The sequence below is a fragment of the Buttiauxella izardii genome, from assembly GCF_003601925.1.
Lineage (GTDB): Bacteria > Pseudomonadota > Gammaproteobacteria > Enterobacterales > Enterobacteriaceae > Buttiauxella > Buttiauxella izardii.
In genome coordinates, this window is record NZ_QZWH01000014.1 from 1 (window position 1) to 57,671 (window position 57,671).

53 protein-coding genes and 1 tRNA gene (1 of these 54 running past the window's edge) are annotated in these 57,671 nt (G+C 52.2%); 16 read left to right on the plus strand and 38 right to left on the minus strand.

All coding sequences use genetic code 11. The annotated features are described in order from the left end of the window. Positions 1–93: 93 nt before the first annotated feature. Genes ypdF through ptsP form a run of 3 tightly spaced genes read left to right on the plus strand, consistent with a single transcriptional unit; the run spans position 94 to position 4,738 of the window. On the plus strand, positions 94–1,179 hold the full coding sequence (ypdF, locus tag D6029_RS07990) for an aminopeptidase (RefSeq protein ID WP_120064271.1): 1,086 nt from the start codon (positions 94–96) through the stop codon (positions 1,177–1,179). Then, complete coding sequence (ypdE, locus tag D6029_RS07995; RefSeq protein WP_120064272.1) at positions 1,179–2,219, plus strand: aminopeptidase; 1,041 nt, start codon at positions 1,179–1,181, stop codon at positions 2,217–2,219. Before ypdF ends, ypdE begins: the two co-directional genes overlap by 1 nt. Positions 2,220–2,242: 23 nt before the next feature. Further along, complete coding sequence (ptsP, locus tag D6029_RS08000; RefSeq protein ID WP_120064273.1) at positions 2,243–4,738, plus strand: phosphoenolpyruvate--protein phosphotransferase; 2,496 nt, start codon at positions 2,243–2,245, stop codon at positions 4,736–4,738. On the opposite strand, the gene D6029_RS08005 is transcribed toward ptsP, so the two are convergent. Beyond that, on the minus strand, positions 4,735–5,592 hold the full coding sequence (locus D6029_RS08005; protein WP_120064274.1) for an AraC family transcriptional regulator: 858 nt from the start codon (positions 5,590–5,592) through the stop codon (positions 4,735–4,737). The genes ptsP and D6029_RS08005 overlap by 4 nt on opposite strands. 306 nt (positions 5,593–5,898) lie before the next feature. Then, positions 5,899–6,192 carry a hypothetical protein gene (locus D6029_RS08010; RefSeq protein WP_120064275.1) on the minus strand — a complete coding sequence of 98 codons (294 nt, stop codon included), beginning with the start codon at positions 6,190–6,192 and terminating at the stop codon, positions 5,899–5,901. 215 nt (positions 6,193–6,407) lie between these two features. Between D6029_RS08010 and D6029_RS22505 the strand changes: the two genes are divergently transcribed. Beyond that, positions 6,408–6,557, plus strand: coding sequence for a hypothetical protein (locus D6029_RS22505; RefSeq protein ID WP_167455985.1), 150 nt, complete (start codon positions 6,408–6,410; stop codon positions 6,555–6,557). A 45-nt stretch (positions 6,558–6,602) separates the two neighbouring features. Here D6029_RS22505 and D6029_RS08015 read toward each other — a convergent pair whose 3' ends face one another. Continuing rightward, positions 6,603–7,433 carry an alpha/beta fold hydrolase gene (locus tag D6029_RS08015; protein ID WP_120064276.1) on the minus strand — a complete coding sequence of 277 codons (831 nt, stop codon included), beginning with the start codon at positions 7,431–7,433 and terminating at the stop codon, positions 6,603–6,605. A gap of 289 nt (positions 7,434–7,722) precedes the next feature. Here D6029_RS08015 and D6029_RS08020 point away from each other — a divergent pair, with 289 nt between their 5' ends. Beyond that, positions 7,723–9,099, plus strand: a complete 1,377-nt coding sequence (locus tag D6029_RS08020) for a GntP family permease (RefSeq protein WP_120064277.1) — start codon at positions 7,723–7,725, stop codon at positions 9,097–9,099. 156 nt (positions 9,100–9,255) lie between these two features. After that, on the plus strand, positions 9,256–9,666 hold the full coding sequence (rnk, locus tag D6029_RS08025; protein ID WP_115630223.1) for a nucleoside diphosphate kinase regulator: 411 nt from the start codon (positions 9,256–9,258) through the stop codon (positions 9,664–9,666). Between the two features lie 34 nt (positions 9,667–9,700). Here the strand turns inward: rnk and malI are convergent, their stop codons facing one another. The 5 genes from malI to folD all read right to left on the minus strand — a co-directional run bounded on the left by malI (position 9,701) and on the right by folD (position 14,227). Further along, on the minus strand, positions 9,701–10,717 hold the full coding sequence (malI, locus tag D6029_RS08030) for a Mal regulon transcriptional regulator MalI (protein WP_120064278.1): 1,017 nt from the start codon (positions 10,715–10,717) through the stop codon (positions 9,701–9,703). Between the two features lie 116 nt (positions 10,718–10,833). Then, on the minus strand, positions 10,834–12,333 hold the full coding sequence (locus D6029_RS08035; protein WP_120064279.1) for a PTS transporter subunit EIIC: 1,500 nt from the start codon (positions 12,331–12,333) through the stop codon (positions 10,834–10,836). 196 nt (positions 12,334–12,529) lie between these two features. After that, complete coding sequence (locus D6029_RS08040; RefSeq protein WP_120064280.1) at positions 12,530–13,057, minus strand: metal-dependent hydrolase; 528 nt, start codon at positions 13,055–13,057, stop codon at positions 12,530–12,532. An 89-nt stretch (positions 13,058–13,146) separates the two neighbouring features. Next, positions 13,147–13,359 carry a ribosome-associated protein YbcJ gene (gene ybcJ / locus D6029_RS08045; protein WP_034493931.1) on the minus strand — a complete coding sequence of 71 codons (213 nt, stop codon included), beginning with the start codon at positions 13,357–13,359 and terminating at the stop codon, positions 13,147–13,149. A 1-nt stretch (position 13,360) separates the two neighbouring features. After that, on the minus strand, positions 13,361–14,227 hold the full coding sequence (gene folD / locus D6029_RS08050) for a bifunctional methylenetetrahydrofolate dehydrogenase/methenyltetrahydrofolate cyclohydrolase FolD (protein ID WP_120064281.1): 867 nt from the start codon (positions 14,225–14,227) through the stop codon (positions 13,361–13,363). Between the two features lie 187 nt (positions 14,228–14,414). On the opposite strand from folD, the gene D6029_RS08055 reads away from it, so the two are divergent. Further along, positions 14,415–14,491, plus strand: a tRNA-Arg gene (locus tag D6029_RS08055). A gap of 282 nt (positions 14,492–14,773) precedes the next feature. Here D6029_RS08055 and D6029_RS08060 read toward each other — a convergent pair. From D6029_RS08060 to galB, 4 genes are read right to left on the minus strand one after another with little or no spacing between them, the layout of a single operon-like run. Next, a complete protein-coding gene (locus D6029_RS08060; protein WP_120064282.1) occupies positions 14,774–15,652 on the minus strand; it encodes an NAD(P)-dependent oxidoreductase in 879 nt (292 codons plus the stop codon). Between the two features lie 13 nt (positions 15,653–15,665). Continuing rightward, entirely contained in the window at positions 15,666–16,748 is a 1,083-nt protein-coding gene (locus tag D6029_RS08065) for a 4-oxalomesaconate tautomerase (protein ID WP_120064283.1), read from the minus strand. A gap of 1 nt (position 16,749) precedes the next feature. Next, complete coding sequence (locus D6029_RS08070) at positions 16,750–17,460, minus strand: 4-carboxy-4-hydroxy-2-oxoadipate aldolase/oxaloacetate decarboxylase (RefSeq protein WP_120064284.1); 711 nt, start codon at positions 17,458–17,460, stop codon at positions 16,750–16,752. Continuing rightward, positions 17,457–18,197 (minus strand): 4-oxalmesaconate hydratase, encoded by a 741-nt coding sequence (galB, locus tag D6029_RS08075; protein WP_120064285.1) that lies wholly within the window; start codon positions 18,195–18,197, stop codon positions 17,457–17,459. The genes D6029_RS08070 and galB overlap by 4 nt, the downstream gene beginning before the upstream one ends. 131 nt (positions 18,198–18,328) lie before the next feature. On the opposite strand from galB, the gene D6029_RS08080 reads away from it, so the two are divergent. Continuing rightward, complete coding sequence (locus D6029_RS08080) at positions 18,329–19,597, plus strand: LysR family transcriptional regulator (protein ID WP_120064286.1); 1,269 nt, start codon at positions 18,329–18,331, stop codon at positions 19,595–19,597. Here D6029_RS08080 and D6029_RS08085 read toward each other — a convergent pair. The 7 genes from D6029_RS08085 to D6029_RS08115 form a co-directional block, all read right to left on the minus strand. Continuing rightward, complete coding sequence (locus tag D6029_RS08085; RefSeq protein ID WP_120064287.1) at positions 19,573–20,829, minus strand: gallate dioxygenase; 1,257 nt, start codon at positions 20,827–20,829, stop codon at positions 19,573–19,575. The two genes, D6029_RS08080 and D6029_RS08085, sit on opposite strands and share 25 nt — an antisense overlap. A 44-nt stretch (positions 20,830–20,873) precedes the next feature. Beyond that, the gene (locus D6029_RS08090; protein WP_208642675.1) at positions 20,874–22,013 is read right to left on the minus strand and encodes an aromatic ring-hydroxylating dioxygenase subunit alpha; all 1,140 of its coding nucleotides are present in this window, start codon (positions 22,011–22,013) and stop codon (positions 20,874–20,876) included. An 8-nt stretch (positions 22,014–22,021) separates the two neighbouring features. Further along, positions 22,022–23,002, minus strand: coding sequence for a PDR/VanB family oxidoreductase (locus D6029_RS08095; protein ID WP_120064288.1), 981 nt, complete (start codon positions 23,000–23,002; stop codon positions 22,022–22,024). Between the two features lie 13 nt (positions 23,003–23,015). Next, positions 23,016–24,377, minus strand: coding sequence for an MFS transporter (locus D6029_RS08100; RefSeq protein ID WP_120064289.1), 1,362 nt, complete (start codon positions 24,375–24,377; stop codon positions 23,016–23,018). 666 nt (positions 24,378–25,043) lie between these two features. Further along, positions 25,044–26,225: a MalY/PatB family protein gene (locus tag D6029_RS08105; RefSeq protein ID WP_120064290.1), complete on the minus strand. Its 1,182-nt coding sequence runs from the start codon at positions 26,223–26,225 to the stop codon at positions 25,044–25,046. After that, positions 26,222–27,688, minus strand: coding sequence for a Na+/H+ antiporter NhaC (gene nhaC / locus D6029_RS08110; protein WP_120064291.1), 1,467 nt, complete (start codon positions 27,686–27,688; stop codon positions 26,222–26,224). Before nhaC ends, D6029_RS08105 begins: the two co-directional genes overlap by 4 nt. A 145-nt stretch (positions 27,689–27,833) precedes the next feature. Further along, positions 27,834–28,838 (minus strand): LacI family DNA-binding transcriptional regulator, encoded by a 1,005-nt coding sequence (locus D6029_RS08115; protein WP_120064292.1) that lies wholly within the window; start codon positions 28,836–28,838, stop codon positions 27,834–27,836. A gap of 155 nt (positions 28,839–28,993) precedes the next feature. Here D6029_RS08115 and D6029_RS08120 point away from each other — a divergent pair, with 155 nt between their 5' ends. Next, complete coding sequence (locus D6029_RS08120) at positions 28,994–29,401, plus strand: dTDP-glucose pyrophosphorylase (RefSeq protein WP_120064293.1); 408 nt, start codon at positions 28,994–28,996, stop codon at positions 29,399–29,401. Positions 29,402–29,442: 41 nt separating this feature from the next. Here D6029_RS08120 and D6029_RS08125 read toward each other — a convergent pair whose 3' ends face one another. Beyond that, positions 29,443–31,158 carry a flotillin family protein gene (locus D6029_RS08125; RefSeq protein ID WP_120064330.1) on the minus strand — a complete coding sequence of 572 codons (1,716 nt, stop codon included), beginning with the start codon at positions 31,156–31,158 and terminating at the stop codon, positions 29,443–29,445. Positions 31,159–31,216: 58 nt separating this feature from the next. Beyond that, positions 31,217–31,849 (minus strand): OB-fold-containig protein, encoded by a 633-nt coding sequence (locus D6029_RS08130; protein WP_120064294.1) that lies wholly within the window; start codon positions 31,847–31,849, stop codon positions 31,217–31,219. Between the two features lie 306 nt (positions 31,850–32,155). On the opposite strand from D6029_RS08130, the gene D6029_RS08135 reads away from it, so the two are divergent. Further along, positions 32,156–33,019 carry a MurR/RpiR family transcriptional regulator gene (locus tag D6029_RS08135; protein WP_120064295.1) on the plus strand — a complete coding sequence of 288 codons (864 nt, stop codon included), beginning with the start codon at positions 32,156–32,158 and terminating at the stop codon, positions 33,017–33,019. A gap of 1 nt (position 33,020) precedes the next feature. Here D6029_RS08135 and D6029_RS08140 read toward each other — a convergent pair whose 3' ends face one another. From D6029_RS08140 to D6029_RS08160, 5 genes are all read right to left on the minus strand, one after another. After that, positions 33,021–33,623 (minus strand): 2-dehydro-3-deoxy-6-phosphogalactonate aldolase, encoded by a 603-nt coding sequence (locus tag D6029_RS08140; protein ID WP_120064296.1) that lies wholly within the window; start codon positions 33,621–33,623, stop codon positions 33,021–33,023. Further along, complete coding sequence (locus D6029_RS08145) at positions 33,610–34,473, minus strand: 2-dehydro-3-deoxygalactonokinase (RefSeq protein WP_120064297.1); 864 nt, start codon at positions 34,471–34,473, stop codon at positions 33,610–33,612. Before D6029_RS08145 ends, D6029_RS08140 begins: the two co-directional genes overlap by 14 nt. Continuing rightward, positions 34,470–35,960: a sodium:solute symporter family protein gene (locus tag D6029_RS08150; protein ID WP_120064298.1), complete on the minus strand. Its 1,491-nt coding sequence runs from the start codon at positions 35,958–35,960 to the stop codon at positions 34,470–34,472. The genes D6029_RS08145 and D6029_RS08150 overlap by 4 nt, the downstream gene beginning before the upstream one ends. 240 nt (positions 35,961–36,200) lie before the next feature. After that, positions 36,201–36,590 carry a RidA family protein gene (locus D6029_RS08155; RefSeq protein ID WP_120064299.1) on the minus strand — a complete coding sequence of 130 codons (390 nt, stop codon included), beginning with the start codon at positions 36,588–36,590 and terminating at the stop codon, positions 36,201–36,203. A 58-nt stretch (positions 36,591–36,648) separates the two neighbouring features. Next, positions 36,649–38,079, minus strand: a complete 1,431-nt coding sequence (locus tag D6029_RS08160) for an N-acyl-D-amino-acid deacylase family protein (RefSeq protein ID WP_120064300.1) — start codon at positions 38,077–38,079, stop codon at positions 36,649–36,651. Positions 38,080–38,281: 202 nt separating this feature from the next. On the opposite strand from D6029_RS08160, the gene D6029_RS08165 reads away from it, so the two are divergent. Continuing rightward, complete coding sequence (locus tag D6029_RS08165; protein ID WP_120064301.1) at positions 38,282–39,502, plus strand: amino acid deaminase; 1,221 nt, start codon at positions 38,282–38,284, stop codon at positions 39,500–39,502. Positions 39,503–39,605: 103 nt separating this feature from the next. Here D6029_RS08165 and D6029_RS08170 read toward each other — a convergent pair whose 3' ends face one another. Further along, positions 39,606–40,691: a MurR/RpiR family transcriptional regulator gene (locus tag D6029_RS08170; RefSeq protein WP_120064302.1), complete on the minus strand. Its 1,086-nt coding sequence runs from the start codon at positions 40,689–40,691 to the stop codon at positions 39,606–39,608. A gap of 273 nt (positions 40,692–40,964) precedes the next feature. On the opposite strand from D6029_RS08170, the gene D6029_RS08175 reads away from it, so the two are divergent. The 3 genes from D6029_RS08175 (at position 40,965) to celB (ending at position 44,017) form a co-directional block, all read left to right on the plus strand. Next, on the plus strand, positions 40,965–41,270 hold the full coding sequence (locus tag D6029_RS08175) for a PTS sugar transporter subunit IIB (protein WP_120064303.1): 306 nt from the start codon (positions 40,965–40,967) through the stop codon (positions 41,268–41,270). 17 nt (positions 41,271–41,287) lie between these two features. Next, on the plus strand, positions 41,288–42,589 hold the full coding sequence (locus tag D6029_RS08180; RefSeq protein ID WP_120064304.1) for a 6-phospho-beta-glucosidase: 1,302 nt from the start codon (positions 41,288–41,290) through the stop codon (positions 42,587–42,589). Between the two features lie 69 nt (positions 42,590–42,658). Continuing rightward, positions 42,659–44,017 (plus strand): PTS cellobiose transporter subunit IIC, encoded by a 1,359-nt coding sequence (gene celB / locus D6029_RS08185; protein ID WP_120064331.1) that lies wholly within the window; start codon positions 42,659–42,661, stop codon positions 44,015–44,017. 53 nt (positions 44,018–44,070) lie between these two features. Here the strand turns inward: celB and D6029_RS08190 are convergent, their stop codons facing one another. The 5 genes from D6029_RS08190 to D6029_RS08210 form a co-directional block, all read right to left on the minus strand. Next, the gene (locus D6029_RS08190; protein ID WP_120064305.1) at positions 44,071–44,430 is read right to left on the minus strand and encodes an HVO_A0114 family putative DNA-binding protein; all 360 of its coding nucleotides are present in this window, start codon (positions 44,428–44,430) and stop codon (positions 44,071–44,073) included. 2 nt (positions 44,431–44,432) lie between these two features. Continuing rightward, a complete protein-coding gene (locus D6029_RS08195; RefSeq protein ID WP_115630261.1) occupies positions 44,433–44,714 on the minus strand; it encodes a toxin-antitoxin system TumE family protein in 282 nt (93 codons plus the stop codon). A gap of 137 nt (positions 44,715–44,851) precedes the next feature. Further along, the gene (locus D6029_RS08200; RefSeq protein WP_120064306.1) at positions 44,852–46,462 is read right to left on the minus strand and encodes an FAD-NAD(P)-binding protein; all 1,611 of its coding nucleotides are present in this window, start codon (positions 46,460–46,462) and stop codon (positions 44,852–44,854) included. Positions 46,463–46,558: 96 nt separating this feature from the next. Further along, the gene (locus D6029_RS08205) at positions 46,559–46,990 is read right to left on the minus strand and encodes an ion channel (RefSeq protein ID WP_120064307.1); all 432 of its coding nucleotides are present in this window, start codon (positions 46,988–46,990) and stop codon (positions 46,559–46,561) included. A 34-nt stretch (positions 46,991–47,024) separates the two neighbouring features. Next, positions 47,025–48,137, minus strand: coding sequence for an AI-2E family transporter (locus D6029_RS08210; protein ID WP_120064308.1), 1,113 nt, complete (start codon positions 48,135–48,137; stop codon positions 47,025–47,027). A gap of 340 nt (positions 48,138–48,477) precedes the next feature. Here D6029_RS08210 and yahO point away from each other — a divergent pair, with 340 nt between their 5' ends. After that, positions 48,478–48,756, plus strand: coding sequence for a DUF1471 family periplasmic protein YahO (gene yahO, locus D6029_RS08220; protein ID WP_120064332.1), 279 nt, complete (start codon positions 48,478–48,480; stop codon positions 48,754–48,756). A gap of 151 nt (positions 48,757–48,907) precedes the next feature. Then, entirely contained in the window at positions 48,908–50,368 is a 1,461-nt protein-coding gene (locus tag D6029_RS08225; protein WP_120064310.1) for a TrkH family potassium uptake protein, read from the plus strand. A gap of 84 nt (positions 50,369–50,452) precedes the next feature. Here D6029_RS08225 and D6029_RS08230 read toward each other — a convergent pair whose 3' ends face one another. The 6 genes from D6029_RS08230 to D6029_RS08255 all read right to left on the minus strand — a co-directional run. After that, the gene (locus tag D6029_RS08230) at positions 50,453–51,841 is read right to left on the minus strand and encodes an amidohydrolase family protein (RefSeq protein ID WP_120064311.1); all 1,389 of its coding nucleotides are present in this window, start codon (positions 51,839–51,841) and stop codon (positions 50,453–50,455) included. Positions 51,842–51,856: 15 nt separating this feature from the next. Then, entirely contained in the window at positions 51,857–52,807 is a 951-nt protein-coding gene (locus D6029_RS08235) for a carbamate kinase family protein (protein ID WP_120064312.1), read from the minus strand. 289 nt (positions 52,808–53,096) lie between these two features. Beyond that, complete coding sequence (locus tag D6029_RS08240; protein ID WP_120064313.1) at positions 53,097–54,635, minus strand: xanthine permease; 1,539 nt, start codon at positions 54,633–54,635, stop codon at positions 53,097–53,099. 12 nt (positions 54,636–54,647) lie between these two features. Further along, on the minus strand, positions 54,648–56,060 hold the full coding sequence (locus tag D6029_RS08245) for a YlbE family protein (RefSeq protein ID WP_120064314.1): 1,413 nt from the start codon (positions 56,058–56,060) through the stop codon (positions 54,648–54,650). Then, the gene (gene fdrA / locus D6029_RS08250; RefSeq protein ID WP_120064315.1) at positions 56,057–57,607 is read right to left on the minus strand and encodes an acyl-CoA synthetase FdrA; all 1,551 of its coding nucleotides are present in this window, start codon (positions 57,605–57,607) and stop codon (positions 56,057–56,059) included. Before fdrA ends, D6029_RS08245 begins: the two co-directional genes overlap by 4 nt. Further along, positions 57,585–57,671, minus strand: the end of a protein-coding gene (locus D6029_RS08255) for an oxamate carbamoyltransferase subunit AllH family protein (RefSeq protein ID WP_244212388.1). The gene runs 591 nt beyond the window's last position; only the last 87 of its 678 coding nucleotides appear in the window; the start codon falls outside the window, past its right edge; it ends in the stop codon at positions 57,585–57,587. Before D6029_RS08255 ends, fdrA begins: the two co-directional genes overlap by 23 nt.

The window sequence follows — 57,671 nt, forward strand, 5'->3', positions numbered from 1 at the left end:
CTCCCCCAGGAGAGGGAGAAATCCAATCCCCTCTCCCTCAGGGAGAGGGTTAGGGTGAGGATGGTCTTCCCCGCTCGTAACAAAAGAGGATTTATGTCGTTACTCGCAGCACTGAAAACCTGGCTCAAAACACAAAAACTCGATGCGGTACTGATCTCCTCACGACAAAACAAACAGCCGCATCTGGGGATTTCAACCGCTTCCGGTTATGTCCTCGTCACTCGCCAGCATGCGCATATTCTGATGGATTCTCGCTATTACACCGATATCGCCGGGCGCGTTCAGGGCTACCAGTTACATTTGCTGGATGCCGCGCATAGTGTGGCCTCGATTATCAACCTGCTCATCAAAGAAGAAGGTTTGCGTAATATCGGCTTCGAAGGCGATCAGGTGACCTGGAAAACCGGGAATCAATTGCGTGAAATTCTGTGTGCAGATCTGCACAGCATCACCCTGGACGACCTGCGCAAAGTTAAAACCGCTGATGAAATCCATAAAATAAAAGCCGCCTGCCAGATTGCCGACCAGGCCTGCGAACACATCCGCCAGTTTATTCAACCTGGCATGCGGGAGCGCGAAGTCGCCGCCGAACTTGAATGGTTTATGAAGCAGCTCGGTGCTGAAAAACCGTCATTCGATACCATTGTTGCCAGCGGCGAGCGCGGCGCACTTCCCCACGGCAAAGCGTCGGAAAAAGTCATCGAAAGCGGTGAGCTGGTGACGCTGGATTTTGGCGCCCAACACCAGGGTTACTGCTCCGATATGACACGAACTTTTTTAGTGTCCGGAAAGTACAGCCAACCCCAGCAGCACCCGCTTTTTGATATTTACCAGACGGTTCTGCAAGCCCAGTTAGCCGCGATTGCCGCCATTCGCCCCGGCGTTCCCTGCCACGCGATTGATCACGCGGCTCGTAATGTGATTGATGCCGCCGGGCACGCGCATCATTTCGGGCACAATACCGGCCATGCCATCGGTATTGAGGTTCATGAAAACCCTCGTTTTTCCCCCACTGACACCACGTTGCTTGAGCCGGGAATGTTGCTCACCGTGGAACCGGGAATTTATCTGCCAAACGAAGGCGGCGTGCGGATTGAAGATGTGATTCTGGTGACCGAAACCGGCTGTGAAGTTCTCTATACCATGCCAAAAACGCTGCTATTTACAGGAGTTGAGTGATGGATTTATCGCTGTTAAAAGCCCTAAGCGAAGCCGATGCCATCGCATCTAACGAGCAGGAAGTGCGCGATATTTTGCTGCAACAAGCGCGTCATTACGATAAAGAAGTGCAGTTTGACGGACTCGGTTCCACGCTGATTCGCCTGAACCAGGCAAACGGCCCCAAAATCATGATTTGCGCCCACATGGACGAAGTCGGATTTATGGTGCGCAGCATCAGCCGCGAAGGAGCCATCGACGTTATTCCCATCGGCAATGTGCGCATGACCGCCCGCACCTTGCAGCCGGTTCGCATCACAACTCGCGGCGGTAAAAAAATCGCTGGCTTGCTGGATGGCGACAGTAACAAAGGTGAAATCAGCAACCTGCGCGTGGATATTGGCGCAGTCAGCGGCGAAGAAGTTGAACAAGCGGGAATTAACCCCGGCGATTATGTCACCTTCAATACGCCATTCAGTGAACAACCCAACGGGCGCGTGATGGGCAAAGCGTTTGATGACCGCCTCGGCTGCTGGCATTTACTGGAGCTGCTGCGCGAGCTGCACAACGTTGAGCTGGATGCCGAAGTCTGGCTGGCTGCCACCTCCAGCGAAGAAGTGGGTTTACGCGGCGGGCAAACCGCCACACGCCTGCTAAACCCGGATATCGCCATTGTGCTGGACACCGCCTGCTGGGCGAAAAACTTTGATTATAGCCCGGCCAACCATCGCCAAATCGGCAAAGGCCCGATGATGGTGATGTACGACAAAACGATGATCCCCTCGCCGCGCCTGACGCAATTCGTCGAGCAAGTGGCAGAGGAAAATGCCATTGCGCTCCAGCGCGATATGTTCAGCAACGGCGGCACCGACGGCGGCAGCGTTCACCTTTCCGGTTACGGCGTGCCGACTGTGGTGCTTGGCCCACCCACGCGCCACGGCCACTGTGCCGCGTCGATTGCCGATGAAAACGACTTAAAGCACACCCATCAGCTTTTGGTGGCACTGGTTAAAAAGTTAACCCGCTCAAACGTAGATCGCCTGAAGGATTTCTCGCGTTGATGTTCTGCGAACTGGAGTAATTTATGCTCAAAATTGAATTTATCTGCCCGTTGCCCAACGGCTTACATGCGCGTCCGGCGTGGGAATTAAAAGAACAGTGCGCGCCCTTTGCCAGCGAGATTACCTTTTTCAACCACCGTCTGAATCAGCATGCTGATGCTAAAAGTTCGCTAGCGCTGATCAGCACCGGCACGCTGTTTAACGACCCGTGCAGCCTGGAAATCAAAGGTGCGGATGAGGAAAAAGCCTGGCGCATTCTCGAGCCGTATATTCAGCAGCGTTTCGCCGATAGCGACAGCGAAATCCTGGCTGCGCCCCCGGAAAACACCCGCCCTCTCCCACGCTCGCTGCTGCGCCTGAACCCTACGCTGATTTACGGCAGCGGGATTGCGCCCGGCGTCGGCGAAGGGCAGTTAATGATATTCCGCCCCACCAGCCTTGAAGCGTATCGCAGCCAGGCTGCCAGCGTGCAGGACAGCACTTTACTCGAGCACAGTCTGGCCACACTTGCCGAGCAACTTAACCTGCAATTGAGCGTACTGGACGGGCAAAGTAAGCCGATTATTAATGCCCATTTGTCGTTAATTCAGGATAAAGAATTTGCCGGAAATATCCGCCGCCAGATGGCACAACACCGCCTGAGCCTTGGCGCTGCGACCATCGAAAACATGAATGAGGTGTGCAACAAGCTTGCCCAATCGGCCAGTGAATACCTGCGCGAACGCGTATCGGATATTCAGGATATTACGGTGCGCCTGCTGCAAATCGCTTATCCGCAAGTGACCGCAGGCAAAGTGATCACGCTGATTGAGCCGACAATTCTGGTGGCTGACGACATCACGCCAAGCCAATTTTTAAGTCTCGATAAAACGCTTTTGCAGGGCATGGTGCTGGCGAAAACCGGGCGCACTTCTCACACTTTAATTCTCGCGCGAGCGGCTGGGATTCCCGTGTTAAGCGGGATTGAAACCGCGCAGGTTCAGTATCTGGCGGGTGAGCCAGTGATTATTGATGCCAACGGCGGCGTGCTGGTCACTCAGGCGAATGACGCGGTGCGCGGCTATTATCAGGTCGCCAGAAATCTGGCCGAACTGCAAAGGCAGCAACAACTCGCAGCAGCGGGGTTAAAAGCGCAAACCGTTGATGGCGTGGAGATAGAACTGGCGGCAAATATCGGCACCGCGCTGGAAGCCCCGGCGGCGTTTGCTAATGGTGCAGAAGGCATCGGCCTGTTCCGTACCGAAATGCTGTTTATGGACCGCGATTCAGCGCCCGACGAGCAAGAGCAATTCGAGGCTTATCAGCAAGTTTTGCTCGATGCGGGCGAGCGCACGGTGATATTCCGCACCATGGATATCGGCGGCGACAAAAAAATCAGTTACCTGAATATTGGCGAGGAAGAAAACCCGTTCCTCGGTTATCGCGCCGTGCGTATTTACCCTGAATTTACCGATTTATTCACCCAGCAACTGCGCGCAATTTTGCGAGCGGCGGCGTGGGGCAATGCGCGTTTGATGATCCCAATGGTGCATACGCTGGATGAAATTTTATGGGTAAAACAGCAGCTGAATAATGCGATTGCCGCGCTTAAAGAAGAGGGTTTGCGCCACGCTTCGTCGATTGAATTAGGGATCATGATTGAGGTGCCGTCGGTGTGTTTCATCATCGACCATTTCTGCGACGAAGTGGATTTCTTCAGTATCGGCTCCAACGATATGACGCAATATTTATACGCCGTCGACCGCAATAACCCACGCGTCGCGCATCTCTACAACCCCATCACGCCATCGTTTTTACGCATGTTGCGCCAGATTATCGACGTGGCCCACAAGCGCAACCGCTGGGTGGGGATCTGCGGCGAACTCGGGGGTGAAACACGCTACCTTCCGCTGTTGCTCGGCCTGGGCGTGGATGAATTCAGCATGAGCAGCACGCGCATTCCGGCAGCCAAAACGCTGCTGCGCCAGTTGGATTTATCCGCTTGCAAAGCCCTGGCGACGCAAATTTGCGAATGCCGCAGCGGCGAACAAATCGAACAACAGCTCGATCAATTTATTCTGCCGCAGCAAAGCAAGCCGCTGCTGGCGCGGGAAAATATCATTATCCCTGCGCCGTTCAGCCGCAAAGAGCAGGTGATTCAATACTTGTGCGGCAATCTGGCGGTGCAGGGGCGCACGAATAATCCGCAAGAACTGGAAGAGGATATCTGGCAGCGCGAAGAAATCGTCACCACCGCCGTCGGTTTTGGCGTGGCGATCCCGCATACTAAATCGACGCATATTCAGCACTCCAGTATCAGTATTGCCCGCTTGCCACAGGCGATCGACTGGGAATCGGACATGGGCGAAGTCGAGTTGGTGATTATGCTGACGCTGGGCGCGAACGAAGGGATGAATCACGTAAAAGTGTTTTCACAACTGGCGCGTAAGCTGGTGAATAAAACCTTCCGTCAGGCTTTATTTGCCGCCAACAGCGCCGATGAAATGCTGGCATTACTGGAAAGCGAGCTGCAATTTTAAAGGAAGCGGTCGCGATATTCCCCCGGCGTGACGCCAAATTCCCGTTTAAACAGGCGACTGAAATAGTCGCCGTCCGGGTAACCACAGCGTCGCGCCACTTCATTAATCGTCAGATGGTATTTCTGTAAAATCATTTTCGCCTTCGCCATTCGCACCCAGCGCAAATAATCGACAAACCCCATATTCCCCTGCTGCTGAAATAACCGGGAAACATGATTGGGCGTGATATTAAATAGCGTCGCGGTGTTTTCTCGCGTCACGTCACGGGCATAATTATCCTGAATCCAGGTGCAAATACTCTGATAAAGAAATGGCCCGCGAGCCAGTTTATCCGCAGCCGGATCGTTAAGAATCTTGCGGCAGCACTGCAATAAGCTCAGACACAATGGCTGGATAATTTCCTGGTCGTTCGGGCTCGCGCCCAGGCTGGTCAACGCCTGAAGCAAATGCACCAGTTCGCCGCGATTATGATGCGGAACTTCGCATTTGCGCACCCGCTGAAACCCCGACTGCGCGGCGCGTTTATCATGAAAAGTCAGGCTTAAATAAGCAGGAGCAAAAACGATTCCCAGCAGCAAAACATCTTTATTCCAGGCCGGTTGATTCACGCCGTTCGCCGGGATAAACAGCAAGTCGCCCTGCCCCAGCGCCTTTTGATCCGGCTCCAGTAAATTGCCGTATTCGCCACGCAAAACCACTTCCAGACGAGGGAATTTAATGCTGTAACTCCCTGCCGGAATGCTCGATTGCAAACGCGCAAACCAACAGCGCTTAAGCTGGCCGGGGTTTAACACCACACCACTGAGTAGCTCGGCAAAAAAACGCTGTTCGGCGGGCAGAGTGGTTAAGGGCATGGCGGGTGTCCGTTGGATGGTAGAGGTGCAAGAGTATCCAGGTACCGCGTACATTTAAACCTTTGAGTTTTGGTTTTAATTAAATACCCATTAGCTCTTGTATTCGTATTCACATCAATTCGTAACTAAAAACTCTTTCAGTAATTATGGATTCTAACTGGTCTTTATTAGTATCAATAAAAAGACATTTATTATTCCGTAGGCCGTTCATTCCACGCGTCATGCGCTAATAAATTGCCATCTTTATAAAGATGCGTGATCTTCTCATATGAGTTCCACAAATCAGGAACAATCGGGTCATAAATTTCAATTTTGAAATTGCCCCGCCTCCCACTCCTCCACCATTTCATCGGTCACCTCTTTCTTATAACAAATAGGTGCATATCCACCTTCTTTACTCCATGCGCTGCGTCCGCCGCACTGGCGGCCATTTCTCATGCTGTTATAGGGGCAAGGGCAGTTGCCGGGATATTCTTCAATGGAGGCGTCGATGATTTGCTGTTTAATTTGGTCTTTGTTGTGGGCAGCGTTCGCCGGGTTCGCAATGCCAAATATTGTTGATGCGGCGATTAACAGGCCGATGAGAGCGGAGCATTTCATGTAAGCAGATCCTTGCTGGTAAGATTTCAAGTTCGATTCCGGACAAAACCTTACTCCTTAGCGCTTCCGCTAATTCAATTCTACGTCACAAATCAATCAGTTAAATATCATTTCACTATGGCTAAACCATAAACACTGAACACAATAAACAATCAGTTCACTATTAGTTCCGGGTTTGTAGGCCTATGCTTCGGCTATCAAATACGGAGGTCAATATGAACAGTACAAAACGTTATTTAATGCAATTAAAAGCTCAATTTGAACGCGAAGGCCAGGCGCATAAATTGTTAGGGTTGATTTGGCTTTCGCCGCAGCAGCGCTATGAAATATTGAAAGAAATTATGTTACCGGTCGCAGTGAAATGAAAAAGGCTTAACGGCGGGTAACGCTGATTTACCCGCCCTTTATCACTACCCTTTTAAAAACTCCAGCAAATCGGCATTGACCCGGTCTTTCTCGGTGGTGCAAATCCCGTGCGAACCGCCTTCATAAATCTTGAAGATTGAGTCTGGCAATGTCGCCGCCGTCACTTTGCCGCAGGTTTCAAACGGCACAATCTGATCGTCATCGCCGTGAATAACCAGCGTCGGGATGGTCATTTTCTTTAAGTCTTCACGCAGGTCAGTTTCAGAAAACGCTTTAATACAATCGTAAAGCGCTTTAATCCCGCCCTGCATTCCTTGCTCGACAAAACTTTCCCGGACGCCTTCCGAGATTTTCGCCCCCGAACGGTTGTAGCCATAAAACGGCAGCGTCAACTCTTTGAAGAAATCGGCACGATTGGCGCGCACGCCCTCGCGAATGCCATCAAATACGTCAATCGGCACGCCGTTGGGGTTGAAATCGGTTTTCACCATGATCGGCGGAACGGCGCTGATTAAAACCGCTTTCGCCACACGACTGGTGCCGTGGCGGCCAATGTAACGCACCACTTCACCACCACCGGTTGAATGCCCGACATGAACCGCATCTTTCAAATTCAGGTGCGCAGTCAATTCGGCCAGGTCGTCAGCATATTGATCCATATGGTTTCCGTCCCATGATTGCGAGGAGCGACCATGCCCTCGTCGGTCATGAGCGATAACCCGGAATCCTTTCTGTCCAAGAAAAAACATCTGATCTTCAAACGCATCCGCCGTCAATGGCCAGCCGTGGCTGAAAACTACCGGTTGCCCTTCTCCCCAATCCTTAAAATAAAGAGAACTGCCGTCCTTTAACGTGAGTTTGTCGAAATGGCTCATGATATCTCCTGTTCAGGTGATGGTCGTACGAGGTGCACAATTGAAAGGTGCATATACAGCGTAATGCAATTTTCTCGCCTGGCAGGTTTATTTACGGTCAGCAATTGTTCCATTGGTGTTAGTGAGGGTTTATTTCGATACTTTGAGCTTGCTCCCAAAATGTTAATAAACATGAGTGAGTCCATTCCCGACAGCGTCATGTTACCGATATCATGTTACCGGTATCAGCAATATCGTGAATTATGCTTAAAGCCTTTTTCACTTATAAATTCGGCGCAGAGGAAAAATTATGACCGAACTTACAACACATTATGGTGCAGGAACCCTGCTAGGGATCGCAGCCTGTGCAGTTGTACTCCTGCTCATTCTCATCATGCGCTTCAAAGTGCATGCATTTTTAGCATTAACCCTGGTGAGCGTGGTCGTTGCGCTGGTCACCGGTGTTCCGTTCGACAAAATTGTCCCGACTATTTTGGGCGGTTTTGGTAGTACGCTGGCGGGCGTCGCGCTGCTGGTTGGCCTCGGCGCAATGATTGGCCGCTTGCTCGAAATCTCTGGTGGCGCGAAAGTGCTTGCCGATACGCTGGTGGGTAAATTTGGTTCACACCGTGCGCCGCTGGCACTCGGCGTGGCGTCATTGCTGTTCGGCTTCCCGATCTTCTTCGATGCCGGTCTGGTTGTGATGCTGCCAATTATCTTTAGCGTGGCTAAACAGTTTGGCGGTTCAACGCTTAAGTACGCCTTGCCTGCTGCGGGTGCGTTTGCGGTCATGCACGCCCTGCTGCCGCCACACCCAGGCCCGGTTGCTGCCAGTGAATTGCTGGGCGCAAACATCGGCCTGCTGGTGATTGTTGGCCTGGTTATCGCGATTCCGACCTGGTATCTCGGTGCTTACCTGTTCGGTCTGTATGCCGGCAAAAAATTCGAAGTTCCATTGCCTTCTTCTTTCCTCGGTAATGTAGAAGCGGATCCAAACCACCAGCCGCCTTCATTCGGCACGGTGCTGTCGATTCTGCTGCTGCCATTGGTGTTGATTTTCCTCGATACCGGCCTGAACACCGCAACGGTGCTCGGTTGGGTAACAGCCGATAACATCGTCGTTCAGTTCCTGCGTATGCTGGGTAAAACCCCAATCGCATTGCTGATCACCGTGTTCTTCGCACTTGCAGTGTTTAGCGGTCGTCATAGCCGTCAGCATCTGGAAAAAGTGTGCGATGGCGCGCTTGGCCCAATCTGCGGCATCATTCTGGTGACCGGTGCGGGTGGTATGTTCGGTGGCGTTCTGCGTGCAAGCGGCATCGGCGATGCGCTGGCGGGGATTTTGTCTGATACCGGTATGCCGGTTATCGTGGCTGCGTTCGTTATCTCTACTGCTCTGCGTGTGGCACAAGGTTCGGCAACGGTTGCACTGACAACTACCGCAGCGCTGATTTCGCCAATGGTTGCAGCAACGCCTGGCCTGAGCCAGTTCGACCTGTGCTTTATCGTGGTGGCCATTGCAGGTGGTGCGACCGTTCTGTCTCACGTGAACGACTCCGGTTTCTGGCTGGTTGGTCGTTTCCTCGAGATGGACGAGAAGACCACGCTGAAAACCTGGACCGTGATGGAAACGCTTATCGGGACTATCGCCTTCCTGTTCGCATTGGTTGGCAGCATTATTCTGTAAACGAGAGTTTGTGACTGAAGTCACTTTAAACTATGCGTTAAGCTCAGTATCATCACTACAGACCAAACCCTCACTCTTACCGGTGAGGGTTTTCTTTTGTAAGGTTCCCATCAGGCACATGAATGCCTGCTATTTACACGGAGAGAAACGAGAATTATGTCCAGACCAGCCATTATCATTAATGAACTCGATGCCGAGCATATTGACCGTTTGCTGGAGAATCCACAATTTGCCAACCAGCCGGTAGCAGCAGCGCTGAACGCAGAACTGGACAGAGCTGAAATGCGTAAGCCTGAAGATATTCCGGCTGATGTGGTGACGATGAATAGCCGCGTGAAATTCCGCGATTTGTCTTCAAAAGAAGAGCACGTGCGCACGCTGGTTTACCCGGCAAACCTGAAGGACAGCGATAATCAGCTTTCAGTGATGGCACCAGTGGGTGCGGCGCTGTTGGGTTTGCGTGTGGGCGCGACAATTAACTGGACGTTACCGAACGGTAACCAGACACATCTGGAAGTGCTTGAGCTGCAATATCAGCCAGAAGCTGCGGGCGAATATCACCGTTGATGATGTATCCCCCTTCGTGCTGGAGGGGGAAGCGTTATGCTGAATCGCGTTGTACCAACTCCCCGGAAATAATAATCTTCTGCGACGGTAACGTCGGCTCTTTAATCTTATTCACAATCAGCGTTGCCGCTTGCCTGCCTGCTTCTTCACTGGATGCCGAAACATAGGTAAACCGTGGCGAAGTCAGATTAATGTGCATCATGTCTTCAAAGCCAATCAACGAAACCTGCTGCGTTAAAAACACATCTTTACCGACCGTTCGCCCGACCTGCTGAATCCCATTCAGGCAACCAATAATTGCCGAAGGTGAATGGCACAACATGGCGGTGATTTTGCTGTTGTTCTCAAGCAACTGACGGGTTAAACGCGCCGCCGCTTCAGTGTCGTTTTCACAAACCGGCGCCCACTCTTCGCGGAACGGTAAATCATATTGCGCCAGCGCGTTGCGATAACCGAGGAGGCGTTCTTCACGCATTAAATTGGCCGCAGATCCGCCCAGATAGGCGATATTGCGGTGGCCTCGGTCAATCAGATAGCGCGTCGCCTGGTTTCCGGCCTGGCGATTATCCCGCCCAATAACATCGCGATGGCTGCTCACCGTAGACTCCGCGATGATAACCGTCGGTAACGGGCATTCAGAAATAAGCGCTGGTATGGCGGCTAAACGGTGGTTGGCATCAAGGTAAATCACCCCAGCCACACCTTGTTGGGTGAAAGAAGTCAGGCATTGCTGTAGCTGTTGAGTATCGTCCTGCGGATGCCCGAGAAAAACCATATAACCTTGTTTTTCAAGATAATGGACGACACTCGCCATCACGTTAACGCAGAAGGAATCATTAAAATCGCGGATGATCAGGCCGATGAGATTTGAGGTGTTGGAACGCAGGTTCGCCGCCGCGACGTTATGCACATAGCCAAGCTGTTTAATCACAGCATTAACCTTTTCTATGGTCGCTTCCGAGATCTTCCCTTTTTGGCGCAGCACAAGAGAAACGGTGGAGACAGAAACTCCAGCCAGTTGTGCCACATCAATAATATTGACCTTTTTCATCCTGCTCCTTCGTGCCAAATTTCCTTGTTATCAATACCATAAAGCCCCCGGCAAACATACCGGGGGCTTAGCATTTCCTGTCTCTTTCCCCTATAGCTTGAAGGATGACGGGGAAATTATTTACCGATCATTGTCGAGATAGTCTGAGCGATGAACTGCGCTCGAGCGCCAAATATCACCTGAATCCCCGAATCACCGACAAACACCACGCCGCGTGCGCCGAGGCTATTCAGGCCGTCTTTATCAACGCGCTCGCTCTTTTCCACTTCCAGACGCAGACGGGTAATGCACGAACCGACGGAGTTAATATTTTCCGCGCCGCCAAGCAGGCCAATAATATCGCCCGCCAGTTCAGTGTCGGTTTTGTCGTTGGCGTTAGCCGTAACATCTGCACGACCCGGCGTTTTCACGTCGAAACGGCGAATCACGAAGCGGAAGGTGAAGTAGTAAATCAGCGCCATTGGGATACCGACAATTACCGCCGACAAGAAGTTAGTCTGGTAGCCGTTGAACGACGGCAAAATACCAAAGGAAATGTAGTCGATCATGCCCGCCGAGAAGGACTTGGCGATATGCGCATGCAGCAAATACATACACATATAAGACAACCCGGCCATTATCGCGTTGAAGACATACAAGATTGGCGCAACGAAGATAAAGGTAAATTCTACCGGTTCAGTGATGCCTGTCAGGAAGCAGGTCAGCGCCGCTGAGAACAAAATACCGGAGGCAATTTTCTTATTTTTGGTATTGGCTTCGTGGTACATCGCCAGGCATGCCGCTGGCAGCGCGAACAACATCAACGGGAACTCGCCCTGCATGAATTTACCGGCGTTCTGGTAGCTGTCGCTGCTAAATGTTTTCGCGCCCTCTTCCAGCATTTTGAACCAGATTGTCTGGTCGCCATGAATCACCTGACCTGTTTGCGTGGTGTATTCACCAAACGAATACCAGAATGACGGATACCAGATGTGGTGCAGACCCAGCGGGATCAGCGCGCGCTCAACCAGCCCGAAGATAAACGTTGAAAGCGCCTGGTTATCACCGTTGACAATCACCGACAGCGAATCAATTCCCGACTGAATGTACGACCACACCCACGGCAGCGCCATCCCCAGCAGGAAGGATAAGAACGCCGTGGCGATGGCGACAAAACGCTTACCGGAGAAGAAGCCGAGGAATTCAGGCAATTGCATGGTGTGGAATTTGTTATAGCACCACGCCGCCAGAATGCCGGAAATCAGGCCGCCGAAAACGCCCATTTGCAGCGTTGGGATGCCGACCACCATGGCGTATTTCCCGCCCGCCGCCGCCATTTCTGGTGTGATGTTCAACACGGTGCCGATGGTCACGTTAATGATAAACACCGAAACGGCTGCCGACAGTGCGGCAATGCCCGATTCCGCCGCCAGGCCGACCGCCGAACCAATCGCAAATAACATCGGCAGGTTGTCGAAAATCACCCCGCCCGCGTTCATCATTAACGGCAAATGGAATTTATCGCCAAAGGCCAACAGCAGGCCCGCAGCCGGTAGTAATGAGATAGGCAGCATTAATGCGCGCCCTATCATCGACAATTTAGATAACGATTTTGTAATGCTGGATAACAAACTCATAAACAATCCCCCGGTGTTGACGCCGCTATCGCGTTTTCTGACGTTACGCGTTTTTATGCTAGGTAGAACGTTCTAGTAGAACGTTCTACCCATACTGGCGAAACGAATTTTTTCCGGCAACTAAAATATGAGTTGTAGCCATACTGTTATCGAATATTTGAAGTTGCGCAGGTTTTGACCGGCTAATTTGTATGGGTTAGCGAAGATTCTTACGCATCACAAACAGTAAAAATGCCATCAGCAAACCTGGTAGCCAGACCCACTGAATTTCTGACCAGATAACCGCCTGCCCGCTCGGCTGGAGATAGCGCGAGAGCGCAAACGGTGCCACGCGGATCACCTGCCATGGTGCAAAAAAGCGTTCATCTGACCACGGCCATAGCCAGCCAACGCCCTTCCCGCCTGTCGTCACCGAGTCCAGCAAACTATGCGAAAGCAGTGAAACCGTGAGAAATAGCCAGACGCGCACTATTCCCGCCCGGAACCAGCGATAGCCAAACAAACACAGCAGCGGCACCACGAACGCAAACAATAATGAGTGCGTGAAACCGCGATGGCCAAAGGCATTGCCATACGCCACGCCAAATTTGAACGCCAGAACGTCGGCGTCAGGCAACATCGCCAGAACGATGCCGCCGAGCAACAGGCGCGGTGGAATAATTTTTTTGCCAAGTCCCAGTCCTATACAAATGGGCACGGCTGCGTGGGTAATTATGGTTGGCATAAGTTGCGAAGGTTGGTGAGTGAGAAGTGCAGAATAGATCAGAATGGGCAAAAAGAAACGGCCCAGGAAGGGCCGCTTTCGGGATGAAATTACGCTTGAACTGTAATGCTCAGACTTTCAAAAACCACCGTCTGACCAGCAACAATTTTGCAGCGTTTACGGGTTTCAACAACACCGTCAACTTTCACCAGACCTTCGGCAATCACCGCTTTCGCCTGTGCGCCGCTTTCACACCAGCCTTCCAGCTTCAGCAAATCGCATAATTCAACGTGTGGGTGTTTACCTAATGAGAAGGTCGTCATATTACTCTCCATCGACATCATGATATTCCTCGCAAGCCTGCAAGGTATTCTGGATAAGAGTGGCGACGGTCATTGGGCCAACGCCACCCGGAACCGGCGTAATATACGAGGCTTTGACTGCGGCTTCATCATAATTTACGTCGCCGACCACTTTACCACTCTCAAGACGGTTAATTCCGACGTCCACGACAATCGCCCCTTCCTTGATCCACTCGCCTGGAATAAAGCCAGGTTTGCCGACGGCAACGATAACTAAATCGGCGTTCTCGACGTGTTGACGCAGGTTTTTGGTGAAGCGGTGCGTAACGGTGGTAGTGCAACCGGCCAGCAGAAGTTCCATGCTCATCGGGCGGCCAACAATGTTGGATGCGCCAATCACCACGGCGTTCAGGCCGTAAGTATCAATACCGTAACGCTCAAGCAGCGTCACGATGCCACGCGGCGTACAAGGGCGCAGACGCGGCGCACGTTGGCACAGGCGGCCTACGTTATACGGGTGGAAACCATCAACGTCTTTATCCGGGTCAATACGCTCCAGAACTTTCACGTTGTCGATACCCGCAGGCAGCGGCAACTGCACCAGGATACCGTCGATTTCATTATCTGCGTTGAGCGTGTCAATCAGCTCCAGCAGCTCTGCTTCAGATGTCGTGACAGGCAAATCGTAAGAGCGGGAAATAAAGCCCACTTCCTCACACGCCTTACGTTTGCTGCCCACATAAATTTGCGATGCCGGGTTCTCGCCAACCAGCACAACGGCGAGTCCTGGGGCACGTTTTCCAGCGGCAATTCGGGCTTTCACTTTTTCAGCAACTTCAAGCCGTACCTGCTGCGCAATCGTTTTACCGTCAATAATCTTTGCTGCCATCAGTCAGAGGATTCCGTCTGTAATCAAAAAGGAGGGGGATTGTTTCTATTTTGTCAGAAGCCAGGCTCGCTGTCAGGCATTGTTAAGCCTTTATGCTCAAATGTCCGGCAGGTGATTGAAAAGCCATTGACTCCAAAGGCACTGACCGTATAATCCGAGTCCGCAATGCTTCCGAAAGGAATACAGTGCGCCCTTAGCTCAGTTGGATAGAGCAACGGCCTTCTAAGCCGTAGGTCACAGGTTCGAGCCCTGTAGGGCGTACCATTTCGATTCGAAGAGAAAAGACGCCCGAAGGCGTCTTTTTTTATGTCTGAAATTCAGTGACTTGGCTAATTTTAGCGCGTGGAAACTCTCTCAGAGTCTACCTACATCTACCCATATCAAGTGGTATCTGTTGGTCTATGCGATGGTACATCCCCGTTCAATGAAATCCTGTACCAACTGAAACGTCACCGCATTAATAGACATTTCTAAGGCCTTTATCGTTGTCATGTGTGGAAATCGTAAAACGTCCATGTCTAAATTATTGTCACCAGACTTCCCTGACTAACGACGCAGGAACAAATCATCTGCAGTTTGTTTCCAGTCAAAAGGTTGAAGGGTTTCCCATACTACGCCTCGTTGTGTCATTCTTTCTGGTAACCTCTGTTGCGTGGCTATTGTGCCAATGCACATACTGGCTGGAAGGCCCGCGTCTTCAATCATTTTCACCACTTCTCGTATTTCCTCGGCACGTCGAACACCATGTTCTGCCACCCGGCTTATCATGTAGTGAGGGAAATCTCCGTCCCAGCCCAGCGAAGGAAAACTGGCGTGCAGCGAGGCTAAGACTTCGTCTTCGACGCCGTAATGTCGAGCTGCAAGCAGGCATTCAGTGGTTAATGCCTCCAGCCCTTTTATCATCACACTGCGGCACATTTTAATCGCTGATACATCACCCACTTGATTACTGCCAAAGCTTGCATTGAGCCCTGATTGTTGTAAAAACTGCACGGTTTGTAGCGCAGTTTCACCGCCAATTAGCAGTGGTGTCGCGGCGCGTTTCGGTGGAACAGGTGCCATCACTGCCACATCGACATAGTTTGCACGCCCAAGACAACCTTCGGCAGCCTGCCGCTTTGTGCCCGGCGCAACAGAATTACAATCCAGAAAAGACTGCCCCTTGTGCAGTAATGGCTGGCAATCAAGCACCAGATTGAGCGAGTTTCCCGCCGTCACCAGGGAAAAAATCCACTCAGCATTTTCCAGCGCTTCGGCCAAGGAACCTGCCGCGTGTACACCACAGATGCGGGCTTTATTGCGCATCGCCTCGCCTGCATCACCAATCAGTTTACTGTCCCAAACTGTCACCTGGTGGTATTTCACCAGTTCGCTGGCGAAAATCGTTCCTGCCTCGCCGAAACCAATAACTGTGATGTTCGCCATACTGTTTTCCTTATTACATGTCCTGAGGCCAGATCGTGCCTAAGATAGCCACTTGCCCTTCAAAAATCAGGCGGGCAGTACGCAGCAGACCGCAACCCGCAATATGTTGCCCTTCAAGCTGCAACAACACGCTGAATTCTCCAGTGGGATGTTCAACACTGACGCGCTGTGATGAGCTATCGCTGATTCGCGCCACTCCTTCAGCGACGGTGTTGGGAATAAGGCAAGCAGTAGCAATACTGACTGCACCGAGCACACCCACTGACGCATGGCAACGATGCGGTATAAAAGTACGGCTGGAGATAGCGCCGCCGTTGCGCGGCTCTGCCAGTAATGTCATTTTCGGAACGGTGCGGTGAGTGACATCACCAAGATGCATTTTTGGCCCCATCTGCAAGCGAATGGACTCAATCTTTTTTTTCAGTTCTGAATCGTCATCCAGCGCTTCACGACTTTCATAACCGCTGCGTTGCAGATCTTTAGCACGCATCAGTATCACGGGCATGCCGTTATCAATACAGGTAACAGAAATGCCGTCGACGTAATCCTGGGCATTGCCAGTGGGCAGTAACGCACCGCAGCTTGAACCTGCAATATCCTGGAACTTCAGAACAATTTCCGCAGCACTACCAGGAACACCATCTATGCGTAATTCCCCCTCATATTCCACGCCTTCGGTTGTAGTTGGGATAATTGCGCGGGCAATTTGCCCGGTGTTTTCCATGTAGATACTGACTTGTGTGTTCCCTTCCTGTGGCGCGATAAGCCCGCGTTCAATGGCAAATGGCCCTACCGCTGCGAGGATGTTGCCGCAGTTCTGCCCATAATCCACAACCGCGGTATTCACATTCACTTGAGCAAACAGATAATCAACATCCACGCCTTCGCGTGAAGATGGCTGAATAATTGCTATTTTGCTGGTCAAGGGATCGGCACCGCCAAGGCCATCAATTTGCCGAGGGTCCGGTGATCCCATCACAGCTAATAACACGCTATCGCGGACTGCCGGATCATTGGGTAAATCGGAAGCCAGAAAACAGGCCGCTTTCGATGTGCCTCCGCGCATATACAAACAAGGGATTTTGCGCTGTTTCATTTCAATTCAACTCATCAAGAGTATCGATGTAGCGAAGGCCCTTTTCCGCTAGCCGTTGGCGCATATGATAAATATCCAATCCTAACTCACCGTCAGCCAGGCGCTGGCGTTTGCCTTCTTCCAAGGTTTCACGTTTGAGTGCATTTTCCAGCACTGGCAAGGCATCGATAAATGGCACCACCACGACGCCGTCATCATCTGCGACAACGACATCGCCTGGATAAATCACCTGACCGGCACAAAGAATGGGCACATTCACCGAACCGAGCGTTTCTTTCACCGTTCCCTGGGCACAGACGGCCCGGGACCAAACGCGGAAATCCATCTCACGTAATATATGACTATCCCGGATGCCAATATCGCCAATCAGCCCGACGACACCGCGCGCTTTCAGCGACGTTGCCAGTAAGTCGCCAAAGAAACCATCGCGGCAAGGTGAGGTTGGCGCAACAACCAGCACATCACCGGGGCGACATTGCTCGACAGCCACATGGAACATCCAGTTATCACCAGGTGTTACCAGCACAGTGACCGCATTCCCCGCGATAGCTTTCCCTTGCTGAACAGGGCGGATAGCGCTATCCAGTAGCCCTTTGCGACCTTGCGCTTCATGTACTGTCGCGACACCCAATCTGCGCCATAACTCAAACTGGGAAACATCACTGCGTGGAATATTGCGCACCACAAGACCACTTTTATTAATCAGGTTCATGACAAATCCTCCGTCACGCGCGGGAAGATGCTCTGGAACCCTTCGGCATGAGTGAGCGTTTTCGCCGCAGTAATACCGATGTTACGTTTTGCCTGGAGTCCGCGCTGTAAAGCGACACGCGTGTAGTATTCCCAAAGATGCTCCTGGCCCGCCATGCATTGAATAGCCTGATACTTTTTCTCCCACACAGAGGTAATGTCCAGCAGCACATCAGGCTTCCAGTTGCACTGCTCGGGTTGGTGCGGTTCAAAACAGTAAACTGGCGGCGCGCCGATAATAGGCTCACCTGGGTGATAACCTTCAGCCTGGGCGATAATGCGTGCTTCCTGCGCCAAATGCGTTGCCAGCGGGTGGTCGTAGTTATAAGGATCGTGCAGTGAATGGCTTAGAACAAAGTGTGGCTGAACACGGCGGTAAACATCTGCCAGGCGGAATAACGAGTCTTTATCCGCGCGCAGTGGGTAATCGCCCATATCAAAAAATTCAATGCTGGCCCCCAACACATCCGCTGCCGCCATCGCTTCTTCTTTGCGTACGGCTTTGACGTTTTCTTCCGTCATCTCACCTTTACGCCATAGCTTTGCCGATTCACCGCGTTCGCCAAAAGAGAGACACACAACATGCATGTTGTAACCGCGCGACGTGTGTAATGCGATGGCACCGCCTGCTCGCCAGACGAAGTCTGCTGAATGTGCGCTGACCACTAACCCCGTTTTTGTTGCTGTATTATTTGTCATGTTGGGTTCCTTGTTGTGCGTATGAGTAAATACTGTCATGCGTTATTCAGGGCGGGTAATCAGTTTAATTGCCTGAGGTATGATTTTTATTTATGTTGTTTATTCATCGGCTCTGGATAAATGGCGAAAGCATGAAAAAAACCCTCTCCTGTGAAATGATTAATATCATGCAAATCAGAGCCTTCTGTCAGGTTGCGGCTCACGGTACCGTTTCCCGCGCGGCGGATAATTTATTTCGCACACAATCCGCAATCACCCGTTCAATTCGTGATTTAGAACACAGTTTGTCGTTAAAATTATTCGAGCGGCATGCCAGCGGAATGTTATTAACCGAATTTGGAAAATGTATTTTGCCGCGCGCACGACAAGCTATTGATGAGCTGTGCGCTATTCCGAAAATTATCGCCAACGTCAGGGGGAAAGAGATCGCCGGACGTGAACCTGCCGAACCCATCTGGCTGTATAACACCCGTCGTCTTGAAGTCTTTATGGCACTGTTTCAGGTGCATCACACCCAGACAGTGGCTGACATGTTTCATGTCAGCCAGCCTGCCGTCAGTGCTGCGTTGAAAATACTGGAAAAAGGCGCGGGTTTAGCGCTGTTCCAGCGCACGCCAAAAGGAATGATGCCAACGCGCGGAGGGCAGGAAATTGCCAGTAATATCAGTCGGACATTGAATGAATTACGCCATATTCCAGCAGATATTGCCGCCCGCCGGGGGATTTTACGCGGCACTGTACATATTGGAGCGCTGCCGCTAGGCCGTACGCGTTTGCTACCAGAAGCTATTCTCAGCCTGCTGTCGCGCTATCCGGGCGTGAACGTGATAACCAATGAAAGCGCATTCACAGCGCTGATTTCGGAATTACGTGCAGGCAATGTCGATTTTATTTTTGGGGCGCTGCGCGATGGTGTGGCGGACATCACCAACGAAGCGTTGTTTACCGAAGAGATGGTTATTCTTGCCCGACGCGATCATCCGTTATCTCGGGGTACCGTCAGCATGCAACAACTGGCTGCGGCACAATGGATTTTGCCACGCGCAGCCACGCCAGCCCGCAAACTGTTGAGCCAGGCATTTGGACAATTGGGAATTGCTGAACCCCAGCCACTAGTGGAAACAGGTGATCTGGCAATTGCACGTAATTTGTTGCTGAATTCGGAGATGATAACGGCGATCTCCAGCCACCAGCTTGAGTATGAGCTGGCAGCTGACGTACTGGTAAAATTGCCGATCGAGCTACCGAATACTCACCGTGCCATTGGGCTAACCTGGCGCCAGGGGGCGCTGCATTCTCCTGCCGCGCAGGCGTTGTTGCAGGCCATCCGTGACGTGGTGGGTAAATACCAGCCTGCACAGCAGGAAACCGAGGGTTACTCTTTCCCTGCAACGGAGTAAATCACCTGCTGATTTCGCGTTTTCTGAAAATCATCCAGTGACATACCACGCATCGCGGCATATATATGCAGGTTTGAAACGCCCGTAACGGCACCGAATTTTTCCAGCAGGAAGAAGCTCGCACCATACTGAATCAGTTTGCGCCAGTCGCGGTCTCGCAACATCTGCTGTTCCTGGTCGGTAAGCCCTTCTTGCTGGTAGAGTTGTTCCGGCTGCTGGCGATAACGGGCACGCCATTCCGGCTGGACCAATTTGTGTAAGAAGCGGTTCAGGCGCAGCGCGTCCAGGCTGCGTTGATGCGTAAAGGGATAGGTGCCTTCCAGTTGCTCCACTCCCGCCAGTTCCTGAGCAATGTGAGCACGATGGCGGGCGGCAGTATCGATGGGTAAGGTACGGGCATGGTTTTCCAGAATCAGCGTCGCGATACCGGTCATTGACGGCAAATAATAAGACTGGTGCGTTACCGTCACGTTTGCCGACAATGCGCCACGCATCACCAGCCACATAATCACTTCCGCTCCTTCCATTCCGCCTAACTGGGCATATTCCGCCACGGTCATTTGTGCCAGGCTTTCAGGATCGTTTGCCAGCGCATCAACAAACTGGGCATCCCAGTCAGGATTATTAAATCCGCAACGTTCACCGTGTACCTGATGCGACAACCCGCCTGTTGCCACCAGCGCCACAGTAAGATCTTCCGGGAAACTTTCAATTGCTCTACGCAAAGCCTGGCCAAGCTTGTAACAGCGGCGAGCGCTGGGGATAGGAAATTGCAGCACACCTATTTGCAGCGGCACCACTTGCGTCGGCCAACCACCCTGCGAAGGTAACAGCGCTGACAATGGTGAGAAGAGACCATGATCGAGCGGCTTATTCATAAAGAAGCTCATATCAAACTCATCGCTCATCAGGCTGGTGCCTATATGGCGTGAGAGTGCCGCATGGCCTTTTACCGAAGGTAAATCACGAGGGCCGCCGCCTTCATCCGCAACCTGATATTCGTCGTCGATTCCCAGCGCGAAAGTGGAGTAATGGTCGAAGAAAAACGACGTGACATGGTCGTTAAACACATACAGCAGCACATCTGGTTTTTTCTCTGCAAGCCAACGCTGCATCGGCTCAAAACTTGAGAATATAGGCTCCCATGCCTGCTCTTTTTGTTTGTTGTGGTCGACCGCGAAGCCGATGGTTGGCGTATGTGAAACGGCTAGTCCGCCAATAATTTTTGCCATGATGTCTACTCCACGTATCGTTAAATTAGGATGTTTTTATTAGATTATTTTTGGCACTGCTGCATGCAATCTGGCGCAACCCCTGCTTCAGCCACCGCTAAATCATGCAGGATGCGGCGCATCATCAATCCCGGGCGGTCCGGTGCAAAGTTAAGATCGAACTGCGGTTCACTGTCCTTGCGAACAACGTCGAGTATCCACTCAAGCGCGTCGACATCTTCGGTATAAGCCTTGGCTGACGAAACATACAAGTGCTCATCAGTGGCGGTGTTTTGTAGGTCAAAATCACGCGTACAGAACCACCAGTAATGAATGCTGCCATTGGTTTCCGGGGTGAAAATGTGCGAAATGTTAAAGCGGTAAGTGATGTCCCGGCCCGCGCCTTGCGAGGTATCAACGATACGGGCAAAGGCAACGTGCATAGCGGGCGACTGGAAACGAGCTTCTGAATAACGATCAACCGGTATTCCCGTTAACCCGGTTGGAATGGCATAGACCCCTGGCGGCGGCGAGTTTTTCAATACGCGGTCAATAATGACTACATTCCCTTCCTGCCGCACTTTCAGCTTCGAACGGGCATATTCCGGTGTGCCTATCGCACCAGGATGCAAGAACGGGAAATGCGTCTGATCGAGCAAGTTTTCGTGCATGGAAATGTAGTCAGATTTAAAGCTGAACTGGCCATTAACACTTTTCCACTCCGGGCTACTCAACCAATGCGTGTCAGGAATAGTCGCGGGGTCGGCGCTGTCGGGGTCACCCATCCAGATCCAAATCAGCGGTGCCCGTTCTACAACTTCGAAAGTTCGCACCTGCGCATTGCCCGGCACGTTGGCCATCGACGGTAAATTGACGCAACGCCCGCTCGTATTGAACTGCATCCCATGGTAACCGCAGACCAGCGTGTCACCATCCAGTTTGCCTTTTGCCAGCGGAAACGAACGGTGTGGACAGCGGTTACGTACCGCCACAGGTTCACCCGCAAGAGTGCGGTAAAGCGCAACATCCGTCCCCAGAAAGCGGCGGCTGATTATCTCGCGAGAAACTTCATTACTGAGTGCTGCAACATACCAACAATTACGGATAAGCGGCGTGCTGTGATCAGCGAATCCACCCGTGCCAAAAGTATCATCCTCAAAGGGATGTCTTGGATGATCAATAACCATATCAAATGAATGATTCATAATTTACCCTATTGCAAATCAAGCACTAAACGTTTTCCGCGTAACCGTGAGACACAGATACACATTGACTCACCAGACTGTTTTTCCTCTTCGCTGAGGTATTGATCCTGGTGCACCAGCGGCCCATCGGCAGAAATCACCGTTTGCTCACAAAGCCCGCACTCACCCCGGCGACAATCCCAAAGCACATCCACTTTTGCGGCATTCAGCGCATCAAGAATGCTGGTATTGCGGGCAATCGGAATGATGCGACCAGAGCGTTTAAGCTCAACCTCAAATGGCTGGTTTTCTGACATTACCGCTGGTGCAAAACATTCATAATGCAAATTCTCTTGCGGGAAATTGCGTTCACGAGCCGCGGCGCATACGCCGTCAATCAACGATGAAGGGCCGCAAATATAGAGGGCTGTCTCTGGTGCCAGCGTTCCCAGCAGTGCATGCAAATTAATTCGCTCGGCTTTTTGGCTGTAATGAAAACGCACACGGCCAGGGATCAGGCTGGAGATGTCATTGTGAAAAGCCATTGATGCCGCGGTACGCCCGCAGTAAAGCAATGAGAATGGCTTCTGACGTTTCATCAGGCTGCGCATCATCGAAAATATCGGCGTGATGCCTATGCCTCCGGCAATCAACAATACCGGCTGTGTGGTTCTTTCCAGTGCGAAAGCATTTACGGGCACCGAAACACGAAGCCGGCAGCCAGGTAGCAAATGCTGATGTATCCAGCAGGAGACCGTTCCCTGTGGCTCCCGCTGAACAGCAATGCGGTAAAGATGACGGGCATCGTCACTGATACCATCACCACCGAGCAAAGAGTAATGCCGGACAAACAGGCCGCCTTCATGATTATCAAGAAACAGAGTGATATGCGCGCCTGCTGTGTATTCCGGCAGCGGCGTTTTGTCTGGTGTCGCCAGCTGATACTCACGGATGGAGGGAGTGAGCTCACGAACCGCAACCACCTCCACTTCTATTTGTTTAAATGCCATCTCGTTTCTCCGCTTATTTCATTTCACGGGTCACTACCGCGAAATCACTTCCGCTTACGGTTTGCGCACGGCCATCACGATGATTAATCACCACCAACATTGCTAACAACGCCGGTAGCGCGAGAATGTAAAAGATAGCGCCAGGCCCGGCAAACAGACCGATAAGCAAACCACCCGTCGTGGTGCTGAGAATTGCCCCGGTACGACCTATTCCATGCATCCAACTAACACCCGTAGCGCGAATACCCGTTGGGTAGAACGCTGGCGCAAAGGCCTGCATGCCAGTCTGCGCACCGTTAATACATACGCCACTGATAAACACGAACAAGCCGAGCATCAACGGGGAAAAATTGAACATACCCAGCGTTAATAAACTGAGACTACCGAGCAGATAAAATGCGCCTATCACTTTCTTACGCGACATGCGATCCATCAGCGAGCCCACAATGATGCCGCCGCCAATACCACCAAGCTGGAAGACACCCGTAATTATCGCGGCATGTTGCAGGTTAATTCCGCCGTCACGCAGCACCGTTGGCAACCAGCCATTGAGCATGTAAATCACAAACAGCCCCATGAAATAGGTCAGCCACAACACAACCGTGCCCCACGCATAGCTCGGCGTGAACAGTTGTTTTACGCGTGATGATTTTTCTACGACGGGGTTAATCAGGAAAAACTGCGTTTCTGCGGTGAACGCCCCGCCCATGCGCTGCAAAGTGGCCGCGATTTTTTCTGATGGGAAATGACGAGCCACCATAAACATAGGGGATTCCGGCAAGAACCACAGCAGCAATGGTAAAAGCACCAGCGGGACAATGCCGCCAAAGATCAGCACAGATTCCCAGCCCCATGCCGGTATCATCCAGGCCGCAATGAAACCTGCAATGCCAGAGCCGATACTGAATCCGCTGTACATTAAGGTGATCATCACCCCCTGACGACGAGCAGGAATATATTCAGCGATCAGCGTGACACAATTTGGCATAGCCGCACCAAGCCCAAGACCTGTGATAAAACGCATCAACGCCAGTTCTTGTGGGGAGGAGGAAAATGCCGACAGCAGGCTAAAAAGTGCAAAAACAGCAACGGAAAGCAGCAACAAACGTTTGCGCCCATAGCGATCAGCCAGAGGCCCCGTGATCAGCGCTCCAAGCGCCACGCCAAACATGGCACAACCGAGGACAGGGCCTATCTCAGCACGGCTCAAACCCCACTTCGCCAACAGTTCCGGCACAATAAAGCCCATGATTGCGGTGTCATAGCCGTCAAACATGATGATCAGCAACCCTGCCGCCACAACCAGCCATTGATAGCCAGTAATGGGCCGTGAATCTATCCATGCTTTAACGTCTACATTATTTGAAATACTCATAACGTTGTTCGCCTGTTTTTATGATCGTGTTGCGATTACCACCACTTGAAGGGACTGGGCGGTTTGTCGTGTAGGGTCTTTTTAAGGTAAAGCAACACTGTCAGGCTCGTGGGCTGAAAAAATTTTAGAGATATGAGTTTTATTTATACTGTGAGGTTTACAACAATTTTCAATAATAAAAAAGTGAGTTGCACATGCCAGGTATAATCAAATAAATCAGATGGTTGAAGCCAGTCTCTGGCGTGAGGCCTGCATACAGAGGAATTATAGTTTTTGCGGTGAATCATGATTAACTCAGTGAATCGCGGATAACCGACGCAGCAGGTTGGTTGATGGCTGAGAATACGGAAATCTCAAAAAGTGCGTGGAACTAAAACGGGTGTGCTTACACTGGCAGCGGTTCTGCTTCTGCAGGGTCGATAAACTGGCACAGAATATGAGCCGTCGTGGTAACTGCTGGCATATTGCAGTGCGCTCAGGCCACATGAATATAATGACGGATTACCACCAAACGAAACGAAAAATCGATACTGGAAAAACTCTAAAGCGGTGGCCATTTTAGTTGACGACTTCACAGGTTCGAGCCCTGTAGGGCGTACCATTTCGATTCGAAGAGAAAAGACGCCCGAAGGCGTCTTTTTTTATGTCTGAAATTCACGGCAACAATTACTGCGCACCAATCCTCAACAACCCGTTAATTGCTTGTTCAAGATAGCTACGCGGGCACCCCAGATTGATACGGATAAAACCAGAGCCATAAGGGCCAAATCCGCTGCCCATTGAAGGCGCAATGCCGGCGATGTCCGTCATCACATGTTTTAACTGCTCATCGCTTAAACCCAGTGCACGGCAATCAATCCATACCAAATATGTGCCTTGCGCAGGAACCACTCGCAACCATGGCAAATCACGTTCTACCCTTGAAACAAACCAGTCACGGTTAGCGGCAAGATAATCGAGAAGCTCATCTAGCCATTGCTCTGAACCGTTATACGCTTCGGTCGCCGCTGCCATTGAAAGCGCATTAAATACATCAAGGCCATGGGCATTTAAGCGATCAATAAATCGCGCCTTTAAACCTGAATTGGGAATCAGGAAATTTGAAATCCGCAGCGATGAAAGGCCAAAGGTTTTACTGGCAGATGTGGCTGCAATCACTCTTGAGTGCCAGTGAGAATCAAGATGCAGCACCGATGTAAACGTCGAGCCTGGTAACAGTAAATCCGCCCAAATTTCGTCTGAAAGCACCGTAACATCGTACTTATCACATAGCGCCAAAAGCCGCGTTAACTCTTCTTTACTCCAGCAACGCCCAGTAGGATTGTGGGGATTGCACAAAATAAACAGTGGCGGGCGATATTCACTAAAAAGCATTTCAAGCTGCGCGAGATCCATCACATATCCCGCAGCCGCATCTTCTTGCAGCGGGTTTTCGAGTAGCTTTCGCTGATTAAGCTGGATTATTTTGGCAAACGATCCGTAATACGGCCCCTGAACAACGACGTTATCCCCCGCCTGACTCAGCATCTGCACCAATAGAGAAAGCCCAGGCACCACGCCTTCAATACTGCAAATCCATTCAGGTTTAATCGTAAGTTGGTGGCGGCGCTCAAACCAGCCGGTCAGCGCCGAGTAGTATTTTTCGTCCCGTTCGCTGTAACCAAACACACCGTGGTCAACACGTTTGTGGAGTGCTTCCAGCACATTAGGGGGGCATGCAAAATCGTAATCAGAAACCCACATCGGGAGTAAGTTTTCAGTGTCCATGTTCTGATAGCGGTCGATAAAATCCCATTTTACCGAGCCTGACGCGTGTCGATTAATCACCTGGTCAAAGTTTGTTTTCATCGTGCGACTCCCTGCTCTGAATTTTTTACTGATGCATTAACTTGAACCGGTGCCTTTGCAATCCCAAAACCGGTAAAGCCATAAATCAAAGCAAAGAAAATAGCGGCATAGCATTGAACGGCCCACGGCAATAAATCCAGCGTGCTCACGCCAAGTGTGGTCGCCATATACACACCAGCGGCTGTCCATGGAATCAGCGGTTCGATAACGGTGCCAGCATCCTCAATAGTACGGGACAAGTTTTTGGTATCTAATCCCATGCGGCGATAAGCATCCTGATACAGCTCCGCCGGAACCAGTAATGCCAGTTTGCCGTCGCTTGTGGCTGCCGTTACCAGAATCGTCGTGCCGATAGTGGCGGCGATCAGCTGGCCCACGCTATGAATGACCGTCAGTAAGCGATTGATAATGATGGTGAGTGCCCCGGTCAGTGTTAATGCTCCGGCAAAAGAGAAGGCACAGAAAACCAGCAAAATAGTGCTCATCATCGAGAATAAGCCACCGCGATTAAGCAGGCGCGGAACATCCGCGATCATCCCCTCCGTCCCTTGTGGGAACATGCTGATGTTAAAGCCGTCCATGAACGCATCCAGCCCCTGCTTGAGGCTTAAACCTTGCAGCCAGATCCCCAGAACGATCGCCAGTACGCAGGCAATCAGCATCAATGGAATTACCGGCTTTTTGCTGATGGCACCCCAAAGCACAATAATCGGCGGCAAAATCAAAACGATATGGAAATGATACAAGCTATCTAACGCACCAATAATGTCGGTCACACGCTGCGGAGTAGCAACCTCACCCATCATGCTGCTGTGGCCCGCCACAAGGTAAACAATCGCGGCAAGAATGAAGCTCGGAATGGTGGTGTACATCAAATGCTGGATATGCTCGAACAGCGTGGTATCCGCAACAATTGCCGCAAAGTTGGTGGAATCTGAAAGCGGCGAAATTTTATCGCCGAAATAAGCACCGGAAACAACGGCCCCGGCAGCCGCAGCCAACGGAACATCAAGCCCGGATGCCACGCCCATCAGCGCCACGCCCACGGTTCCCGCCGATCCCCATGACGTCCCGGTACACACCGAAACCACGCTGGTCAGGAAAAATGCTGCAATCAAAATGTATTGCGGGCTAATGAGCTTAAGCCCCCAATAGACCATATAAGGAATGGTGCCGCTGAACATCCAGGTACTGATAAGCCCCCCGACGCAAATCAAAATCATAATGACCGGCATCGCTTTCGCCAGTTTTGCCACGATGGAGTTAATCACATCGTCCCAGCTATATCCCTGCCAGTAAGCCAGACCTGCGGCAATGGCCGCAGAACAGAGAAGCAGTGGTTCAATGCGCAAGCCCATCAGTCCATAACCGACGATAAGCAACAGCAGCATCATGACGATAGGAAGTAAAGCCAGTCCAAAAGAGAGCGTTTTTTTCTCACTGTGTTGTTCATTCGCTTTCATAAATGTGTTCCAGGTATTGTTGGTTGGCTAAGAGTAAAAGGAACAGCGAAATGCAAATGTGATGGGCGGGATGCTGTCATGTAACCGCATACATGGGATTTATAATTATGACGTATGTCACATAAAAGCCATTGACGATCCAGTTTCACGGCTGATTTTGTATCACCGAATCTCGTTCAATAAGCTCAGCATCAAAGCGTAAAGAGCGCGGTGGAGGTGTTTCTTGCTGATACAACTGGATGGCGAGCAGCGCCGCACGCCGGGCCATGCGCTCAACCGGATAGTGCATGGTGGTTAACGCCGGGAACAGATAACGTGCCAACACAACATCATCAAACCCCACCAGCGACAATTGCTTTGGAAGCTGAATACCACGCTGATGAAGGGCACGCATCATGCCAGCCGCCATCACATCATTAAAGGTAAATGCCGCCGTAAACGGTATGCCGCTATCCAGCAATTTTTGCGCGGCCGTTTCCCCGCCCTCTTCGTTAAACGGCACGCTAATAATCCAACGTTTGTCTGGTGTAATGCCATATTCAGCCAGCGCTGCACGATATCCCTCCAGCCGCTGCCGACGGTCATCAATAGGGAGATCCGAGGTAATACATGCAATGCAACGATGACCATTTTCCAACAGATGCCGTGTCGCCTTGTGAGCGGCACTTTGGTTATCGAGCCAGACACAGCGCGGTGCAATGGAAGGAATGTAGCGGTTAACGACAATCATGGCGGGGGTGTGAGCGCTGTAGCGAATTAAATCCTGATCTGGCAGACGAGTCGCATGTACAACAATGGCTTCGCAGCCCTGGTTAATCAAAAAGTCTAAACCTGACTTTTCCAGTTCAGCCTGATGCCCACCACTGCAAACCATCAAGCGATACCCCTGATGACGGGCAACCTCTTCAACACCCCGGGCAAGTCGTGCAAAGAACGGATCGGCAAGATTACCCGTTAACAAACCCAGCATGTTGCCGCTGCGTTTGGCGAGCGCCAGTGCAGCGGCATTGCGCCGATAGTTTAATTCGCGCATCGCTTTTTCCACACGCTCCTGCGTAACAGGTTCCACGTATGAAGTTTGATTAATCACTCGGGATACTGTCGCCGTTGAAACACCCGCCAACAGCGCCACCTCTTTCATTGTCGCCATATATTCACTGTATTGAGATGAGGAACATAAATTCTTCGTGAACAACAACCCAGAACCCCGCCGAGCATATCACTAAACTGAACTACCTTTATCAGATGTACCAGGGCATGACGTGGGCAATTTCGCTGAGTTTCCCTTTTAATGGATGATGAAAAATGACTGATTCACTCCACCTTCCTCAAACATTCCCGATGCCTGAGATCCCAGGCGTGACCGTCCCCCATGGTGGCCTGCATTTCCTGCAACCTGAGTTGCTGCTGGATTTTATCAGCGTCTCTGAAAAGCCTCTGGCCTCCGTTACGCCGGTCGCGGTGCTCTACTCAACTGTTGGTGTGCGTCAGTGCATTGAGCTGAGAAAAATCCCTATCGCTATCAAGGGACGCACGGTTTATCCCATCAGCTCTTTGACTCTGCCAAGCCTGCGCGCACGGCTGATTATTAACGGGCCATTTAAGAAGCTGAAATTTCAGGGAACATTGATTGCGGCAACCGGCGAACCTTCGGTTCAAAATATGACGTTATTGGGTTTGTCACTGGAATTCACGACGGTCCAGAAAGGATAAATCCCGGAATACGGTCAAACCGCATCCGGGATAGCAGCAGATTAAACTGCGGATTCAATGGTGGATTGAGAGGTTTCTTTAGCAATGAACGTCGTATTTTCCGGCTTTACCGTTTCAATGCCGTTTGCCATGTGTTCCGGCAATGCTGCGGTCAATGCATTTAACGAGCCGCCGGAAAGCCCCACTTCCTGCAATAATGAATCAAGAATCGGGGCATGAGTGCGGTAGGAAAGCGCTGCCGATAAAGCCTGTTCGGCAAGATTGCCACCCGCAGCTGCACTTCCTGCGCCAGTGGAATTACCCGCGCCACCACGGTTCAAGCCATCCACCTGAACAATTTTAATCCCTTCAATGGCCTTCATTGGCTCTACTGATTTTTCAATAATGGCAGGCAAGGCCTGAAGCAGTGCGAGTTTGAACTTAAGGCTGGTTTGATCGCTTGAGAGCATATTGACCGCGTCGTTAAACGCGCGTTGAGCTTCCGCTTCGGCAAGGCCTTTTTTGCGAGTTGCCTCGGCTAATTCAATAATGGCGGCAGCCTGAAGTTCTGCGGCATCCTTTTCCGCCTGCGCGTTCAACGTCAACTGGACCGCTTTAGTCTCCGCTTCCTGGCTTGCCACAATCAACGCGACTTGCTTTGCACGATCCGCTTCAGCTGTTTCACGCGTGGTCACCACATTTTGCTCAGCTTTAACCGCTTCTGACAAAGCGATGTTGGCCTGAGCCTGCGCCTGTGATTGCTGCTCAGATTTTGCCGCAATCGCAATCGCTTTATCCTGCTGAGCAATTTCCGTTACGCGGGTTTGCTCGATTTCTTTAACCTGAATCTCGCGGCTGGCTTCCACTTCGCAAGTTTTCAGTACCAGCTTACTTTCTATCTCGGCTTCCTGAATCTGGCGTTCAGCCATAATTCGACTTTCTTCAGCTTCACGACGGCGCTCGGCTTCAAAAGTCGCAATTTTGGAATTTTGCTCGGCGGTGCGCGTCTTGATTTGCTGCTCTTGTTCTAAAGACATGAAAGATTCTTGCTGTTCGATTTCCAGCTTACGTGAAAGAGCATCACGGTTTTTTTCACGAACGGCCACTTCAACATCTTGCTCAACTTCATTACGTTCGCGACGACGGCGCTCTGTTTCCTGCGTCAGCTTGGTTAAACCTTCGGCATCAAACGCATTATTAGGATCGAAATACTCTTTTGATGTCTGGTTAAAGTTAGTTAATGAAACACTTTCCAGCTCGAGTCCGTTCTTGGTCAGATCTTCGGCTACCGTATTTTGCACACCCTGCACAAACTTCTCGCGGGTATCCTGCAAATCTTGCATCGTCATCTGGGAAGCCGTTGAGCGCAGCGCATCGACAAACTTATCTTCCACCAGAATGCGCAAATCTTCCGGGGATAACGTGCGTTGCCCCAGGGTCTGCGCCGCAGTAGAAATCCCTTCAACCGTGGGTTTTACGCGCACAAAAAAAGCCACCACGACATCAACGCGCATGCGGTCTTTAGTAATCAAACTGTCTTTTGAAGAACGGCTGACTTCCAGCTTTAAGGTATTCATGTTGATAAGGATAATTTCATGAAATACCGGGAGCACCAACGAACCGCCACTTAATACGACTTTTAATCCCCCAAGCCCCGTTCGAACAAAAGACTGTTCCGCAGAGGCCTTTTGATAAAGCCTTGAGAATATAAGTCCGATAATGAACAAAACAATTAAGGTCGCCCCTGCTATTACGCCCCAAAAATACAAACCATCCATTTCATTAAAAACGTTCACTATTCAGTCCTTGTAATAAATTACGCTAAGTAATATTTCGCTATAGATGCGCGGGCCACGGATTATGCACCGCGATAAATACGCTTGAAGAAACACGTGTTGTAATCAGGACTTTATCTCCTGGATTAAAAACTTCATCAGCACTTTCTGGCTGAACGAGTAAGTAATGCGTTTGGTTATACTTATCCACTAATCTGCATTGCGCAGGCGAATTAACCCGACCTTCACCGCCGGTAATAATGGCCATGCAGCCTATAAATTCTCCTTCGGAAACAGCGCTACTTTCATGCTGCGGTATGACCTTCGCAATAAAAAGGCTGCAACGCTTAACCAGGAATACTGTGAAAATCAATGCTGGAACCGCAATGACTGCCGAAGGAAAAGGGGATTTCACTACGCTCACAACAAGCCACTGAATAACAAATCCCGAGAGTGAAAAGCACGACAAAAATAAAACCAGCAGAATAAGAAAAGGAACCTTCCCTCTATTTAACCAATCAAGACCTTGTGCAAAAAGAGAATCACCAGCATCAATATGCGAAGATAAAAAATCATCTGCATGAATGGATAAGCTCATACCAAAAATCACCGCTAATAGTTCAATCAAACCAATAGCCACAACCAGGAAGAAACTCACAAGGAAAATAATATTTTCCGGAATAAAGAAAAACATGGGTTATTTCCTGGTTCGATTTTTGAAGTTTTATTTGCAGCGGATAGTATTTCAAGGCTCTGACAGGACAATATCAATCATGTAAGCGAATGTAACCAAGCCTGTAAAATAGTCCGCAAAGCCTTCGTAAATCAGGCTACCCTCCTTTTTCCGAAAATGAACTCTCTACCTCTATTCTCACCCGACATCATTATGAAAAATAAAAAATGACAAATCATTCGCTCAAAAAATAATTCAGATAATCACAAATCCCGGTTTTTATGGTACAAAGTACCAGCTATTTTTTATCATTTTCAGGGACGCGCTATGGCTGTTTCCATCGACATTATTTCCTGTATCACTGACCGTTTTGTGGAGCTGACCGCCACAGAAAAACGTATCGCGCAGTTTATTCTCGATGATGTTCAATCCGCCGCGACGCTGCCGATTGCAGAAATGGCGCGGCTTACCGATACCAGCCAGGCATCAATCACCCGCTTTGCACGCGCGATTGGCTGTAAAGATGTGCGCGAGCTGAAGGTGAAACTTGCCCAGTCATTAGCGGTTGGGCAACGCTTTATTCTTGATGTGCCAGACCTCGAAGGCGTGCAGGGAATTTACGAAACTATCATCAATGTGCTGGATATTAATCGCCGCGCACTCAATCCTGAATCGTTAAAAAAAGCGGTGGAATGGTTGAGCAACTCCCGGCAAATCCTCGCCATCGGTATGGGCGGCGGGTCAACGATTTGCGCCCAGGAAGTCCAGTATCGCCTGTTCCGCCTCGGCCTGCCGGTAGTCAGTCAGAGCGATGGGTTGTTGGTCAGAATGATGTGTTCGTCAGTCGCACCCGGCGATGTGCTGCTGGCGCTGTCGTTAGGCGGGTTTACCCCGGAGATCATCGAAAGTGCGGCCATTGCCCATCAATACGGCGCGAAAGTTATCGCCATCACGCCTGATGAAACGCCGCTCGCACAAATCGCCGACATCGTGCTGCCGCTGATTGTGCGGGAAAATGACTACATCTTTAAGCCGAGCACTTCACGCTACGCCATGTTGGCAATGATTGATGTACTGGCAACGGAGTTGGCGATGGCGAATAAAAGCCAGGCAAAAGACCGCCTGCGTCGTATCAAGCTGGCACTTGATAGCCACCGGGGTGGCGCTGACAGGCAGCCTTTAGGGGATTAAGTTACAGTATAAACGCCGCCATAAATCGTTTCGCCTGAACACGCGTAGTTTCAACACTCTGCCCGGCGCGGTACAAATCCCCGCCCAGCCCTGCTCCCGCGCAGCCGGCCTGTAAATATTCCCCAATATTTTCTGGCGTCACGCCGCCAACCGCCAGCACTGGCACGGTTGGCGGCAACACGGCTTTTAGCGCCGCAATATAAGCGGGGCCAAATGCCGATGACGGGAATATTTTCAGGCACTGAGCGCCCGCATCCAGCGCGCTAAACGCTTCACTTGCCGTGGCGCAACCTGCGCATACCAGCATTCCGGCATCGACTGCCCGGCGTATCACCGTCGGGTTGGTATTCGGCGTAACCACCAGTTTGGCTCCCGCTTGCGCCAGGAAATCGACCTGCTCTTCATTCAGCACCGTTCCCGCGCCGATACAGGCTTGTTCGCCATAAAAGCTGACCATTTGCGGAATGCTCTGTTGCCAGTCGGGTGAGTTAAGCGGGATTTCGATATAGCGGAACCCTTCTTCAACCAGCGCGCCAACGTGGGCGCTGGCTTCATGCGGGTGAATGCCCCGTAGAATGGCAATTAACGGTTTAGCGTCTTGCATCGATAATGCTCCTTATTCCTTGCTGGAAGGCGGCATCGCCTGCAATTTCCTGGCTGCCGATATTCACTTTTGCCAGCGCCCGGCGATAACGGCGACACAGCGATTCATTGCCGACCAACGTGACATGTTTAACGGCGAGTTCATGGCTCATCGCGGCGACTTCCGCGCCAATCAGCAAACCCGAAAGCCATTCGCTCACGCACTCTGGCGGCAAATCGCCCAGAACGCGCGACGCACGGGCTTCGAATAAACGACTCACCAGCGATGGCGAATCCAGCCCGCACTGCAGGCCGGTATTAAACGCTGCCTCATCATCATGCTGCTCTGGCAGGCCTTTGCCGATAAGCGAATGATTCATCAGCAGATGATGTAATTCCCCGGTCATCGCCGTGGTAAAACCGCTCACTGAACCTTCGTGAATCTGCACCCATTTGCTGTGCGTGCCGGGCATCACGTAACAATCAGCGGGAGCGAGTTGCATGGCTCCAATAAGCTGTGTCTCCTCGCCACGCATCACGTTGCGTGCCATTTTCAGCCCCGGCACAATCCACACCTGCGGCGCGACTTCAAAGAGTTGAGCACCAATCTCATGTAGCGTGACCGGGCAAGGCAGGTATGGCACGGTCTGCCACCCCGCATCGCTGCCTATCATTCCCGCCATAATCACAGGAATATCCTGCGCACTGCGCCACAGTTGGATGAACTGCTCAAATACCTGGCGCGGCGTTTGCTCGGTTAACCGGCTCACACCCAGTGGCTGTTGCAGGCTGTCCACGCATTGCCCATCGCGATACAACCAGGCGCGCAAATGCGTGGAGCCCCAATCAATAGCGATATAACTGGCATTCATCGTGCGTTCCCCGTTGCACGTTTGCCCAACGGAACCGGTACGGCTTCCGGTTGGTTTTCGCGTTCACGCGTGATCATCTCCAGTGCTTCTTCGCGGCTCATTTTGCTGGCGGGAGTCAGCAGCGTCACCACCACCGAAAGCACCAGGCTGGTCAACACTGACGGCACACATGGATTGCCCCAGAAGGCCATCCAGCTGTCATTTGTCAGCAGCACCATCGAGGTTCCCGCGCCGCCGAGAAGCGCTGCCAGCGCACCTTGCCAGTTAAAGCGCGTCCAGAAACGGCCCAGAATCGAGCAGATAAACATGCCGGACATGATCATGGAGATCATTTTGGTGATGTAGCTAATGATGTCGTTCGAGGTCAGTGCGAACAGCAGCGCCAGACCAATCACCAGCACCAGGAAAATACGCGACATACGAATCGCTTTTTCAGGCGCAGGCATATGGCCGGTAATTAAGGTGTATAAATCGCGCAGCACGATAGACACCGCAGCAATCGCATCCGAGCTTCCCGAGGACATGTTCGCCGACATCCCGGCAATCAATACCAGCATCGCCAGCATGGGCGGCAGCACTTGTGTCGCAAACAAGAAAGCAAAACCGCTGTTCTCAAGCGCCGGGTTCATGGTGTACGCCGCCATGCCAATGATCGCGGGCAGGAAAGAGAATCCAAGATATAACAGGCCAGTAATGACAAACGATTTACGCACCGTGCCAACCGATTTAGCGGAGTAAATCCGCTGGCGATAAGAAGGCGTTGCCAGCACGCCGACACCAATCACCATAGCCAGCGAGAACGCAGGTAATACGCCTAATTTATCCACAGCAAACAGACTTTGCGCCGCTGGGTCTACAGCCTCCTGAATATGGCTCCAGCCCCCGACATGGTGAACCGCCAATACCGCCATCAGGATAAACCCGCCAAACAGAATCAATGACTGTACGGTATCAATCCATACCACGGCGGAATATCCCCCGATGCCGACATAAACAATAAAGGCCGCAGCAATAATAATTTTCGCCGTATTAATATCGATTCCACTGGCCCAGGCAAGATATAAACCGCCACCCAGAATATGCGCGCCGAGCCAGCCAATAGAAGCGATGAATATTAATATTGCCACCACGTTCTTAATAATTTTACTGCCACCGGTATAATAAGATATTTCTTCGCTCATGGTCATAAAGCGCATTTTACGCACTGGCGCAAATAACCAGGCCACCAGCAAAATACCCACTGCACCACCAAGGCCATATAGCATACCCGCCCAACCGTTGGTGTAGCCAAAACCCACCGCACCCACGCTTGAACCGGTGCCCACCATGGTGCCGACGGTTGAACCCAGCGTTAAAATTAATGGCATTGAACGGCCACCTAATAAAAAGTCATCGCCATTTTTTTGGTGGCGGGAGACATACCAGCCGAGAACAATCATCGCGCAGGCATATATCGCAAACCAAATCAGAAAAGACATATTATTCATGGCTCACTCCCAGGTTAATAATAAAGATGAAATTAGCCGCCTGAAAAAAGATACAGGAAACCCGTTGGCACGTTATATGAGAGGTGCCTGAATATATTTAATTTAATTTTTGATGAGGAGTTTTCGCCCTCACCCTAACCCTCTCCCCCAGGAGAGGGGACCGATCTTTTCTACCTATCCATGAGACGGGACCGTTCTTTTCGCCCTCTCCAGGGGGAGAGGGCCGGGGTGAGGGTGGCCTTAGCGATCGGCCCGATAGCAGGTCAAATCGACTTCCACTTTGCAATCAACAACCAAATCCGCCACGCAACAAACGCGCGCTGGCGGATGTTCGGAAAAGAATTCAGCGAACACTTTGTTAAACGACTGGAAATAACGCGCATCCGTCAGGAAAACTTTTACGTGAACCACATCAGCCAGCGTGTAACCCGCATCCTGCATGATGTCGACACAGTTCTGAATCGCCAGGCGCGACTGCTCGATAATGCCGCCTTCCACCACTTCGCCGTCTTTCATCGGCGTCTGGCCGGAAACATACAACCAACCGCCCGCTTCCACCGCTTTGGCGAAAGGCAACTTCTGCCCGCCCGTTCCGGTGCTGCCACCCACTCCATAACGTTTAATGCTCATAAATTCTCCTTAATAATTCACCTCGCCCTCAGGGAGAGGGCCAGGGTGAAGGTTGTTTTTACCGGCGCAAAAACCGCCCGGCACGACCAATCACTTGTTTATCCCGACCGTAGCTCATCACACCGTTAACCATCACGGCTTCAATACCGGCTGCGGGCTGCTGCGGGTGGCTAAAACTTGCCACATCACGCACGGTTTCAGGGTCAAACATCACTAAATCTGCAAAGTAGCCACACTTCACCAGCCCGCGCTCAGCAAGCTGGAAACGCGCCGCCGACATCCCCGTCATCTTATGCACCGCTACCGTCAGCGGGAATAATTTCTCGTCGCGGCTGTAATGCCCCAACACGCGCGGGAATGCGCCCCACAAGCGCGGATGCGGCATCGGGTCGTTCGGCAAACCGTCTGAACCGACCATCGTCACCGGGTAACTTAACACGCGGCGCACATCCTGCTCGTCCATGTTGTAGTAAATCGCCCCGGCGGGCATCAGCAATTTTCCGGCCTCAACCAGCGTCATCGCCCAGCTTTCCGCGATTTGCTTGAGCGATTGCCCGGCGACTTCAGGATGCGGTTCCGACCACGTAATAATGATGTCGAAATCTTCGGTAATCTGTTTCAAATCCAGCGTCGAAGAGCTGGCGGAATACGGGTAGCAATCGCAGGAAACATCCTGCTGCTGGCGCACTTTATCGAATAATTTCAACGTCTCGACTGTGCGACCCCAGTTCTTCGCCCCGGCACATTTATGGTGCGAAACCACCACCGGAACTTTGCCGTGGCGGCCAATGCTGAATGCTTCGTCAAGCGCGTCCAGAATCGGTTCAAATTCAGAGCGCAAATGTGTGGTGTAAATCCCTTTTCCGGCGGCTAACTCTTCCGCCAGCGCCATCACTTCTTCAGTGGTGGAATGGAATGCCGTGGCGTAAGCCAGGCCGGTACTCAAACCCAGCCCGCCTTGTTCCAGCGCCAGGCGGAGCTGCTCGCGCATCGCGCTAATTTCGTCGGGTGTGGCGGCGCGGAATAAATCGTCCATATGATTATTGCGCAGCGCGGTATGACCAATCAGCGTGCCGACATTCACGGCGGGTTTCGCCTGCTCCACCGCTTCGGCGTAAGCCGCAACCGTTGGATAAACAAACTGTTCTGCCTCACCAAGCAAATTCATCGGGTCTGGCACCGCGCCTTTCATGGTCGCTGTTGCGGCACTGATCCCACAATTGCCAACAATCACCGTGGTAATGCCCTGGCTAATTTTCGGCAAGTATTCCGGCATCCGAATCACGTTAATGTCATCGTGGGTGTGCACGTCGATAAAACCAGGAGCCAGCACGCGGCCTGTACCGTCGATTTCATGATGTGCAGATTCGCTAATCGACGGTGCGATTTGCGCAATCCTTTCGCCTTGCACCGCCACATCAGCGCGATACTGCGCGCCCCCGCTTCCATCAATGACGGTGACATTTTTAAACAAATAGTCGAACTTCATGGCTTCCTGACCCCCGTTGTGTTCTGGGCTAAAGTTAACCATTTACAAGCGCAAAAAACAGTGGAAGACTACACAAAATACATATGAAATTATGATACTTTTATTCAACGCAAAGATCACACAAAGTAATTTTTCATAATTATCAATAGATTAAAACTGATACCCAGTCTGAAAGAAAAGCCAACCCCAAAGGAATAATGTTATGAAATACCAGAAAAGTAACATCGTCCCACATAAATCTGCCTCGCTATTCACCCCGGCGAACATCCTTAATGAAGACGTATGCCTGCCTGCTGCGGTTATCAAAAAAGCTGCGCTTGAGAACAATATCCAGTGGATGCAGCGTTACGCTGATACGCGCGGTGTCTCGCTGGCACCGCACGGCAAAACTACCATGACGCCGTGGATTTTCCAGCAGCAACAGCAAGCGGGAGCCTGGGCGATTGGCGTCGGTAGCGCCTGGCAAGCCAGCATCGCGATGGTCAGCGGCATCAAGCGCGTGTTGATGGTTAACCAGTTGGTTGGCAAAGCGAATATGCAGTTGGTTTCGCAGCTAAAAGCACAATACCCAGACGTTGATTACCTGTGTTGTGTCGACAGCGTTGCCAACGCAAAAACCCTTTCCGCGTTCTTTGCCGCACAAAACCAACAGCTCGATATTTTGATTGAACTGGGCGTGCCGGGTGGCCGTTGCGGTTGCCGCACCGCCGAGCAAGCGCTGGCGTTAGCCGAAGAAATCTCTCGCCTTCCAGCGCTGCGTTTACGCGGGCTGGAGCTTTATGAAGGCGTGCTGCATGGCGAAAACCCGCAGCCGAAAGTCGAAGCATTACTGCGTGATGCCGCAGCACTCGCCTGCAAACTGGAGCGTTACGTCGACGGGGAATTTATCCTCACCGGCGCGGGTTCCGTCTGGTATGACGTGGTGTGTAACGTCTGGCTGGAAGCGCAAAAACCGGCAAACTGCCGCGTGGTGATTCGCCCTGGCTGTTACATCACTCATGATGCGGGGATTTATCAGGAAGCGCAGGAGGAATTAATGGCACGCGACAAAACAGCCTGCGATTTAGGTGGGGATTTGGCTTCCGCGCTGGAGCTGGTTGCGATGGTGCAATCGGTGCCAGAAAGCGACCGGGCGATTGTGAACTTCGGCAAACGCGACAGCGCCTTTGATGCCGGATTACCGCAACCTGTTGCGCATTATCGTGCGGGGAAAGCCCTGGCAAACGCCGCTGAAACTATCGAAACCACGGGCATTATGGACCAGCACGCGATGCTTAAACTCAAACCGGGCGCTGACGTGCAGGTAGGAGATATTCTGGTGTTCAGCACTTCGCATCCGTGCCTGACATTCGACAAATGGAAAGCGCTGTATCTGGTGGACGATGAATACCAGGTTCTGGAAACCTTAGAAACCGCGTTTTAACCCGTCAGAACCCCTGTCGGATGGCGCAAGCTTATCCGACCTACAAAATCAATGGGATTGTAGGTCGGATTAGCTTGCGACATCCGACAATATTGCCAACAACTCAGCTATCAATCCCTTCGCACAGCAAATCAATCACTAACAACGCCCCGTAGCGCGTGTCTTTAAGCGGCAGATGAATATCTTCGCGATGGATAAACGCACCCACTTCCTGGCCGATAATCACTAACTCAGCCCCCAGCCGACGCGCCTGATGCGACGCCGCAATCAGCGAATTTTCTGGCGCACTCCCGGCGAAAATCACCAACACCTGCCCTTTCCCTAACATTGAAGCAGTGATACCCATCATCGCTCCATCCTGGCAAATATTGGCCGGATAACCCTGAGTCAGCAGGCGATATTGCAGCAGGCTGGCAAAGGGCGTATCGGCCGCGCTGGCGCTAAAAATATGCACCGCCTTCGCCTGCTTTAACCGTGCAATCGCCTGGTTCATCGCGGAGGGCAGCAGATCGCACAACTGGGAATTTAACGCATGTTGCACATTGCCCAGTTTGTCGCGCCACGGAGCTGGCATATCGCCCGCAGAAACCGGCGTGGTGGCCTGCGCCAGTTTCATGCGCAAATCACGAATATCGTCGCAGCCAGCGGCTCGGGCAAAACGGGTGATCGTCGCTGGGCTGACGCCTGCCGCCGTCGCGAGCTGGTCGATGGTTGCAGAAGCCGCAAACGAGACATCTTCAAGAATGGTCTGCGCGACGCGCGATTCCTGCTGGCTGAAGTCATTCAGGCGGCTGCGGATCTGGCCGAGAATATCGCTGCTACTTTCGCGCCCGATAGAGTGCGAAAAGCGCTCGAGTATTTCGCTACCCACTCCGGCATTTTTAGCCAGTGCTTGCAGAGCGCGAGGATCCATCCACGCCGCATCACCCAGTATCGGCGCGGCTGGCGTTTGCAGGCTGCTCTCCTGCTGTTGGTGGCGCACCTGGCCGATAAAATCATTGATATCGTCACAGCCAATGCTCCTGGCGAAGTGCTGCAATGTTGCCGGGCTAACACCGGCTTTGGCTGCCAGCTCTTCCATCGTCGCATCCGGGATCTGCGCGAAATTGTCGAGGAAAAAGCGCGCAAGACGCGATTCTTGCGCAGGTAGACCCGATAACCCATGCACCAGTTGGTAAACAATATCCATAACAGAAGGTGTCCTAATGTCGGCAGTGACGACTCGTTAAAGGCATCATAAATTATTGAAATTATTTTTCAATCTATCCAACCAGATGAGGGTGTTTTCATCCCATAACTCGCCCGTTAGATCCATTATTCTTATACAGATCACATTTTCAGCCTGCTGTACCTTGCCTGATCAATTATCCAACTGCGATCACACTCATGAAAATAATTTTCACACATGCTAATTAAAACAGCTAATGTGTGAAATATGTTTTCAAACGAGAGGATTGTTGTAATGAAAAAAATCATGTTGTGTTGCGCTGCGGGAATGTCCACCAGCATGCTGGTGCAGAAAATGCGTGCTGAAGCGGCAAAGCGTTCAATGGATGTCGAAATCGAAGCGTTCCCGGTAGCAGAAATTGAAAACCAACTTCAACACGCCGATGTGGTACTGCTCGGCCCGCAAGTGCAGTTTGAATTACAACGCCTGACCGAACTTTCGACCCCGCGGGGCTTGCCTGTCGCGGTGATAGACATGATGGATTACGGCACCATGCGCGGCGATCGCGTGCTGGATAAAGCCATTCAACTGATGGCCTGAGGCCCGCGGAGAGCAGCATGAAAATTACCGTTGTTGGTGGGGGAAGCAGTTACACCCCGGAATTGATTGAAGGTTTGATTGAGCGCCACGCTTCGCTGCCAATGGCGGAACTGGCACTGGTGGATGTCGAAGCCGGTCGCCAGAAAGTTGATATTATCGCCGCTCTCGCTCGCCGTATGCTCGATCGCAATGGCCTGGAAGCGGTAAAAGTCTCGGTGCATTTTGATGCTAACGAGGCGATAAAAGGCTCCAGTTTTGTCTTAACGCAATTGCGCGTCGGGCAACTTCCCGCTCGCGCTGCCGATGAGCGCCTCGGTTTAAGCCATAAACTGCTGGGCCAGGAAACCACCGGCGTAGGCGGTTTTGCCAAAGCGCTGCGCACCATTCCGGTGATGATGGATATTGCGAAACGCGTGGAACGCCTGGCTCCCGATGCGTGGATTATCAACTTCACCAATCCGGCTGGTATTGTGACCGAAGCGGTATCACGCTACAGCAAGGCCAAAATTATCGGCCTGTGTAATGTGCCCGTCACCATGCATCACACGATTGCCGATATGCTGAAACTGCCTCACGAGAGAGTTTCGCTCCGTTTTGCGGGCCTGAATCATATGGTTTGGGTACATAAAGTGCTAGCTGACGGGCGCGATGCCACCGATGAAGTAATCGAAATGCTGTGCGATGGCGAGCAGCTTTCCATGAACAATATTAAAGCGATTCCGTGGCCTGCGGATTTGCTGCGCGCCCTGCGTGCGATTCCCTGCCCATATCACCGCTATTTCTGGCAAACCCGCACCATGCTCGAAGATGAACTGGCCGACGCCGACACCAAAGGCACCCGCGCCGAGCAGGTGATGAAAGTGGAGGAGTCGCTATTCAAACTGTACGCCGACCCTAATCTGGACAAAAAACCGGAAGAACTCAGCCAGCGCGGCGGTTCGTTCTATTCCGAAGTCGCGGTGCAATTGATTAACGCGCTGCACAACAATCTCGGCGTTGAAATGGTGGTCAACACCGCCAATAACGGCGCAATTCAGGGCTTGCCGGACGATGCGGTAATCGAAACTAATTGCCTGATTGATGCCCTGGGCGCGCATCCTCTGGCCTTTGGTAAATTACCGCTGCTGATGAATGGCCTGACGCAACAAGTGAAAGATTTTGAACGCCTGACCATCGAAGCGGCGGTTCACGGCGATAAGCAAAAAGCGTTGCTGGCGTTGGTCGCAAACCCGCTGGTGGCAGATGTGAATCTGGCTCAAACGTTAGTCGACGAAGTATTAAGCATTAACAAAGCGTGGTTACCGCAGTTCAATCAGTAATGGCTTTTCACCAAATATAAAAACAATACCCGGCGTAAATCCTGCGCCGGAAAGGGGGTGTCTGTGTCTGTGAGTAAATCTATTATCGAAAAATACGTGCTGCCTACCGCGCTTAAAATCGCCGGGCAAAAGCACGTTCTGTCGGTACGTGACGGTATCATTCTGAATATGCCGTTTATGCTTATCGGCTCGTTTTTCCTGATTTTTGCCTATCTTCCGGTGCCCGGTTACGGGCAGATGATGACCAACTTGTTCGGCCCAACGTGGCAGGAAAAGGTGCTCTACCCGGTTAAAGCGACTTACGACATCATGGCGCTCATCTCCGCCTTTGGTATCGCGTATCGCCTGGCAGAAAAATACCGCACTATCGACCCGCTAACCGCAGGCGCAGTGTCTTTGGTCGCTTTTGTGATGACCATTCCACAGCATATTATGTTTACTCCGGCAGCAGGTGGCGCAGCACAACTGGTGAAAGGCGTGATGCCTATGGGCCAGATTGGCAGTCAGGGGCTGTTCGTCGCGATTATTATCGCCCTGCTCTCCACCGAAATTTATCGCTTCATTCACAACCGCAACCTGGTTATCCGTATGCCAGAAGGCGTGCCGCCTGCGGTGGCAAAATCGTTCCTGGCACTGATTCCTGGCTTCTGTGTTTTAGCGGTGGTTCTGGCGCTGCGCCTGTTGGTTGAAGCCACTCCGTTTGGCGACATCAACACAATGATTACCGATCTGGTCGGCATTCCGATGAGCCATGTAGGCGGCTCCTTGCCAGGGATGATTATCTCGGTATTGCTGATTGGGATTTTGTGGATGCTGGGCCTGCACGGCGACACCATCGTGCTGGTGTTTATCCGCCCGGTCTGGCTGAGCAACATGTCTGAAAACCTCGAAGCGTTTCAGAATGGCCTGCCGATTCCGCACATTATCACGCAGCAATTTTACGACTTGTGGATTGCCCCTGGCGGCACCGGCGCGTTGTTAGGCCTGGTGATATTTATGATTATCCGCAGCCGCAGTGCGCAGATGAAACAGCTCGGTAAAATCGCCGCCCCAGGCAGCCTGTTTAACATCAGCGAACCGATGGTGTTCGGCATTCCCATCGTCATGAACCCGTATCTGGTGGTGCCGTTTATTCTGACACCCGTGGTATTGGTGATTGTTTCTTACATCGCGATGACCACTGGACTGGTGGCAAAACCTGCGGGGATCGCCCTGCCATTTACCACGCCAATTGTGGTCAGCGGATACCTTGCAACGGGCGGGCATATTTCAGGTTCGATACTGCAAATTGTGAACCTCGGGATTTCGCTGGTGATGTATTACCCGTTCTTCCGCATCTGGGATAACCTGAAATATCGCGAAGAACAGGCGAGTAAATCACAGAAAGAAGCGGCGGTTACGCCGGTGACTGAGCAGATTACGTCTTAATAAAATTGATCAATCGCCGGATAAGAAATCACAACTTTTATCCGGCGAGTGATTTAAGCCACTGCGTCATCTGAATTAAATTCGATGTGGATCCGCTCATAGGGCAGCGAAATTTTCTCTCCACTTTTGTTAATCACCCCACCACTCAGCAACGCCTGAACATCGTTATAAACGCCACGAAAATCACGATTCACTAGTCGCGCCAACTCACGGATAGAGACAGGTTCAGCCCCTTCCATGGTTTTAATTATTTGCCAACGATTTGGTGCCAGCATGGTTTTTGCGAGCTGTTCGACGGTAGGAAATATCAGTTCCGCACTGACAATGCTTCCGGACATTGCCCGCGCAGCCTCTATTTTTGCCAACTGAAAGGCCTCATTTATTGTCATCACCCGAACGGTTAACGTTCTCATTTTTACCTCCTCAGAAGGTTAATTTCAGCCTGAAAACTGTCGATAAGATTTTCAATGGTGGTAAACGTCACCGGAAATTCTTGTCCGCTGAAATGCTTGTGGTCGCCTTTGCCCCGCTCGTTGTCGTAACGCAAAACGCACTCATCGTTAACGATGTAAGCCAAACTGTATTTGTACTGATGAGCGCTGCCTAATATCGAGGGGTCGACCAACAGTATCCGCAGCATTGCAAAAGCATTTTCCGCAATATGTATCCTTAAATGCAGCAGTTCGGTCGCTGGCATGAAATCTGTCCTTAGTGATGTAAACACTAACATCAATCTTAGAGTGATGAATAGAGTTACATCTTAGAACGAGATTATTTTTTTATGCGCACACCGTTACTGAGTTGCGAGGAGGCTTCCTGATTTTCATCCGACGGCTAAATTTCCATATAACCCAAACGCCTACGCGCCCGGAACGCGGGTTTTAATATCGCCTTCGCCATCGCTTCGCCCATTTCGGCACTCACCGTCAGCCCCTGCACGAAAGGTTTATCGTGCATCAGATACGGCAATGCGCCAAACGCGATACGCCCGCGAACACTGGCGGGTTCGAGCAAGGTGTAGTCGTTGCCGACTTCGGGAATGTCATCGCCGGTGGTTTCGAGTTGTTGGCGTAATGAAGGGAATGGCAAGTCTTTGGTCTTTAGCGGCTTTTGTCCGCGAGCATCAATAAATATTTCAAACTCGTAGACGTTTTCGTCAGTCGAAATCACCGTCTGGTGCTCGTTGATCTCAAGCTTATAATCTTGCCCGAGGGCGAGAATGCTGATGATCCCAGCTTCACGCAAGGCCAGTAATCGGCGAATAGATTGCGAGGGGATCGCCGCGTAATTGTCGATAAACACCCGCGCAAGCCCGGCGCTGAAGCGTTTGCTGTCCTGCTCAGAAAGATGCGGAACAATCTCCTGCACCACTTCGTGTAAGCGCAAAATGGTGTACCGCCACGGCACAGTTTTACGGTCGCGTTTGTTGCGTTCAACTTCTCGCAGGTTTGATTCCGCCCAGCGGAACGGGCCGTGTGCTTTGCGGTCGGCAAACCAGGCCTCGGTAAAACTTTCCACATTGAGTGAGTTTAGGGAAATGCGTTTGCTCCATGCCGGATCGGCAAGTTCAATTTCCTCAACCATCAGGCTAAACACCCGGTCGAGCAGGCCTTCTTCGCCGCGAGCAATTTCGTTTTCAATCGCCTGTTCCGTCACCACGGACAGCGGTTCATAGGGAATCGGGCAGTAGAAATCAGCCTCCGGCAGAATGCCGGAACGGGACATCAATGTGATACTCAGCCCCTCGCAACCCTTATCAAGCCTGAATTCGACACGATCTTCGTCGGTTTCGAAAAATTCGCCATGCTGAATCACCACTGCCATGGCCGCATCAATACCGCTCAGAGACGTGCCCATAATGCCGACTTTGCTGGCCGGGATTTTCGCTTCCATCAACCCGGACCACGGGCTTGGGAAGTACGTCCGCGCCGCAGGATCTTCTTCCGGCCAGACGTGCCCGGTGGCAATCACCGCAAGCTCAAAAAGCTCTGAAACCGGACTTTCCTCCACCCACAGCCTGACACCTTCTGGCGTCACTTCCAGGTCGGTGACCTGGCAAGATTCATGCACCTGAATATCAAAGCCCTGTTTTTTGGCTTGCTCAACTAACTGCAAAAATTGGTCGCGGAAATATTCACCCAACAAAATGCGCGGCAGAAATTGCCGGACATGCAATGACGAATGCTCAACGCCATAACGCGCCAGATAGCCTTCGCTTTGGCTTCTAAGCCAGTCGATATAGGTCGAAAATATGGGGGGGATTTCGATACTGGCGATATTCGCCAGCATCATTCGCGAGTTATCTTCATCGCTGTACGGCATGCCGACCCCCGCTTCACGGGCTTGTTCGTAAACCGCAATAGACAGAGGTTCGTTGTTTTTAAGAAGGGAGTAAAAGGTATAAATCCCCGTTGGCCCCGCACCGATAATCGCTACCTTTTTCATCTAACCTCACCCTTTTTATTCACCACATTCCTGGTTTAAGAATAGGTTCACTCGAGGATTTCTGACAACTTATCGGCAGCATAAACATCAATGTATTCAGTCGGTTCTTATTTTCCCCACCTGCTTACGAATATGCTGCTGCAACACCGCCAGCATACTCGCACCGGACAAACCAATCATCAGCGCGCCGTTCACCGCTTCCAGCGGGCCGAGCAGTTTCCATTTTGCACTCATCACAATATCGCCATAACCCAGCGTGGCGAAGTTGACGCCCGAGTGATACACCGCCTCATGCAGGTTGGAAAACTCTCCCAGCCACAGGAACAACACGCCCCACAGCATGATTTGCAGCAGGTTTCCCATCAACACGATAGTGATAATGCCGAACAGCGCCAGCACGCCCACCCACATACCTTCGCGCTGATGAAAGTGTTTGATATAAAAACGAATGCTCCACACCGCCACCCACGATTGCAGCAGCATATTACACAGAATGACGGGCATTCCCGTTAGCAAAACCAGCAGCATTTCATTCTCCACGGACGCTTAGGGCGACCGCATCTCACCGAGCATCTTGCCCGCGCAAGGTTGGGCCAGATGGGCCTTGATTCACCCACGCCATGAAGATTTGATAACCGATGGACAGTAGCGTCGCACCGATAAACATCCCGAGAATGCCGTTGGTTGCCATTCCGCCCAGCGCTCCAAGCAGCACCACCGGCATTGGCACATCAACACCGCGCCCCAGCAACATCGGTTTGAGCACGTTGTCTGCCATCCCAGCGACAATCAGCAAGATGGTATAGACGACGTTCATCGCCGTTCCGTGGTCGCCCGTCATCCACATAATGGCGATAGCCGGGCCGGTGACGAGAATCACCGGAACCTGGGCAATCCCCAGAATCAACGCAAGGACAAAGAAAACCCCCACCGCCGGGATGCCCGCGATAGCCATCACAATCCCGGCCAGCAAGGCCTGGATAAACGCCACTCCGATAACTCCCATCGCCACCGCGCGAATGGTGCCGGTGCACAGGCGGGTCAGCGCCGGGCCTCGGCTTTCATCAGTAATACGCGTGGCGATACTGGTGGCGCTCACGGCACCCGCAGCGCCATAAGCCATCATCACTCCCGCGACAATAAACGAGAAAACAAAACCAATAATGCCGCCGCTCATACTGGCCAGAATAGTCAGCACATGGCGCATGATTTCCCCGATTTGCGGGCCGTAGCTTTTCACTAAAGCGGGCAAATCCGTCGAGGCTTTCAACCACACGACATAGATTTTTTCGCCGACAACGGGGATCACCATGACACGGTCTGAAGGCGGTGGGATCACCAGGCTGTCGTGGGTTATTTTGCTAATCAGCACGCTCACGCTATCGCCCAAAGAAGTAATCATGGCAATAGTCGGTAACACGATGAGTAATACGCCCAGCAGCACCAGAACGGTTGCCGCCAGGCCTTGTTTATTGCCCATGCGCGAAGCAAAACTCTGATGCAGCGGATATAACGTCACCGCCAGAATAAGCGCCCACAGCAGCATATTCATAAACGGTGAGATAACGGTAAAACAGAAAGAGGCCAGGGCGAGGATTAGACCAAACTTGATAAACATGTCGAGAAAGCGGGCAACCAGTCTTTTCTCGGCCAGGACAGGATCGTTAATTTCCATGGTGACGTTATTCCAGGTGGTTGTGACAATCGTAAGTATCCGGGCTCAGCGTAAAATACGTAGCCTGGGAATAATCCCGTACTCCATTAGATTCAATAATCAGACAGCAGCAAAAATCGCAGCGCATATTCAATGTGTAGCCCATATCAAAGCAATTTATTTTTTATTTAATAAAAAACGATATTTTTATAAAGCCATGCGGGCTCGTTGTTTGTGGCTGATTAATGACTAAAAAAGGCACAAATGGTCCCTTCCTTAAAGTGGCAAGAAACAGTTCTGTGAACCATAGTCTAGGAGTAAGGAAAACATTTATCTTCCATAATCACAGATGAGGTTCGTCATGAAGATAGCTAAGGGCATGTTGGTAGCATTAACGTTAGGTGCAGTATCGTTCAGTGCTTTATCGGCTGAGCTGTTGACGAAAGAAGCGTACAACGATCATAAAGATCAGTACGTAAAAGTGGGAACCATCACCACTTCGGGTGAAACGGCTCCAAGTGATGCCAAAGAAGAACTCTCTAAAAAAGCAGATGAGCTTGGCGGGCAATTTTACGTTGTGACCTCAGCGGATACTGAGAACAAGATTCACGGCACCGCAGACGTTTACAAGAAAAAATAAGCGCAACACCGCTAACCAAACTGACTAATAAAGAATGAGCAACGCTGTTGCTCATTCTGTTCTCCATCAAAGCTAAGTCGCATTCTTCCCCGTAAATACCCTATACTTTGCCATCCTGGCTATTTGATATTTCTGATTGATATACCTAAATATGTATATATCAACCCGCTTTAGAATTGTGATTCACCTTTGTGCGTTTCTGGTAGTTCTATACAGTTTGACCATGATCCCGCCCATGTTGCTGGCTTTAGTCGAAAAAGAACGCAGTCTGTTTGGCTTTCTTTATACCTTTATCATCACTTTTACTCTTGGAAGCTTGTGCTGGGTGATGACCGGCAAGTCCAATATTCAGCTCGAAACTCGCGATGGATTTATCATCATCGTCATGTTTTGGCTGCTGTTTTCGGTGATCAGCGCCATGCCGCTGTGGCTTGATGACAGCTATAACGTCTCTTTAGCAGATGCCATATTTGAAGGGGTTTCGGGGATAACCACCACCGGAGCGACTGTTTTCAATGATGTTGGCCATTTGCCCAAGTCGATTCTTTATTATCGCGCGCAGCTCAACTTCGTCGGTGGCCTCGGTGTCATCGTGCTGGCAGTTGCCGTGCTACCGCTGCTCGGTATTGGGGGCATGAAACTTTATCAGTCCGAAATGCCTGGGCCATTTAAAGAAGAGCGTCTCACCCCACGCCTCGCGGATACCGCCAAAAGCCTGTGGCTGACTTATTTACTGCTCGGCGGCGCATGTACTATTGCGTACAAGCTCGCAGGAATGCCGTTCTTCGATGCGCTTTGCCACGGCCTTTCTACCGTCTCATTAGGCGGATTTTCGACGCGAACAGAAAGCATCGGCTTTTATGACAGTTACGCCATCGAACTGGTCGCTGGGGCATTTTCATTGCTCTCCGCCATCAACTTCACGCTCTATTTTGTCGCCCTCGCGCGGCGTAGCATCAAACCGTTCCTGAAAAGTGCCGAGCTAAAGTTCTTCCTGTTAGTCGCAAGCGTGGTGATTTTAATCATCACACTCGAAGTCTGGCGCGCCGGGATGTACGCGCTGCCCGCTTCTTTCGTTCACGCCTTTTTTCTCACCAGCTCAATGATTACCGACAACGGGCTGTCGACCAGCGATTACGCCTCCTGGCCGGTACACACCATCGTCCTGCTGCTATCGGCCAGTTTCTTTGGCGGCTGCGTAGGGTCTACGTGCGGCGGGATCAAAGCGCTGCGTTTCCTGGTGTTATTCAAACAGACTCGCCATGAAGTCCATCAACTTGCCCACCCACGCGCGATTATGAGTATCCGCATCGGCAATTCGCCGGTGAACGACCGGGTATTACGCTCGGTGTGGAGCTTTTTCTTTCTCTACGTGGTGTGCACGATCTTTTTTATCTGGATGCTGAATTTACAGGGCTATGACTTATTAACTTCCTTCGCCACCGTCGCCGCCTGTATTAATAATATGGGGTTAGGTTTTGGCGAAACGGCGGCGGGTTTTGGGACGTTAAGTGACAGTGCGAAATATTTAATGTGCGCGGCGATGTTATTAGGACGACTTGAGATTTATCCCGTATTGATTTTGTTTTCCAGGACGTTCTGGCGGAGTTAATTATCAGACAGAACGGGCATAAATGGTGGATGACGCTGCCCGTTCTGGGGTAGCTCGGATAAGCGCCAGCGTCATCCGACAAAACTACACGCTCAATTTCCCCCAAACCAAATTGCCTTTATGGAACGTCGCGGTGCGTGGCGAAATCCGCGCCACGGCTTCGGCAGAACAGGACGCGTCCACCAGCACAAAGCTCGCTTCATCCTGCGCTTTCGGCCACACGCGCTCGCCTTTGTCATTGAGTGGCAGCACATTTCCGGTGGCAATCGCCAGCGAGCGTGACAGGTTCAGCTCGCTCACACGCATGTAGAGTTGCGCGTACAAATTGGCTTTTTCCAGCATGTCGCCCAGGCCATACGGCGACCAGTGGTCAATCACACTGTCGGTGCCGGTCATCACAAACACGCCCTTTTCTTGTAGCTGCTTGAGCGGCATATGCATCGTGCCAATCGGAACCGTGGAGGCGATGGTGATTTGCTGCGCCGCCATGCGGGTGGCGATGGCGTCGACTTCTTGCTCGTTCATCATCGCCAGGGCAAAAGCGTGGCTGATGGTGACTTTGCCTTTCAGCTCCGGGGTTTTCTCCACCGTTTCCACCATGTAATTGACCGCCGCAATGCCCGCCGGGCTGGTTTCGTGCAGGTGAATATCGACGCCTTTTTTGTAGTCGATAGCAATCTGGAACATGGTATCGAGCGACTTTTCCATTGCGCCGTCAACGTTGGTTGGATCCAGCCCGCCAACATAGTGAGCGCCTGCTTGCATCGCGTCGCGCATCAGTTGAACGGAGTTCGAGTGCAGCAAACCGTGCTGTGGGAACGCGACGATTTCACAGCTAAAACCAGCTTTACGGCGCTCTAATACCGCCTGCAAATTTTCAAGGTTTTTCAGCCCGGAAACCGGCTCCACGTTGCAATGGCTGCGGGCAATGGTCGAGCCTTTCGACTGAATCAAATCAATCAGTTTTTCAGCCCGCTCCTGCGTGACAGGTTGCAGCTCAGGCAAGAGTTTTTGCTCGAGGGCAATCATATCCAGAATGGTGGTTCCCGCCGGGCGGTTATGCACGCGCCAGGGGCCGCCATAGAAGGTTTTATCGAGGTGAATATGCATGTCGCGCATCGCGGGCAGCAGCAATTTCCCGGCGGCGTCATAATGGGCCAGCGTGGCGTCCGGATGCTGTTTATTTGCGAGCAACGCCGCAATTTTGCCGTCTTTAATCTCAAGCGTTTGCAGCTCGGTTTGGGTGCCGACAATGTTTTGCCCGTCGCGTGCAAAACCGGATTCCAGCAGCACGTTATCGAGATAGTAATGGGATTCTTTAATGGCGCTCATGCGGTTGTCCGTTTCACAGGCGATGGAAGCTGGTTTCGCAGCATACGCCATCGAGCCTGTCGCGCCAAAGAGTGCGCAGGCCGCCGCGACTTTACCGCCGCCGCTCAGAAATTCACGGCGGCTTTTTTCTGCATTATTCATCGAGTTCTCCCACTCTTAATCATTCACAATATGCGTGCCCGTTTCGCCACGCAGGGCGGCGGGCAACTTTTCCGGGGTGGTGATAATCACGCGTTTGCCGCCGTTGCGCAGGAACGCAAGGCTGGCGGTAATTTTTGGCAACATGCTGCCTGGCGGGAAGTGGCCTTCTTCGCTATACAGCGCCATTTGTGTGACGGTGACTTCATCGAGGGCGCGTTGCTCAGGCTTGCCAAAGTGAATACACACTTTCTCAACACCAGTAGTTATCACCAGAATGTCAGCATTCACTTCGCGGGCCAGCAGCGCCGTAGAGAGATCTTTGTCGATAACCGCATCGACACTTTGGTAGTCGCCCTGCTCGCTACGAACCACCGGAATCCCGCCGCCGCCCGCGCCAATCACCACAAAACCTTGTTTGATTAGCGTGCTGATGGCATCGGCTTCGACAATGCGTTTCGGTTCTGGCGAGGCAACTACACGGCGATATCCGCGCCCGGAGTCTTCGATAAACTGCCAGTCCGGGTGCGCGGCTTTCAGCGCTTCGCACTGCTGCTCGCTAAAGAACGCGCCAATCGGTTTGGTCGGGTTGGTGAAGTTGGGATCGTTTTTATCCACTTCAACCTGGGTAATCACGGTGACAGCTTTTTTGTCGCCGCATTTTCCGAGGCGGTTGTTCAGCGCCTGCTGGATTAAATAGCCGATGCCGCCTTGAGTATCGGCCACGCAGTTCGCCAGCGGCGTGAGCGGTAAGCCTTCTTTCTCATGGGCGATTTCCGCACGGCGCAGATCGAGTCCGACCTGCGGGCCGTTGCCGTGAGTCAGCACAATGTCGTAGTCCGACGAGAGCATTTCCAGCACCGTTTGCGCGACTTCTTTGACTGCGATTTGCTGATGTTCAACCGACTGGCTGGCGTTATCTTTGATGATGCTGTTGCCGCCAATCGCCACAACCACGAGCTGTTTCATTGTTTTTATCCTTGTAGGGTACGGACGCCCTCACCCCGGCCCTCTCCCCCAGGAGAGGGAGAACACCGGACAATCCCCTCACCCCAGGAGAGGGAGAATACCGGACAGTCCCCTCTCCCCAGGAGAGGGAAAACACCGGACAATCCCCTCCCCCCTGGGGAGGGGGAACACCGGACAGTCCCCTCTCCCCTGGGGACGGAGAACACCGGACAGTCCCCTCTCCCATGGGGACGGAGAACACCGGACAGTCCCCTCTCCCCTGGGAGAGGGTTAGGGTGAGGGGGGAAACTTATACCGAAGTCGCAACCTCAGAAGCCGCTTCACGGCGGTCGAGCACATGCTTCACCACAAACATCGCGCCCATCATCAAATACGCCGTCACAAACATCAGCGAACTGCCCTGCGCAAAGCCGACCATTGGCGCGTGAATCACGCCAAACAACGCCAGCAATGCGCCGACTGCCGCGGCTACTGCGCCACGTAACGGCTTGTTGATAATCGCGAATATCGCCACGCAACCCCACAACATGCTGGCGAGCGGTGCGCCGTTCCCCAAATGCACCAGACCTTGATAAAACACGCCTTTGTGCGCCAGCGCTTCCGGGCCGATTTTCGCAGCCGTTGTGCCCGCCGCCGCCATCACGCTGTTCACCATGGTCAGCGCCCAGTTGGCAATCCACGGGAACAGGCAGATGAAGATCACCGGCACCTCGATTTTCGGCGTTTCGCGCACCACCTGGTTGGCGGTCACCACGCCGATAAACACCAGAATCGGCACAATCGCGGTCATCGGAATAATGGCGAGCATGAACGCCCCAAGCCCGAACAGCGGCACGATAAACATTGTCACGCCCGACGCCAGCGTGTAACCGATGCTTGCGCCCATTGCTTTCCAGCCCGCGTGGCCGACGTACACCGTCACCGGGAACGGGTTGCCCATCAGGCAGCCGAGCGTAGAGGCCAGGCCGTTGGTCAGCATCACTTTGCGAGTGTTGTATTCGTCACCCGCCGCGTGGGCGCTTTCGATGTTTTCCAGGTCAAAAATGTAGTTCGCCAGCCCCAACGGAACCGCTGACGCCAGATACGGCAGCGCGTGCGGCAAGCCTTGCAGGAAGCTATCCACATGAATCGACGGCGGGTTAAAGCCGAATGACGACATCGACGCTTTAATCGCTTCCGGGCTTTGCAGGCCAGAAATCCACGCCAGCGCCGTACCCGCCACCAGCAGCAATAAGCCAGTAGGAATACGGGCAAAAATCGGCTTTTTGCCAAACCAGTTAATGAAGATAAGCAGCAAAACGATGAAAGAAACCGTCGGCGCTTCAAACGCTTGCAGCATCGGGTTCATCGCCAGCAGCAACAAACCTAAGCCCGACAAACACGACAGCAGAACGGTACGCGGGATCATCTTGCGGATGGTTTCGCCGAGGAACGAACCGCCCACCAGAATCATCGCTTCAACAAAGCACCACACCAGGCCAATCTGGATCGCAAACTCGGCGTCGCCCGTTTGCTGGTAGACCGGCATCAGCACCAAAAACGTGACGGTAAAAATGGACGGCGCGCTTGGCCCGGAAGGCAGCGCGGTCACATCTTTGCGCCCAGTTTCTTTTGCCAGTTGCAGGCCAAACCAGGCGTAGCAAACGCTCGCCACCAGCACCGCCATCCCGAAGGCTGGCGCAATACGCCCATAAACAATCTCAGTCGGGATCCCCACCACAAAAATGAGTAACCCCATCATGGTCAGCAAGTTAGTCAAGTTGTTGGTCATCAACCCGAAATATGCCGCCCAGTCACCGCGTTTCCATTCAAGCTTTACGTTTGTCATCGGGTGTTTCCCTTAGAAAGAGTAACGCTCACCAAAGGCGAGCAGAGCCTTCTCAAAACATTCGAACGGCGGATGGACAATTCCGGCGCCAATCATGCCGATACCCGCGTCTTTGTGGGCAATGGCGGTGTTGATCACCGGCAAAATGCCGCTGTTGCCGACGCGTGTGATATCAATCGCGGTCGGGATCCCCATAAACGAGAGCAGCGGAATGGTGACGTTCGGGTTTTCACCGAGGGTGATTTCGCGCATCTGGCGTGAGAAATCAACAGCTTCGTCCACGGTGCCGCCCACCAGCGCCACAATCGCCGGAGCCGTCGCCATCGCAAAACCGCCGATGCCGTAGGTTTCGGTGATTGCGCTGTCGCCGATATCCAGCCCGGAATCTGCCGGTTTGTAGCCAGCAAACATTGGGCCGATCACCTGCTGCGCCGGGCCGGTAAACCACTGCCCCGGCAAGCCGCTAACCCGCAGGCCAAACTCCACGCCGTTACGCGCCATCGTCGTCACCACGGTGCTGTATTCGATGCCGTGCGCCGCGTCCATCGCCGCTTTGCACATCGCCATCCATGTCGGGCCGGAGAAGTAATCACTGCTGGCGACAAAATCGAACACTTCTTTTTGCTGTGCGACGGTGAACCTGGTCTGGATAATCCACGGCGTCAGCGCCTGAATCAGCAGCGTGGTGCCTGCGTTGTTGCGGTTATGGCACTCGTCGCCCATATGCAGCGCCTGCGCCAGCATCAAACGTAAATCGATTTCCCCTGCGAGCTTCATCGCATCGCGCAACATTGGGCCGAGCACATCGCGCATCCAAATCAAACGGTCGATCACGCTCTGGTCGTTGGCCCCCATGCGCAGGATTTTCGCCATTTGCTCGCTGAGGTTGGTGTATGCGCGGTTGCCGTAGGTTTTGTTTTCGACGATATGCATGAACATCGAGGCGGATGTCACGCCCGCCATCGAACCTACGCAGTCGTGCTCGTGGCACGGCGAGAAGATAATTTCGCCCGACGCGGCAAGCTGCGCGGCTTCATCAATGTTCGCCGCCAGCCCTTCAAACACCAGCGCCCCGGTGACGGCGCCTTTCATCGCGCCGCACATGTTTTCCCAGGCAACCGGCGGCCCGGCGTGCAAAATAGTGTTGCGCGTCATGCCCGGCACCACGTTAATCGCCTGGTCGTAACCGATTAAAACCGGCTGCGACTGGATAATGCGCTCGACGGCCAGTTGGTTGGCAGCCGCGACTTTTTCGGCAAGCCCTGTTGCGGCAATGGAATCCAGCGCGTTCACCACGGCCAGATTGCCCTGCCCCGGCGGCGTCCAGTCCAGTTGCGTGACGGGAACACTCTGCTTTTTCAAATCATCGCTAAACAGCGCAATGCCGACGTTAATCACGTTCAGCGGTTGGTTAAACAGGCTCATTGTGCTTTCTCCTTGCAAACAAATTCACGCGCCAGCAGGCCGGTGTTGGTGCTGCTACTTGCCCAAATCACTCCGGCATCGGTCAACATCTGGCATTGCTGCGCCAGATTTGGCGTGTCCAAATCTGTGCCCAGCACGTAGCCGAGAATTTCGAGGTTGCGGGAATCGCAGGCGGCAATGGCTTTGGCTTCTTTGATGGCGTCGAGCATCACGCCGACCGGGTTTTCGTGAGAGCCGTAACCGAGCACGAAATCCATCACGATCACGCCCACTTCCGGGTCGCGCGCTTCTTGCAGCAGGCGGCTGATGCGGTTGGTCGGGTCAATCATTGGGTGCGGTTTGCCGTTGGTGAAATCGTCATCGCCAAAATCGAGGAAGGTGTGAGCGACGCTAACGTTCACGTCTTTCAGGCGATATTCCGGGTTCGGCTGGATATTGCTGTAAACGTCGGGGTGTTTTTCCAGTGCCGCGAACATCGCTTCATCGCACAGCGTGCCGCCGCAGAACAGCGCACGAATGTACTTCTGCTCAGGTTTCAGGCGGGCGCGAACTTCTTCGATAAGCGGCCAGTTCAGCGGGTGTAAATCCAGCGACTCTTTTTTGATGCCGGTGAGCAACACGGCTTTCAGCGCCGCTTCTTTGGTGGCGCGGGCAAACTGCAAGCCCGGTTCGTCGGGACGCGTTTCGCCGTTCCCGAGGAAACAGACAACCACCGGTTTGCGGCAAGCCTGCGCGCGCTCCAGCACTTTGCGGGCAACGGAGTCGGCTGGCGGTTTGGAAATCAGCACGATCACTTCGGTTTGCGCGTCAGCTTCCAGCATGGCGATAGCGTCGAGCATCATGATGCCGCCGATTTTCTCGCTTAAATCACGCCCGCCAGTGCCGATGAGCTGAGAAATACCGCCGCCAAATTCGTGAATGCGCACGCTGAGTTCCTGGCTGCCGGTGCCGGATGCGCCGACGATGCCGATGGAACCGCGACGCACTTCGTTGGCAAAGCATAAACCTGCGCCATTAATAATCGCGGTGCCGCAGTCCGGCCCCATCATTAACAGCCCTTTGCTGTGGGCGAGTTGCTTGAGGGCCAGTTCGTCATCAAGAGAAACGTTGTCGGAAAACAGCATTACGTTGAGGTCGTTTTCCAGCGCCTGACGGGCTTCACGGGCCGCAAATGCGCCGTTGACTGAAATCACCGCGAGGTTGCTTTCCGGGATGTTGTGATGTGCGCTGGCAAGGGTGGCGTAGCGGGCTTCGTGGCGTGAGCCGCCGTTGTCTTTGCGCGTGAAGAATCCTTCGATGGAGGCAAGCGTGGCCTCGTTTGCCGCCTCGCTCGCCCCTTTGATGACAATCATCAGGTCGCCGTTTTTGGCCTGCTCGAGTTCGTCGTTTAACAAGCCGAGGTTTTTCAGCACCCCTTTGTTCATCTCGGTCGCCATCGCGACGAACGCCTGTTCCACGCCTTCAAGCTGGTTGGCTTTGGTTGAAATAGACATCAATGAGACAGAATCAAAGTAGGTATTCTTTTTAATGATAATCCTGGTCGACATAATTCCCTCCGTTATTTCGGGTCAAAGCGAAGGCGTCCGCCATGCCGCAAAGCATGTCGCTGCC

Coding starts and splice junctions, on each gene's coding strand:
- fdrA (WP_120064315.1), bottom strand. CDS start 57,607: ATGTCGACCAGGATTATCATTAAAAAGAATACCTACTTTGATTCTGTC.
- ybcJ (WP_034493931.1), bottom strand. CDS start 13,359: ATGACGACCTTCTCATTAGGTAAACACCCACACGTTGAATTATGCGAT.
- D6029_RS08155 (WP_120064299.1), bottom strand. CDS start 36,590: ATGAGCATTAAACGTTATGGAGTGGGTGGCAGCACCGGAACGGGCGGG.
- D6029_RS08070 (WP_120064284.1), bottom strand. CDS start 17,460: ATGAACCTGATTAATAAAAGTGGTCTTGTGGTGCGCAATATTCCACGC.
- D6029_RS22505 (WP_167455985.1), top strand. CDS start 6,408: ATGAACAGTACAAAACGTTATTTAATGCAATTAAAAGCTCAATTTGAA.
- D6029_RS08105 (WP_120064290.1), bottom strand. CDS start 26,225: ATGAAAACAAACTTTGACCAGGTGATTAATCGACACGCGTCAGGCTCG.
- D6029_RS08205 (WP_120064307.1), bottom strand. CDS start 46,990: ATGCTGCTGGTTTTGCTAACGGGAATGCCCGTCATTCTGTGTAATATG.
- D6029_RS08190 (WP_120064305.1), bottom strand. CDS start 44,430: ATGAGAACGTTAACCGTTCGGGTGATGACAATAAATGAGGCCTTTCAG.
- D6029_RS08175 (WP_120064303.1), top strand. CDS start 40,965: ATGAAAAAAATCATGTTGTGTTGCGCTGCGGGAATGTCCACCAGCATG.
- D6029_RS08170 (WP_120064302.1), bottom strand. CDS start 40,691: ATGGATATTGTTTACCAACTGGTGCATGGGTTATCGGGTCTACCTGCG.
- D6029_RS08225 (WP_120064310.1), top strand. CDS start 48,908: ATGTATATATCAACCCGCTTTAGAATTGTGATTCACCTTTGTGCGTTT.
- D6029_RS08135 (WP_120064295.1), top strand. CDS start 32,156: ATGGCTGTTTCCATCGACATTATTTCCTGTATCACTGACCGTTTTGTG.
- D6029_RS08040 (WP_120064280.1), bottom strand. CDS start 13,057: ATGCCAACCATAATTACCCACGCAGCCGTGCCCATTTGTATAGGACTG.
- D6029_RS08245 (WP_120064314.1), bottom strand. CDS start 56,060: ATGAGCCTGTTTAACCAACCGCTGAACGTGATTAACGTCGGCATTGCG.
- D6029_RS08100 (WP_120064289.1), bottom strand. CDS start 24,377: ATGAGTATTTCAAATAATGTAGACGTTAAAGCATGGATAGATTCACGG.
- D6029_RS08145 (WP_120064297.1), bottom strand. CDS start 34,473: ATGAATGCCAGTTATATCGCTATTGATTGGGGCTCCACGCATTTGCGC.
- D6029_RS08085 (WP_120064287.1), bottom strand. CDS start 20,829: ATGGCAAAAATTATTGGCGGACTAGCCGTTTCACATACGCCAACCATC.
- D6029_RS08210 (WP_120064308.1), bottom strand. CDS start 48,137: ATGGAAATTAACGATCCTGTCCTGGCCGAGAAAAGACTGGTTGCCCGC.
- D6029_RS08020 (WP_120064277.1), top strand. CDS start 7,723: ATGACCGAACTTACAACACATTATGGTGCAGGAACCCTGCTAGGGATC.
- galB (WP_120064285.1), bottom strand. CDS start 18,197: ATGACAAATAATACAGCAACAAAAACGGGGTTAGTGGTCAGCGCACAT.
- D6029_RS08060 (WP_120064282.1), bottom strand. CDS start 15,652: ATGGCGAACATCACAGTTATTGGTTTCGGCGAGGCAGGAACGATTTTC.
- D6029_RS08005 (WP_120064274.1), bottom strand. CDS start 5,592: ATGCCCTTAACCACTCTGCCCGCCGAACAGCGTTTTTTTGCCGAGCTA.
- D6029_RS08115 (WP_120064292.1), bottom strand. CDS start 28,838: ATGGCGACAATGAAAGAGGTGGCGCTGTTGGCGGGTGTTTCAACGGCG.
- D6029_RS08130 (WP_120064294.1), bottom strand. CDS start 31,849: ATGTTTTTCTTTATTCCGGAAAATATTATTTTCCTTGTGAGTTTCTTC.
- ptsP (WP_120064273.1), top strand. CDS start 2,243: ATGCTCAAAATTGAATTTATCTGCCCGTTGCCCAACGGCTTACATGCG.
- D6029_RS08080 (WP_120064286.1), top strand. CDS start 18,329: ATGAAAAAAACCCTCTCCTGTGAAATGATTAATATCATGCAAATCAGA.
- nhaC (WP_120064291.1), bottom strand. CDS start 27,688: ATGAAAGCGAATGAACAACACAGTGAGAAAAAAACGCTCTCTTTTGGA.
- rnk (WP_115630223.1), top strand. CDS start 9,256: ATGTCCAGACCAGCCATTATCATTAATGAACTCGATGCCGAGCATATT.
- D6029_RS08195 (WP_115630261.1), bottom strand. CDS start 44,714: ATGCCAGCGACCGAACTGCTGCATTTAAGGATACATATTGCGGAAAAT.
- D6029_RS08125 (WP_120064330.1), bottom strand. CDS start 31,158: ATGGATGGTTTGTATTTTTGGGGCGTAATAGCAGGGGCGACCTTAATT.
- D6029_RS08165 (WP_120064301.1), top strand. CDS start 38,282: ATGAAATACCAGAAAAGTAACATCGTCCCACATAAATCTGCCTCGCTA.
- D6029_RS08230 (WP_120064311.1), bottom strand. CDS start 51,841: ATGAATAATGCAGAAAAAAGCCGCCGTGAATTTCTGAGCGGCGGCGGT.
- D6029_RS08160 (WP_120064300.1), bottom strand. CDS start 38,079: ATGAAGTTCGACTATTTGTTTAAAAATGTCACCGTCATTGATGGAAGC.
- D6029_RS08035 (WP_120064279.1), bottom strand. CDS start 12,333: ATGAGTTTGTTATCCAGCATTACAAAATCGTTATCTAAATTGTCGATG.
- D6029_RS08065 (WP_120064283.1), bottom strand. CDS start 16,748: ATGAAACAGCGCAAAATCCCTTGTTTGTATATGCGCGGAGGCACATCG.
- D6029_RS08120 (WP_120064293.1), top strand. CDS start 28,994: ATGACTGATTCACTCCACCTTCCTCAAACATTCCCGATGCCTGAGATC.
- D6029_RS08095 (WP_120064288.1), bottom strand. CDS start 23,002: ATGGCATTTAAACAAATAGAAGTGGAGGTGGTTGCGGTTCGTGAGCTC.
- malI (WP_120064278.1), bottom strand. CDS start 10,717: ATGAAAAAGGTCAATATTATTGATGTGGCACAACTGGCTGGAGTTTCT.
- D6029_RS08150 (WP_120064298.1), bottom strand. CDS start 35,960: ATGAATAATATGTCTTTTCTGATTTGGTTTGCGATATATGCCTGCGCG.
- D6029_RS08090 (WP_208642675.1), bottom strand. CDS start 22,013: ATGAATCATTCATTTGATATGGTTATTGATCATCCAAGACATCCCTTT.
- folD (WP_120064281.1), bottom strand. CDS start 14,227: ATGGCAGCAAAGATTATTGACGGTAAAACGATTGCGCAGCAGGTACGG.
- D6029_RS08235 (WP_120064312.1), bottom strand. CDS start 52,807: ATGAAACAGCTCGTGGTTGTGGCGATTGGCGGCAACAGCATCATCAAA.
- D6029_RS08015 (WP_120064276.1), bottom strand. CDS start 7,433: ATGAGCCATTTCGACAAACTCACGTTAAAGGACGGCAGTTCTCTTTAT.
- D6029_RS08240 (WP_120064313.1), bottom strand. CDS start 54,635: ATGACAAACGTAAAGCTTGAATGGAAACGCGGTGACTGGGCGGCATAT.
- ypdF (WP_120064271.1), top strand. CDS start 94: ATGTCGTTACTCGCAGCACTGAAAACCTGGCTCAAAACACAAAAACTC.
- yahO (WP_120064332.1), top strand. CDS start 48,478: ATGAAGATAGCTAAGGGCATGTTGGTAGCATTAACGTTAGGTGCAGTA.
- D6029_RS08180 (WP_120064304.1), top strand. CDS start 41,288: ATGAAAATTACCGTTGTTGGTGGGGGAAGCAGTTACACCCCGGAATTG.
- D6029_RS08140 (WP_120064296.1), bottom strand. CDS start 33,623: ATGCAAGACGCTAAACCGTTAATTGCCATTCTACGGGGCATTCACCCG.
- ypdE (WP_120064272.1), top strand. CDS start 1,179: ATGGATTTATCGCTGTTAAAAGCCCTAAGCGAAGCCGATGCCATCGCA.
- D6029_RS08200 (WP_120064306.1), bottom strand. CDS start 46,462: ATGAAAAAGGTAGCGATTATCGGTGCGGGGCCAACGGGGATTTATACC.
- D6029_RS08010 (WP_120064275.1), bottom strand. CDS start 6,192: ATGAAATGCTCCGCTCTCATCGGCCTGTTAATCGCCGCATCAACAATA.